The 57,671-nt window shown below is 64.5% G+C and carries 50 protein-coding genes (2 of these 50 running past the window's edge); 23 read left to right on the forward strand and 27 right to left on the reverse strand.

All coding sequences use genetic code 11. The features are described from left to right. The 10 genes from AC07PE_RS13830 to uraH all read right to left on the reverse strand — a co-directional run. Positions 1–35, reverse strand: the 5' end (the start) of a protein-coding gene (locus AC07PE_RS13830; RefSeq protein ID WP_498765299.1) for a hypothetical protein. It extends 529 nt beyond the left edge of the window; 35 of the gene's 564 nt are visible here — the first part of the coding sequence; the start codon lies at positions 33–35; its stop codon lies beyond the left edge, outside the window. A gap of 418 nt (positions 36–453) precedes the next feature. Next, positions 454–2,196, reverse strand: a complete 1,743-nt coding sequence (locus tag AC07PE_RS13835) for a hypothetical protein (protein WP_498765301.1) — start codon at positions 2,194–2,196, stop codon at positions 454–456. Positions 2,197–2,408: 212 nt separating this feature from the next. Next, positions 2,409–3,644, reverse strand: a complete 1,236-nt coding sequence (locus AC07PE_RS13840; protein ID WP_498765303.1) for a type II secretion system F family protein — start codon at positions 3,642–3,644, stop codon at positions 2,409–2,411. Between the two features lie 19 nt (positions 3,645–3,663). Further along, entirely contained in the window at positions 3,664–5,397 is a 1,734-nt protein-coding gene (gene pilB, locus AC07PE_RS13845; protein WP_498765305.1) for a type IV-A pilus assembly ATPase PilB, read from the reverse strand. A gap of 254 nt (positions 5,398–5,651) precedes the next feature. Further along, the gene (locus AC07PE_RS13850) at positions 5,652–6,950 is read right to left on the reverse strand and encodes an HlyC/CorC family transporter (RefSeq protein ID WP_498765307.1); all 1,299 of its coding nucleotides are present in this window, start codon (positions 6,948–6,950) and stop codon (positions 5,652–5,654) included. Between the two features lie 116 nt (positions 6,951–7,066). Then, entirely contained in the window at positions 7,067–8,632 is a 1,566-nt protein-coding gene (locus AC07PE_RS13855) for a methyl-accepting chemotaxis protein (RefSeq protein ID WP_498765309.1), read from the reverse strand. Positions 8,633–8,703: 71 nt separating this feature from the next. After that, the gene (locus AC07PE_RS13860; RefSeq protein ID WP_498765311.1) at positions 8,704–9,111 is read right to left on the reverse strand and encodes a hypothetical protein; all 408 of its coding nucleotides are present in this window, start codon (positions 9,109–9,111) and stop codon (positions 8,704–8,706) included. Positions 9,112–9,129: 18 nt separating this feature from the next. After that, the gene (locus AC07PE_RS13865; protein WP_498765313.1) at positions 9,130–10,380 is read right to left on the reverse strand and encodes a hypothetical protein; all 1,251 of its coding nucleotides are present in this window, start codon (positions 10,378–10,380) and stop codon (positions 9,130–9,132) included. 241 nt (positions 10,381–10,621) lie between these two features. Beyond that, a complete protein-coding gene (locus AC07PE_RS13870) occupies positions 10,622–11,179 on the reverse strand; it encodes a ClpP family protease (protein ID WP_498765315.1) in 558 nt (185 codons plus the stop codon). Between the two features lie 53 nt (positions 11,180–11,232). Then, complete coding sequence (gene uraH, locus AC07PE_RS13875; protein ID WP_498765317.1) at positions 11,233–11,586, reverse strand: hydroxyisourate hydrolase; 354 nt, start codon at positions 11,584–11,586, stop codon at positions 11,233–11,235. Positions 11,587–11,693: 107 nt separating this feature from the next. Here uraH and puuE point away from each other — a divergent pair, with 107 nt between their 5' ends. The 10 genes from puuE (at position 11,694) to AC07PE_RS13925 (ending at position 28,361) form a co-directional block, all read left to right on the forward strand. Further along, positions 11,694–12,647: an allantoinase PuuE gene (gene puuE / locus AC07PE_RS13880; RefSeq protein ID WP_498765319.1), complete on the forward strand. Its 954-nt coding sequence runs from the start codon at positions 11,694–11,696 to the stop codon at positions 12,645–12,647. 158 nt (positions 12,648–12,805) lie between these two features. Next, complete coding sequence (gene xdhA, locus AC07PE_RS13885) at positions 12,806–14,266, forward strand: xanthine dehydrogenase small subunit (protein ID WP_498765321.1); 1,461 nt, start codon at positions 12,806–12,808, stop codon at positions 14,264–14,266. Positions 14,267–14,278: 12 nt separating this feature from the next. Beyond that, on the forward strand, positions 14,279–16,606 hold the full coding sequence (xdhB, locus tag AC07PE_RS13890) for a xanthine dehydrogenase molybdopterin binding subunit (RefSeq protein WP_498765323.1): 2,328 nt from the start codon (positions 14,279–14,281) through the stop codon (positions 16,604–16,606). A gap of 1 nt (position 16,607) precedes the next feature. After that, complete coding sequence (gene xdhC, locus AC07PE_RS13895; RefSeq protein ID WP_498765325.1) at positions 16,608–17,615, forward strand: xanthine dehydrogenase accessory protein XdhC; 1,008 nt, start codon at positions 16,608–16,610, stop codon at positions 17,613–17,615. A gap of 5 nt (positions 17,616–17,620) precedes the next feature. After that, positions 17,621–18,937, forward strand: a complete 1,317-nt coding sequence (guaD, locus tag AC07PE_RS13900) for a guanine deaminase (RefSeq protein WP_498766061.1) — start codon at positions 17,621–17,623, stop codon at positions 18,935–18,937. Between the two features lie 33 nt (positions 18,938–18,970). Next, on the forward strand, positions 18,971–20,464 hold the full coding sequence (locus AC07PE_RS13905; protein ID WP_498765327.1) for an adenosine deaminase family protein: 1,494 nt from the start codon (positions 18,971–18,973) through the stop codon (positions 20,462–20,464). A gap of 600 nt (positions 20,465–21,064) precedes the next feature. Continuing rightward, positions 21,065–24,478: a TonB-dependent receptor gene (locus AC07PE_RS13910; protein ID WP_498765329.1), complete on the forward strand. Its 3,414-nt coding sequence runs from the start codon at positions 21,065–21,067 to the stop codon at positions 24,476–24,478. 167 nt (positions 24,479–24,645) lie between these two features. Beyond that, positions 24,646–26,337, forward strand: coding sequence for a bifunctional metallophosphatase/5'-nucleotidase (locus tag AC07PE_RS13915; RefSeq protein WP_498765331.1), 1,692 nt, complete (start codon positions 24,646–24,648; stop codon positions 26,335–26,337). A 33-nt stretch (positions 26,338–26,370) separates the two neighbouring features. Continuing rightward, positions 26,371–27,432, forward strand: coding sequence for a S1/P1 nuclease (locus AC07PE_RS13920; protein WP_498765334.1), 1,062 nt, complete (start codon positions 26,371–26,373; stop codon positions 27,430–27,432). A gap of 77 nt (positions 27,433–27,509) precedes the next feature. After that, a complete protein-coding gene (locus AC07PE_RS13925) occupies positions 27,510–28,361 on the forward strand; it encodes a MipA/OmpV family protein (protein ID WP_498765336.1) in 852 nt (283 codons plus the stop codon). Between the two features lie 91 nt (positions 28,362–28,452). Here the strand turns inward: AC07PE_RS13925 and AC07PE_RS13930 are convergent, their stop codons facing one another. The 9 genes from AC07PE_RS13930 to AC07PE_RS13970 all read right to left on the reverse strand — a co-directional run bounded on the left by AC07PE_RS13930 (position 28,453) and on the right by AC07PE_RS13970 (position 37,336). Next, complete coding sequence (locus tag AC07PE_RS13930) at positions 28,453–29,469, reverse strand: HAMP domain-containing sensor histidine kinase (protein WP_498765338.1); 1,017 nt, start codon at positions 29,467–29,469, stop codon at positions 28,453–28,455. Then, positions 29,462–30,172 (reverse strand): response regulator, encoded by a 711-nt coding sequence (locus AC07PE_RS13935; RefSeq protein ID WP_498765340.1) that lies wholly within the window; start codon positions 30,170–30,172, stop codon positions 29,462–29,464. The genes AC07PE_RS13930 and AC07PE_RS13935 overlap by 8 nt, the downstream gene beginning before the upstream one ends. Before the next feature lie 14 nt (positions 30,173–30,186). Beyond that, complete coding sequence (locus tag AC07PE_RS13940; protein WP_498765342.1) at positions 30,187–30,684, reverse strand: periplasmic heavy metal sensor; 498 nt, start codon at positions 30,682–30,684, stop codon at positions 30,187–30,189. A gap of 123 nt (positions 30,685–30,807) precedes the next feature. Beyond that, positions 30,808–31,773, reverse strand: coding sequence for an ABC transporter permease (locus tag AC07PE_RS13945; RefSeq protein WP_498765344.1), 966 nt, complete (start codon positions 31,771–31,773; stop codon positions 30,808–30,810). Between the two features lies 1 nt (position 31,774). Next, positions 31,775–32,875, reverse strand: coding sequence for an ABC transporter permease (locus tag AC07PE_RS13950; protein ID WP_498765346.1), 1,101 nt, complete (start codon positions 32,873–32,875; stop codon positions 31,775–31,777). 1 nt (position 32,876) lies between these two features. Next, positions 32,877–34,406, reverse strand: a complete 1,530-nt coding sequence (locus tag AC07PE_RS13955; RefSeq protein ID WP_498765348.1) for an ABC transporter ATP-binding protein — start codon at positions 34,404–34,406, stop codon at positions 32,877–32,879. A 104-nt stretch (positions 34,407–34,510) separates the two neighbouring features. Continuing rightward, positions 34,511–35,509, reverse strand: coding sequence for a BMP family lipoprotein (locus tag AC07PE_RS13960; protein WP_498765350.1), 999 nt, complete (start codon positions 35,507–35,509; stop codon positions 34,511–34,513). Positions 35,510–35,837: 328 nt separating this feature from the next. Beyond that, the gene (locus tag AC07PE_RS13965) at positions 35,838–36,890 is read right to left on the reverse strand and encodes an alpha/beta hydrolase (protein ID WP_498765352.1); all 1,053 of its coding nucleotides are present in this window, start codon (positions 36,888–36,890) and stop codon (positions 35,838–35,840) included. Between the two features lie 143 nt (positions 36,891–37,033). Beyond that, complete coding sequence (locus AC07PE_RS13970) at positions 37,034–37,336, reverse strand: PAAR domain-containing protein (protein ID WP_498765354.1); 303 nt, start codon at positions 37,334–37,336, stop codon at positions 37,034–37,036. Positions 37,337–37,430: 94 nt separating this feature from the next. Between AC07PE_RS13970 and AC07PE_RS13975 the strand changes: the two genes are divergently transcribed. Continuing rightward, the gene (locus tag AC07PE_RS13975; RefSeq protein WP_498765356.1) at positions 37,431–37,733 is read left to right on the forward strand and encodes a YciI-like protein; all 303 of its coding nucleotides are present in this window, start codon (positions 37,431–37,433) and stop codon (positions 37,731–37,733) included. A gap of 2 nt (positions 37,734–37,735) precedes the next feature. On the opposite strand, the gene AC07PE_RS13980 is transcribed toward AC07PE_RS13975, so the two are convergent. Then, a complete protein-coding gene (locus AC07PE_RS13980) occupies positions 37,736–38,884 on the reverse strand; it encodes an NHL domain-containing protein (protein ID WP_498765358.1) in 1,149 nt (382 codons plus the stop codon). 214 nt (positions 38,885–39,098) lie between these two features. Here AC07PE_RS13980 and AC07PE_RS13985 point away from each other — a divergent pair, with 214 nt between their 5' ends. From AC07PE_RS13985 to AC07PE_RS14000, 4 genes are read left to right on the forward strand one after another with little or no spacing between them, the layout of a single operon-like run. Further along, the gene (locus AC07PE_RS13985) at positions 39,099–39,809 is read left to right on the forward strand and encodes a DUF969 domain-containing protein (RefSeq protein ID WP_498765360.1); all 711 of its coding nucleotides are present in this window, start codon (positions 39,099–39,101) and stop codon (positions 39,807–39,809) included. After that, entirely contained in the window at positions 39,806–40,762 is a 957-nt protein-coding gene (locus AC07PE_RS13990; RefSeq protein ID WP_498765362.1) for a DUF979 domain-containing protein, read from the forward strand. Before AC07PE_RS13985 ends, AC07PE_RS13990 begins: the two co-directional genes overlap by 4 nt. 4 nt (positions 40,763–40,766) lie before the next feature. Next, positions 40,767–41,423 (forward strand): pyroglutamyl-peptidase I, encoded by a 657-nt coding sequence (pcp, locus tag AC07PE_RS13995; RefSeq protein WP_498765363.1) that lies wholly within the window; start codon positions 40,767–40,769, stop codon positions 41,421–41,423. A gap of 8 nt (positions 41,424–41,431) precedes the next feature. Beyond that, positions 41,432–41,935 carry a hypothetical protein gene (locus tag AC07PE_RS14000; protein ID WP_498765364.1) on the forward strand — a complete coding sequence of 168 codons (504 nt, stop codon included), beginning with the start codon at positions 41,432–41,434 and terminating at the stop codon, positions 41,933–41,935. 11 nt (positions 41,936–41,946) lie between these two features. Here the strand turns inward: AC07PE_RS14000 and AC07PE_RS14005 are convergent, their stop codons facing one another. From AC07PE_RS14005 to AC07PE_RS14020, 4 genes are read right to left on the reverse strand one after another with little or no spacing between them, the layout of a single operon-like run. Beyond that, positions 41,947–42,210, reverse strand: a complete 264-nt coding sequence (locus AC07PE_RS14005; protein WP_498765366.1) for a hypothetical protein — start codon at positions 42,208–42,210, stop codon at positions 41,947–41,949. A 41-nt stretch (positions 42,211–42,251) separates the two neighbouring features. Further along, positions 42,252–43,154 carry a LysR family transcriptional regulator gene (locus AC07PE_RS14010; protein WP_498765368.1) on the reverse strand — a complete coding sequence of 301 codons (903 nt, stop codon included), beginning with the start codon at positions 43,152–43,154 and terminating at the stop codon, positions 42,252–42,254. A gap of 13 nt (positions 43,155–43,167) precedes the next feature. Beyond that, a complete protein-coding gene (locus AC07PE_RS14015) occupies positions 43,168–44,085 on the reverse strand; it encodes a pseudouridine-5'-phosphate glycosidase (protein WP_498765370.1) in 918 nt (305 codons plus the stop codon). Between the two features lie 2 nt (positions 44,086–44,087). Further along, entirely contained in the window at positions 44,088–45,188 is a 1,101-nt protein-coding gene (locus AC07PE_RS14020; RefSeq protein WP_498765372.1) for a carbohydrate kinase, read from the reverse strand. Positions 45,189–45,499: 311 nt separating this feature from the next. On the opposite strand from AC07PE_RS14020, the gene xapA reads away from it, so the two are divergent. From xapA to AC07PE_RS14050, 6 genes are all read left to right on the forward strand, one after another. Beyond that, complete coding sequence (gene xapA, locus AC07PE_RS14025) at positions 45,500–46,336, forward strand: xanthosine phosphorylase (protein WP_498765374.1); 837 nt, start codon at positions 45,500–45,502, stop codon at positions 46,334–46,336. 68 nt (positions 46,337–46,404) lie between these two features. After that, positions 46,405–47,598 carry a phosphopentomutase gene (locus tag AC07PE_RS14030; RefSeq protein WP_498765376.1) on the forward strand — a complete coding sequence of 398 codons (1,194 nt, stop codon included), beginning with the start codon at positions 46,405–46,407 and terminating at the stop codon, positions 47,596–47,598. After that, positions 47,595–48,551 (forward strand): deoxyribose-phosphate aldolase, encoded by a 957-nt coding sequence (deoC, locus tag AC07PE_RS14035; RefSeq protein ID WP_498765378.1) that lies wholly within the window; start codon positions 47,595–47,597, stop codon positions 48,549–48,551. Before AC07PE_RS14030 ends, deoC begins: the two co-directional genes overlap by 4 nt. A 16-nt stretch (positions 48,552–48,567) precedes the next feature. Further along, entirely contained in the window at positions 48,568–50,946 is a 2,379-nt protein-coding gene (locus tag AC07PE_RS14040; protein WP_498765380.1) for an aldehyde dehydrogenase family protein, read from the forward strand. A gap of 131 nt (positions 50,947–51,077) precedes the next feature. Then, positions 51,078–52,400: a thymidine phosphorylase gene (gene deoA, locus AC07PE_RS14045; protein ID WP_498765382.1), complete on the forward strand. Its 1,323-nt coding sequence runs from the start codon at positions 51,078–51,080 to the stop codon at positions 52,398–52,400. Positions 52,401–52,410: 10 nt separating this feature from the next. After that, positions 52,411–52,815 carry a cytidine deaminase gene (locus AC07PE_RS14050; protein ID WP_498765384.1) on the forward strand — a complete coding sequence of 135 codons (405 nt, stop codon included), beginning with the start codon at positions 52,411–52,413 and terminating at the stop codon, positions 52,813–52,815. Between the two features lie 67 nt (positions 52,816–52,882). On the opposite strand, the gene AC07PE_RS14055 is transcribed toward AC07PE_RS14050, so the two are convergent. Next, positions 52,883–53,992, reverse strand: coding sequence for a PEP-CTERM sorting domain-containing protein (locus AC07PE_RS14055; RefSeq protein ID WP_498765386.1), 1,110 nt, complete (start codon positions 53,990–53,992; stop codon positions 52,883–52,885). A 328-nt stretch (positions 53,993–54,320) separates the two neighbouring features. Here AC07PE_RS14055 and AC07PE_RS14060 point away from each other — a divergent pair, with 328 nt between their 5' ends. Together AC07PE_RS14060 and AC07PE_RS14065 are read left to right on the forward strand one after the other, a co-directional pair. Then, on the forward strand, positions 54,321–56,189 hold the full coding sequence (locus AC07PE_RS14060; protein ID WP_498765388.1) for an ABC transporter ATP-binding protein/permease: 1,869 nt from the start codon (positions 54,321–54,323) through the stop codon (positions 56,187–56,189). A gap of 61 nt (positions 56,190–56,250) precedes the next feature. Continuing rightward, complete coding sequence (locus AC07PE_RS14065) at positions 56,251–57,048, forward strand: DUF2076 domain-containing protein (RefSeq protein ID WP_498765390.1); 798 nt, start codon at positions 56,251–56,253, stop codon at positions 57,046–57,048. 13 nt (positions 57,049–57,061) lie between these two features. Here the strand turns inward: AC07PE_RS14065 and AC07PE_RS14070 are convergent, their stop codons facing one another. Together AC07PE_RS14070 and AC07PE_RS14075 are read right to left on the reverse strand one after the other, a co-directional pair. Further along, entirely contained in the window at positions 57,062–57,490 is a 429-nt protein-coding gene (locus tag AC07PE_RS14070) for a VOC family protein (RefSeq protein WP_498765392.1), read from the reverse strand. A gap of 53 nt (positions 57,491–57,543) precedes the next feature. Next, positions 57,544–57,671: the 3' portion of a LytR/AlgR family response regulator transcription factor gene (locus tag AC07PE_RS14075; protein WP_498765394.1), read on the reverse strand. It continues 661 nt past the right edge of the window; only the last 128 of its 789 coding nucleotides appear in the window; the start codon falls outside the window, past its right edge; the stop codon is at positions 57,544–57,546.

Consider the following 57,671-nt stretch of genomic DNA (forward strand, 5'->3'; position numbering starts at 1 on the left):
TGGTTCTTTAAGCGTTGACCCGCACTACTAACCATGATTTCTCCTTTTAATAGGAGAATGGTATGCGTATGGCTTTACGGTGTCAAGGGGTGGTAACGCTTTACTTGCTCACGAAGGAGGCATACTAGAGCTGAAGGGGTGCGATAACGAGACGCATACCTCGAAAGGTGACTCTGCTTAGGTAGGTTGCGAAGGGTTTGGTGGAGGGTGAAGCAGAAAATATAGTTAGAGATACGCAGTAGCCGGATTCCCGTGAATGCAGGCTGCATTGCGCCATGCCCCTTCGTCTGTGGGGGATTTGCGGATTCGCGGTCTTTTCGGAACTTGCTCCAGTGAGATGACCACGCGAAGCTAGTCGAGCGGGTCCGGCAGTATCGGCTTTGTAGCGTCGCGCAGGAACTCTCGAAATGTGCGCTGTAGTCAACGCGTCTGACTCACATTCCCGGCAACTTGCTAAAGCTCAATTTGAGAAGTAGCCGACACTAACGGCTCGGACTCGGGTGGAGCTGGGTCTAATAGGAGGTAGACATAGGCTGGTTCGCGACGGAGCCCTTCAACTGGATAAGTGCGCACTAGTCGTCGCTTTTTCGCGTCGTAGGTCATGCCGTCTACTAAGCACGCTTCAGCAACGCGCGGGTTATACCGATGTAGCCAGACGAAGTTCTTTTTTGTCCAGGCTAGCACTGCTTTATGGAGCGCTCGGCTATCTTTGTCGTAGTTGCTCGGCTTGAGAGTGAGTCCCATCACATTCAAGCAGAAGCCGAGAATCCGCGCCCCTTTGAAGTTGGGGAAGCGCTTCATATCAGCAATCTCACTGTATAAAAGTCTGCGCACCTTGAACTTGACGGAAGCACCGGCCTTTCCTTGGAGTCGATCAAAGTTGAACAGCCTTGACCAGACCGAGTTGTGCTGAATCCACCAGCTCAACCTATTTGGGGAAGTAACGGCGGAGGCTGCAAACATAACCTCAAATATCAGGTTGGCGAAGTGGTCGTAGAAGGTTTCGCGCGGTAGACTGCCCTTGTCCCGAATTCGTAGCTGAACGTAGTCGGGAACCCCCTTCTTTTCCAGAATCTCTACTGCGTCCTTGATGAATTCGACGATCACCCGGAGGCGTGCCTGTAAATCGTCGTCCCACGCACTGTTGGTTACACCGTTAAGCTTGTAAAGATCGGATACAGCGTTCTCAATGTTGCTCTTGGCGCGATAGAGAACAAATGAATGGCCGCTGAACCCGTTTTCGACATAACTGCGAAAAGTCATCAGCACTATTCGACAGTAGGCTTCCCATTGTGCGGCATTCCATTCTCTCTTGTCATCGAAGTCTGGATCGAGGAGGGTTCCGATCGTCTCGACCATCTTGTAATTCGAAAACATCGCCTGACTGAGGGGCTTGTGGTAGCCGATTAAGCCAGACTGATACCCTTCAGCCTCGTGAAACAAGAACGAGTCCTTGTTTGCTAAGGCCTCGTTGACGATGTTTTTGGCAAAAGTCTCTACTTGGATGCCGTACTTTTTTTCATCGGCCATAGCTTGGAACAGGGCCAGCGCAGTGCCGGGTGACGAATTGACAATCGTTCGACATAGCCTCTTGTCGGCGATGAGCAGAAGGAGATCGTTCGCATAGCGCTCTGTCTTCGGAGGAGCCTTCTTTTCCTCGTCTTCGCGCTCATGCCGATAGTTCTTAAGCCTGCCCCTATCCGTGGCATGGCGGACAAGCGCCCTAGCTGAGTATGTAAGTTCGTCTGCGATCACTGCAAGCTCTTCCGGTGAGCCTTTAAGAACGAATCGATACAGGGTCTGTGCGAAGCGCTCGGCGTTGTGCCGGCCGTATGCAGGTGGCCGGATGAACGCGAACCAAGCCCATGTGAGGAACGTCAGCAGAAATAATCCGCCCAGGATCGCTTGCCACGACGCGGGCGTCAATAGGTTACCCTTTGGCACAAGCCACTGCTCTGCGCGCCAGAGGTCTGTCAGCAGCGTCAGCACACCTATAGCGGACACGACAAAAAACGTAATACCCAGCATAGGTATTGGAGCTGTCCGAACTCGGAACCGGTAGCGGACGTCGGCGATTGTCCAAGCCAACACCATAAGCGCAAGGCCTGCGAGGAATTCCGAGAAGCCGAAGAACTTCTGCCCACTGCCGTCAAGAGGGATGAAGCAAATGCCCATGAGGCACGATTCAATTGTCACTCGACACTCCTCTTTATATCGCCTCCGCTCTTAAACGGCGTTTTAGTTGCATTGAAGGTATTTGGCTGCGTTATTGACGGCTACTTCTCACGAAGCAGAATGTCGTGTGTCTTGGAGCAACAAGCCTGTTGCAAACTATACGAAACCACTAAGGTTCACTGCAGTGCTTTTTCGAGACACTGCAGGATTTTTTTAGAACCTACAAGAAAGTCTTAAACCACCGCACCCAGCTTGAAGATAGGCAGATACATGGCCACCACCAAGCCACCAATCAGCACACCCAGAATCACCATGATCATCGGCTCCATCAGCGAAGACAGCGCACTCACCGCCTCGTCGACTTCCTCTTCATAGAAGTCCGCCACCTTGCCCAGCATGCCGTCCAGCGCGCCGGATTCCTCGCCGATGGCGACCATCTGGGTCACCATGTTCGGGAACACGTTGGCGTTCTGCATGGCCGCCGTCAGGCTGGTGCCGGTGCTGACTTCGGTCTGGATCTTCTTGGTCGCTTCCAGGTAGACCGCGTTGCCGGCCGCGCCGCCGACCGAGTCGAGGGCTTCGACCAGCGGCACGCCGGCCGCGAACATGGTGGCCAGGGTGCGGGTCCAGCGCGCGATGGTCGCCTTGCGGATCACCTCGCCGAACACCGGCAGGCGCAGCATCAGGCGGTCCATGGCCTGCTGCATCTTGAGCGAGCGGCGCCAGGACTGCAGGAAGAAGTAGATGGCGCCGAACAGCGTGCCGAAGATGATGTACCACCACTTCACCACGAAGTCCGACATCGCCATCACGACCAGGGTCGGGGTTGGCAGGTCGGCGCCGAAGGTGCTGAACACCTCCTTGAAGGCCGGCACCACCCAGATCATGATCACGGCGGTGACGATGAAGGCGATCGCCAGGATCGCGATCGGGTAGGTCAGGGCCGACTTGATCTTGGCCTTCAGGGCCAGGGTCTTTTCCTTGTAGACGGCCAGGCGTGTTAATAAGTCTTCGAGAATGCCGGCCTGTTCGCCGGCGCCCACCAGGTTGCAGAACAGCGGATCGAAGTAGAGCGGGTACTTGCGGAAGGCGTTGTTCAGGCTGGTGCCGGTCTCGATGTCGGCGCGCAGGTCCATGATCAGCTTGGACATCGAGGGGTTGGCGTGGCCCTTGCCGACGATGTCGAAGGATTGCAGCAGCGGCACGCCGGCCTTCATCATGGTGGCCAGCTGGCGCGTGAACAGGGTCAGGTCCTTGTCGACGATCTTCTTGCCGCTGCGGTAGGCCTTCTTCTTGACCTTGGTGACCATGATGCCCTGGCGGCGCAGGGTCACGTTGACGATGGTTTCGCCGCCGGCGCGCATCTCGCCACGCACGGTCTTGCCGGTCTTGTCCTTGCCTTCCCAGGCGTAGACGAATTCCTTGATCTGGGCGCTGCCGCCGGCGCGCGCTGGGGCCGAAGTTGCCATGTGTTTTCCCGTATCTAAACTACTCGTTGGTACAGCCCAGCACTTCCTCGAGGCTGGTCAGTCCCTGTTTCACCTTCATCAGGCCGGAACGGCGCAGCGAGTTCACGCCTTCGCTTTCCGCTTGCGCGGCAATCTCCATCGCATTGCCGTTGGCGAGGATCAGGGCCTCGATCGCCGGCGAAATCGGCATGATCTGGTAGATGCCGACGCGGCCCTTGTAGCCCGAGCCGAGGCAACGCTCGCAGCCCACCGGGCCATAGGGCTTCCAGTCGCCATCCAGGTCGGCGTCGCGGAAGCCGGCCGCCTTCAGGACGTCGCGCTCGGCCTCGAGCGGCTGCTTGCAGGTGCACAGGCGGCGCGCCAGGCGCTGGGCCGTGATCAGGATGACCGAGGAGGCGATGTTGAAGGGCGCCACGCCCATGTTCATCAAACGCGTCAGCGTGGACGGCGCGTCGTTCGTGTGCAGGGTCGAGAACACCATGTGGCCGGTCTGGGCGGCCTTGATGGCGATATCCGCGGTTTCGAGGTCGCGGATCTCGCCGACCATGATGATGTCGGGATCCTGGCGCAGGAAGGCTTTCAGCGCGACCGGGAAGGTGAGGCCGGCCTTCTCGTTGACGTTCACCTGGTTCACGCCGGGCAGGTTGATCTCGGCCGGGTCTTCCGCAGTCGAGATGTTGATGCCTGGCTTGTTCAGCAGGTTGAGGCAGCTATACAAGGACACCGTTTTACCCGAGCCGGTCGGTCCCGTCACCAGCACCATGCCGTAGGGGCGGGTGATGGCGTCGATCAGCAGCGCCTTCTGGTCCGGGTCGTAGCCCAGCGCGTCGATGCCCATCTGCGCCTGGGTGGCGTCGAGGATACGCATGACCGTCTTTTCGCCGAACAGGGTCGGCAGGGTGCTGACGCGGAAATCGATGGTCTTGGTTGCGGACAGTACCAGGCGCATGCGGCCGTCCTGCGGCACGCGCTTTTCGGAGATGTCGAGCTTGGCCAGCACCTTGATGCGCGAGACCAGCTTGTCGCGGATCGACAGCGGCGGCGCCAGGTGGTCGCGCAGCACGCCGTCCACGCGCAGGCGGATCCGGTACTGCTTTTCGTAGGGCTCGAAGTGGATGTCGGATGCGCCCAGCGTGATCGCATCCATCAGCACCTTGTTCAGGAAGCGCACGATGGGCGCGTCCTCGACTTCCATCGCGGCGGCCGCTTCGGCCTGGCTGGCCTGCTGCGGCTCGTCGTCGGCGAATTCGATGTCCCCCTCGTCGCCCACCAGTTCGCTGATGCTCTGCTCGGCGTTCTTGGTCAGCGTGGCCAGCAGGGCCAGCAGGGTGTCGTGGGCCACGATCACCGGCTCCACCGAGGCCTCGCTCTGGAACTTGATCTGGTCCAGGGCCTGGGAATTGGTAGGGTCGGACAGCGCCACCGACAGCTTGTTGCCGCGCTTGGCCAGGGCGATCACGCGCTGCGCCTGCATCAGGCGGGTGTCGATGGCGTTGGCCGGCAGCGAGTCCACGCTGAAGGTGGCCAGGTCGAGCAGCGGGTAGCCGAAGGTCTCGGCGCAGAACACGGCCAGGCTGCGCGCATCGATGACGCCGGCGCCCAGCAGGGTGTCGATGAAGCCTGTCTTGTCGGCCGCCGCCTTCTTCTGCAGGCCGTCCGCCTGCGGCAGGCTCAGGCGCCCGGCCTGGACCAGGGCGCGCGCCAACCCGGGCAATGCGGTGCCTGCGGTCGTGTTGGGGAGGACTGCTGCCATAGGATCAGGGACGGAGTGGCGACAAGGAGCCGGGCTGGACGGTCATGCCCGGTGGCTGCTTTGGATGATGCCCGTAGGCATCAGATTTGTAAAGAGAATGGCGTCGGGAAAGAGGCGTGCATACCACGTAGACGAAATGGTATTGCTTGGGTGACAAGCATAAAAGCGGTGACATTGGGGCTCCTGGCTAAGGTGGGAGAACGCCGGCCCGAAGCCTTTGCACGTCATTCCCGCTTTCGCGGGAATGACGGGGTTCAGGCCGCCAGCCACCTTTTGATGACAACCGGCCTTAACAGTTTCACGACTCTGATTGACTGATTCTGTACCTGCACCACTTCGATCACGACCCCACCCACCTTCAGCGCAATCGGAAACTCGGGAATTTCCTGCAGTTGTTCGAGCAACAAGCCGTTGACGGTCTTCGGTCCGTCCAGCGGCAGCTCCAGGCCCAGCTTCTTGTTGATGTCGCGCAGCGGTGTGCTGCCTTCCAATAGACATTCGCCCTTGGCGTTCCAGGCCATGGCGTCGGTGCGCGCGGTGGCCGGGGTCGAGGTCGTGTAGTCGCCGATCATTTCCTCGATGATGTCCTCGAGCGTCACCAGGCCCTGCACCTCGCCGTATTCGTCGACGATGATGCCCAGTCTTTCCTTGTTTTCCTGGAAATACTGCAGCTGGGTGAAGACGTCGGTGTCCTGCGGGATGAAGTAGGGCTCGGTCAGGAGCGCGCGCAGATCCGCGACCGTCAGCTCGTCCGACTGGCTCAGCAGCCCGACCGTCTTGCGTACCGGCAGGATGCCGACGATGCGGTTAATTTCGCCCTCGTACACCGGCAGCTTGCGGTGGTAGCAGGTGATCAGCTCGGCCTTGATGTCCTCGATCGGGCGCGCCAGGTTCAGGGCTTCGATCTGGCTGCGCGGGGTCATGATGTCTTCGACCGAGATCTTTTCCAGGTCGAACAGGTTGAGCAGGATGCTCTTGTGCTTCTGCGGCATGAAGTTGCCGCCTTCCAGCACCACGGTGCGCAATTCCTCGGCCGACAGGCGCTGCTGGTGGGCGCCGGTACTGGCGCGGATGCCCAGCGGGCGCAGGATGGCGGAGACGAACAGGTTGACGAACCAGATCGCCGGCTTGGCCAGCTTCATCAGGGGCCGCAGCACCACGCTGGTGCCCAGCGAGATCCGTTCCGGGTAGGTGGCGCCGATCACCTTGGGCGCGATTTCCGCAAACACGATCAGCAGGAAGGCCACGCTGGCGGTGGCGATGGTAATCACGCTTTCCTCGTGGCCGAAGGACAGGATCGCGATCGCCGTCACCAGGGCGGTGGCCATCGCATTGATCAGGGTGTTGGCGATCAGGACCAGCGACAGCAGCTTGTCGGTGCGCTCCAGCAGCCACAGGGTGGTGATGGCGCCGCGGTGGCCGCGCTTGGCCAGGTGGCGCAGCCGGTATTTATTGGCGGCCATCAGGGCCGTTTCCGCCATCGCGAAAAAGGCCGAGCAGAGAATCAGGAGGACCAGGGCAAGGACGAGTGCCCAAAGGGGTACGGTTTCCAAGGTTTACCGTGAAGAATCAGGAGGGGATTCGATTCTAAAGGTAAGGGGAGGGGGTTGCAAGTTTGGCTAGTACGTACAGTTTGCTACGTCATTCCCGCTTTCGCGGGAATGACGAGTTAACGAAGCGCCAGGCGCTTTTCGGCGGCAGGCGCCGCCATCGCCGGACTGCTATCCAGCTTGAACACCGCCAGCGCATTCGACAGCTGCACGGTCTGCTCGCTCAGCGACTCGGCCGCGGCCGACGCTTCCTCGACCAGCGCGGCGTTCTGCTGGGTGGTCTGGTCCATGTCGTCGATCGCGCGGCCGATCTGCTCGATGCCTTCGCTCTGGCGCTGGCCGGCTTCGCTGATCTCGGCCATGATGTCGTGCACCTTGCGCACCGAGTTGACGATCTGGTCCATCGTGGCGCCGGCTTCGTCCACCAGCGCGGTGCCGGCGGTGACCTTGGACACCGAGTCGCCGATCAGTTCCTTGATTTCCTTGGCGGCGGCGGCCGAGCGCTGGGCCAGGGTACGCACTTCGCCGGCCACGACCGCGAAGCCGCGGCCCTGTTCGCCGGCGCGGGCCGCTTCGACGGCCGCGTTCAGCGCCAGGATATTGGTCTGGAAAGCGATGCCGTCGATGACCGAAATGATGTCGACGATCTTCTTCGACGACTCGCTGATCGAGCCCATGGTCTGCACCACGTTGCCCACCACTTCGCCGCCGCGGGTGGCGATGCCGGTGGCCGTGACCACCAGTTCGTTGGCCTGGTTGGCGTTGGCGGCGTTGGTGCGCACGGTGTCGGTCAGCGATTCCATCGCGCGGGTCGTGTTGCCCAGGCTCGAGGCCTGCGACTCGGTGCGGCTGGCCAGGTCGGCGTTGCCGCTGGCGATTTCGGCGCTGGCCATCTGGATGGTCTCGCTCGATGCCTTGATCTCGGCGACCATGGTGGCCAGGCGGGCGCGCATTTCCTTCAGCGCGGCCAGCAGGCTGCCGTTGTCGCCGGCATCGAGGCGGATTTCCATCGACAGGTCGCCGGCGGCCACGCCGCGTGCGATCTCGCGCGCATATTCCGGCTCGCCGCCCAGCTGCTGCCAGATGGTGCGCACCACGAACCACGAGACCACGGCCAGGGCCAGGATCACGATCAGCGCGGTGATGACGATCGAGGTCACGACGCCGCGCACCTTCGAGGCGCTGCGTTCGATGCCGTCCTTGAATTGCTGCTGGGCCGATTCGTTGAACTTGGCGACGTCCTTGTTGAGGACGGTCAGCGCGCCCTGCATCTTGGTGACGGTGGCCTGGGCGTCGCCCTGCTCGAGTTCGAGCATGATCTTGGCGGAGGACAGCGCCGGAGCGTAGTAATCCTCGAATTCCTTGGTGAGGCGTTTGGCGTTGCTTTCCTGGCCTTCGATCTTGCCGATCTCGGTCAGGCGGCCGCGCACCTTGTTGGCTTGTTCGCCGAGTTGCTGAACGCGCGCCTTGTCGCCTTCGCTGACGGCGTCGCGCAAGCCGTTCGTGACGGCTTCGATGTCGGCAGCCAGCGCCTTGGAGGCGCCCAGGGCCGGGAAGTCGACGCTTTCGGTCATGTGGATGGAGTTCAGGGCGCCGGTCGCGATGCTCGCGCTGACGGCCACGCCCAGGCCGAAAATGATGGTCGAGATGACTGGTAGTGCCCAAATCCTGCGCTTGATGCTCATGCTGCCGTGTCTCCTGAAAATGAACACACCCGCGCCCGGGAAAACACCGGGGCGCGGGTGTGTGGATCGCCTTATTGGGCGCTGTAGATCACCTTGACAGAGCCGTCGACTGCGCTCTTCTCGATGTAGCCGATGGCCTTCGGATCGGCCGCCACCGCCTTCTTGACGGCGGCGCTGTCGCCAACTTCCTTCGGCATCGTGGCCTTGCCGGTGAACACCAGCTTGGACCACAGGGACTTGACCTGGGATGCGTCCTTGTCCGTCACCTTCTTGTAGAACTCGCCGCGGATGGCGGCGCTTTCCGGCTGGTCGACCGGGGTCATCGCGGACGATTTACCCAGGAAGAAGGCAGCGACCTGGTCCTTGGTCATGCTGGACTCGGCGGCCTTCGGATTGACGACCACGACCACTTCGGCCATGGCCGGCAGGGCCAGCGCCAGCACGGCGCCGGCGAATGCTGTTTTGATCAGTGCTTTCATCTGTGTTCTCCTTGTGCCTTAGAACACGAAGTCGACGGCGACGGAGCCGACGGTGACCGGGCCCTTGAAGCCGGCTTGCGGCGCCAGGAACAGGCCGTTGCCGTTCTGCGGACGCACGCGGTCGATCTGTGCCTTCAGGGCCACCGAGCGGTAGAAGTCCCAGCGCACGCCGATCGAGTCGGTGGTCTGTTCGCCCTGGCCGATGCCGCTGTTCTTCAGGCTGTTGACGCCGGCCGACAGGGCGGCCATGGTCGGGGTGCACGCCGCCGGGTAGCCGGCAGGGCAGGCCTTCGGAATGGTGTTAGTCGGCACGCTGTCGATCTTCAGTTCCGAGTGGATGTAGAAGGGCAGGACCTTGCCGAAGCGGTAGCCGGCCATCGCGTACCAGGCGCTGGTGTCGTTGATGTAGGCGTCGACCTTGCGCTTTGCGTACTCGGTCTGGACGACGATGTTGTTCCAGTCCAGGGCCAGGCCGGCCGAGGTGAACGAGGCTTTCTTCTTGTTCAGCTCGAGGTCGCCGGCCAGCTGGGTCAGCTGCGGGAACTTGTAGCCGGCGCCTGCGTTACGCAGGTTGGTGAACAGGCCGTTCAGGGAAGCCGAGGTGTGCATCGACATCTTGGCGTCGGCGCGGCCGAAACGCAGGGTCACCGGGCCGTGCTCGGCGACCAGGTTCAGGGCGCTCAGCTGGCGCGCTTCGACGGTGTTGCCGCCGGACAGGTGGCCATCGGTGCTGCCGTAGGCGAGCTGGGCGGTAACGGTGGTGTCGCCGAAGCCGTGCTGCCAAGTGATGTCGGCGCCATCGATGCTGCTGAACGGCACCTGCGAATACAGCTCGACCGGCGGACGCAGGAAGGTGTTGGCATAGCCGACGTTGCGGTAGTCGGAGATCATGAAGACCGGCAGGCCGATACGGCCGGCGCGCACGCTCAGCTCGTCATTGATCTTGGCCTTGGCGAAGGCCCACGACAGCTCGGCGCCAAAGTCGTCCTCGGCATCCTTGCGCACCAGGCCCTGGCCGGTCACGGACAGCCAGCTGTTGATGGCGTAATCGGCCTGCAGGCCGAGGTTGGAATCGACGCCGGTGGTGACGTCCTTCTTGGCGCCGGTGGCCTGGTTCGGACGGCCGAATTCGGCCTGGTCGCTGTTGGTCCAGGTCAGGGCGCCGGTGCCGAAGCCGCTGATGCGCACGCCGGTGTTTTCCTGGGCGTAAGCGGTGGAGACGGCCAGAGGCAAGGCGAGCAGAGTCGCCGCGATGATGCGTTTGTTCATGGGATTAGCCTACAAAGTTCCTACTGCGGATGAATGGTTCTTGTTATGCGAGGAGTCGGTGGCGAGGATTAGGCCACGGCGTATGTCCTGTAATCAATTGTAGGCATACAGCATTTTTTGCCGCAAGGAAAATAGATATTCACCAATTGTCACGATGACTTTCGGTAATTTTCTGTTGTACCAAACAGACATGGACTCATGTCCGTATAACTAAAAGATATTGAACATCGGAGGGAGGAGGTCAGTTCCACCAGTGCGAGGTGGTGCCGGCTTCGGGCAGGCGGGCCTGGCGCGCGGCGTGGACGATGCCGGCCTCGACGGCCTGGTCGGCCGTGTAGATGCGCGAGCTGCCTGTGAGGTAGCCGCGGATGTCGTGCGCCGATTTGGCGCCGCGCGTGGCTTCCTCGAAGATGGCGGCGTAGCGCTCGGCGTCGAAGTCGAGGCAGTCGCGCCATTCCGAGATGCGGGCGTGGTCGGCCGCCACCAGGTTGCCGAAGCCCCAGTGCAGCGGGTGGATCAGGAAGCGGGTGCCGGGACAGGCGTAGCGCTTCTGGCCGGCCAGGAAGATCGCGACGCCGACCGATTCGACGCTGCCGACGTTCCAGGTGGTGAGGGGGAGGGGAAGCGACTTGAGGAAGTAGTACAGGGCGAAGCCGGCCGTCATGTTGCCGCCTTCGGTGGACATGTGCAGTTCGATCTCGCTGGCGCCGCTCTGCAGGGCTTGCAGGCACAGGTTGCGCACCGTGCAGGCGGACGTGGCGTTGATGGGGCCGATGAAATGAACGACGTGCAAACTCATGCTTTCTCCCTCATGTCGGGGCTAGCATAGCAAGTTTTGCGATTTCGCCTTGTTCAGCTGCCCCGGTAGGTGGAATAGGACCAGGGCGTGACCACCAGCGGCACGTGGTAGTTCTGGCTGGGGTCGGCCACGCCGAAGGCGATGGTCACGCGGTCGATGAAGCGCGGGGAGGGGAGCGCGACGCCCTGGGCCGCGAAATAGTCGCCGGCCGCGAACACCAGCTCGTACTGGCCGGCTTTCAGTTGTTCCCCTTCCAGCAAGGGTGCGTTGCAACGGCCGTCGCTGTTGGTGGCGTCCTGCTTGATCAGGCTGCGCTGGCCGCCCTCGACCGCATACAGTTCCAGCTTGACGCCGGCGCCCGGCTTGCCCTGCGCGGTGTCGAGCACGTGGGTGCTGAGTTTTCCCATGGTTCTTCCTATATGTCACACCTGAATTCGGCTATGCGGACGATGATATACCTTTGTGCTTCTTGCAATATAAGATGGGGGATATACCTGACATCCTGCGAGCACCCATGAGTAACTACGACAATTACCCGCGCGACCTGATCGGCTACGGCCGCACGCCTCCCCATCCGCAATGGCCGGGCCAGGCCCGGGTCGCCCTGCAGTTCGTGCTCAACTACGAAGAGGGCGGGGAGAACAATGTGCTGCATGGCGATGCGAATTCGGAGACTTTTCTCTCCGAAATCATAGGGGCGCAAGCCTTCCCCATGCGCCACATGAGCATGGAATCGCTCTACGAATACGGTTCGCGCGCAGGGCTGTGGCGCGTATTGCGCATCTTCGAAGAGCGCAAGCTGCCGCTGACGGTGTTCGGGGTGGCGATGGCGCTCAAGCGCAATCCGGAAGCGGTGGCCGCCTTCCGCGAGCTGGGCCACGAGATCGCCTGCCACGGCCTGCGCTGGATCTCCTACCAGAACGTCGACGAAGCGCTTGAACGCGCCCACATGAAGGAAGCGGTCGACATCATCCGCGAGCTCACCGGCGAAGCGCCGCAAGGCTGGTACACGGGCCGCGATTCGCCCAACACCCGGCGCCTGGTGCTCGAGCACGGCGGCTTCGTCTACGATGCCGACCATTACGGCGACGATCTGCCCTTCTGGACCGAAGTCGAGTTCACGGACGCGAACGGCTGGCATGCCAAGCGCCAGCACCTGGTGGTGCCCTACACGCTGGACACCAATGACATGCGCTTCGCGGCCATGCAGGGTTTCAATTCCGGGACGCAGTTCTTCGACTATCTGAAGGATGCCTTCGACGTGCTGTACGCAGAAGGGGATCCGAACGGGCTGAACCAGCCGAAGATGCTGTCGATCGGGCTGCACTGCCGCATCGTCGGGCGGCCGGCGAGGGCGGCGGCACTGGCCAGGTTCCTGGATTATGTGCAGACGCATCAGCATGTGTGGATTACCAGGCGGATCGATATTGCGAGACACTGGGAATCGGAGCACCCTTTCGTAAAATAAAACTAAAGCCGTCATTCCCGCCTGCGCGGGAAGTCATTTTCGGCAATGCCGGGAATGACAGCTTATGGGACTTTGATGATATTCAAAATCATCGACTGATGATATGTAGCGCCCCCTCCGGTGTTAATCTCGCACGCTGGGTTAAATCCGAGGCAACAATGTCAACACCGATCCGATTCTTCTACCGCGGGGCCGTTCAGGAAGTCAGCAACGCCTCCCCCACGCAGACCGTCCTGCAGCACCTGCGGGAAGACCTGCATTGCACTGGCACCAAGGAAGGCTGTGCCGAGGGCGATTGCGGCGCCTGCACCGTGGTGATCGGATCGCTGGAAAATGGCCAGCTCGAGATGAAGGCGGTGAATTCCTGTATCCAGTTCACGCCGACCCTGGACGGCAAGGCCTTGTTCACCGTGGAAGACCTGGCGCAGGGCGGCAAGCTGCATCCCGTGCAGGAGGCGCTGGTCGAATGCCACGGCTCGCAGTGCGGCTTCTGCACGCCCGGCTTCGCGATGTCGCTGTGGGGCATGTACCTGAAAACCGAAGCTTGCCCCTCGCGCCGCGAGATCGACGACACCCTGTCCGGCAACCTGTGCCGCTGCACCGGCTACCGTCCCATCATCGATGCCGCGCGCCGCATGACGGAACTGCCGCGCGTGGACTTCGACCGCGAGGCCCTGGCGGCTACCCTGCGCGGCCTGCAGCACGAAGCTGGCACCGTGTATATCGCCCAGGGCCAGACCTTCCACGCCCCGCGCACCGTCGACGAACTGGTGGCGGCCCGCGCCGCCCATCCGCAAGCCGTGCTGCTGGCCGGGTCGACCGACGTCGGCCTGTGGGTCACCAAGCAGATGCGCGAGCTCACCGACATCATCTACCTCGGCCACGTCGAGGAACTGAAAGCCGTGCGCGAGCACAAGGGCTTGCTCGAAGTCGGCGCCGGCGTCACGCTGAACGACGCTTACGCCGCCATCTGCGCGCGCTATCCGGAACTGGCCGAACTGTGGCAGCGCTTCGCGTCGCTGCCGATCCGGAATGCCGGCACCCTGGGCGGCAACGTCGCCAACGGTTCGCCGATCGGTGACTCGATGCCCTGGCTGATCGCCTTGAAAGCCGCCATCGTGCTGCGCGGTCCCGAGGGCGAGCGCAGCATGCCGCTGGACGACTTCTATCTCGGCTACCAGCAGAAGGATTTGAAAGCCGGCGAATTCGTCCAGGCGCTGCGGATTCCGCTGCCGCGCAAGGACATCGCCTTCCGCACCTATAAACTGGCGAAGCGCTTCGACCAAGATATCTCGGCCGTGTGCGCCGCGTTTGCCATTGAACTCGACGGCGGCATCGTGAAGCAGGCGCGCATCGCTTTCGGCGGCATGGCCGCGACTCCGAAACGCGCCGCGCTGGCCGAAGCGGCATTGAACGGACGCGCCTGGGACGAAGCAGCGATGAAGGACGCGATGGCCGCGCTGGCGCAGGACTATGCGCCGCTGAGCGACATGCGCGCCTCGAACAGCTACCGCATGCAGGGCGCGCAAAACCTGCTGCGCCGCTTCTGGCTCGAAACGCGGCTCGAAAACCCGCTGCCGGCCGACGCCGTCAACGTATTCGCGCAACTGAGCGCCTGAGGAGACCGGACCATGAACGATATGAGCGCACCGGAACTGAAGACGGCGGCGTGGACCGCGGTCGGCGTCTCGAAGGCCCACGAATCGGCGCGCCTGCACGTGCTGGGGCAGGCCGATTACACGGACGATATCGCCGAGGTCCGCGGCACCCTGCACGCGGCGCTGGGCCTGTCCAGCAAGGCGCACGCGAAGATCCTGGCGATCGACCTGGATGGGGTGCGCGCCAGCCGCGGCGTGGTCGCGGTCTACACGGCCCAGGACATCCCCGGCACCAACGATTGCGGCCCCATCATCCACGACGACCCGATCCTGGCCGATGGCCTGGTCCAGTACGTGGGCCAGCCGGTCTTCATCGTCGTCGCGGACAGCCACGACAACGCGCGCCGCGCCGCGAAGAAGGGCGTGGTCAGCTATGAGGAACTGCCGGCCATCCTGACCCCGCAGGCCGCACGCAAGGCCCAGTCCTATGTGCTGCCGCCGATGCGCCTGGCGCGCGGCGATGCGCAGGCGGCCTTCGAACGCGCCCCGCACACCGTGAAGGGCGAGCTGCACGTCGGCGGCCAGGAACAGTTCTACCTCGAAGGCCAGATCGCCTACGCCATCCCGCAGGAAAACGATGGGCTCTTGGTGCAGTGCTCGACCCAGCACCCGAGCGAGATGCAGCACGTGGTCGCGCACGCGCTGGGCCTGCATTCCCACCACGTGGTGGTCGAGTGCCGGCGCATGGGCGGCGGCTTCGGCGGCAAGGAATCGCAGTCGGCGCTGTGGGCGGCGGCGGCGGCCATCAGCGCAAAGCTGACGGGCCGCGCCGTGAAACTGCGCGCCGACCGCGACGACGACATGCTGGTCACCGGCAAGCGCCACTGCTTCCACTACGAATACGAAGTCGGCTACGACGACGAAGGACGCATCGTGGCGGCGAAGGTCGACATGGTCTCGCGCGCCGGCTACTCGGCCGACCTGTCCGGCCCCGTCGCCACGCGCGCGGTCTGCCACTTCGACAATACCTATTACCTGTCCGACGTCGACATCCGCGCCGCCTGCGGCAAGACGAACACGCAGTCGAACACCGCCTTCCGCGGCTTCGGCGGCCCGCAGGGCGCGATCGCGATGGAGTATTTGCTGGACGAGATCGCGCGCAATCTGGGCCGCGATGCGCTCGACATCCGCAAGCTGAATTTCTACGGTAAGGAAGAGCGCAATGTCACGCCCTACGGCCAGGTCATCGTCGACAACATGATCCACGAGCTGGTCGACGAGCTGGAAGCCAGCGCCGAATACCGTACGCGCCGCGCAGCCATCGACGCCTTCAACGCAAGCAGCCCGGTGCTGAAGAAGGGCCTGGCGCTCACGCCCGTGAAATTCGGCATCGCCTTCAACGTCACCCACCTGAACCAGGCGGGCGCGCTGGTGCACGTCTACGTGGACGGTTCCATCCTGGTCAACCACGGCGGCACCGAGATGGGGCAGGGCGTCAACACCAAGGTGATGCAGGTGGTGGCGCACGAGCTGGGCGTGGACTTGCAGCGCGTGCGCATCACCGCCACCAATACCAGCAAGGTCGCGAATACCTCGGCCACCGCGGCCTCCACCGGCGCGGACCTGAACGGCAAGGCGGCCCAGGACGCGGCGCGCCAGATCCGCGAGCGCCTGGCCGCCTTTGCGGTCAAGCTGCACGGCGGCGCGGCCGACGAAGTGCGCTTCGCGGACGACACCGTGTTCGTGAATGGCGTCGAAGTCCCGTTCGGCGAGCTGGTGGCGAAAGCCTATCTGGCGCGCACCCAGCTGTGGTCGGACGGCTACTACGCCACCCCGGGCCTGTCCTGGGATGCCAAGACCATGACCGGCCGCCCCTTCTCCTATTTCGCTTACGGCGCCGCGGTGTCGGAAGTGATCGTCGATACCCTCACCGGCGAATGGAAGCTGCTGCGCGCCGATGCGCTCTACGACGCCGGCAAATCGCTGAACCCGGCCATCGACATCGGCCAGGTCGAAGGCGCCTTCATCCAGGGCATGGGCTGGCTGACCACCGAGGAGCTGTGGTGGAACGACGGCGGCAAGCTCATGACGCACGCGCCGTCCACTTATAAGATCCCGGCGGTGTCGGACTGCCCGGAAGACTTCCGCGTGCGACTGTTCGAGAACCGCAACGTCGAGGATTCGATCCACCGCTCGAAGGCCGTGGGCGAGCCGCCGCTGCTGTTGCCCTTCTCCGTGTTCTTCGCGATCCGCGACGCCATCTCCAGCGTGGGCGATCACAAGGTCAATCCGCCGCTGAATGCGCCGGCGACTTGCGAAGCCATCCTCAGGGCCGTCGCCGCGGTCGAAGCAGGCGCCTGAGATGGAAGACTGGCTGTCCGTAGCGGCATCCGATGCCGGGCTCCATGCCGCGCCCAAGGTGCTGGTCACCGTCGCCGCGGTCGAGGGCTCGGTGCCGCGCGAACCCGGCGCCAGGATGCTGGTCGACGCCACGCGCCAGTGGGGCACGGTCGGCGGCGGCCACCTGGAGCTGCGCGGCTGCGAGACGGCGCGCGCCATGCTGGCAAAGGGCGAAGCCCGCCGCCTGGAACGCTTCCCGCTCGGCCCCAGCCTTGGCCAGTGCTGCGGCGGGGTGGTGCAGCTGGCTTTCGAACTGCTCGATGCCGGCCACGCAAAGCTGCTGGCCGGGCGCACGGATGAAGACAGCTGGCGCCTGGTCGCCCTGGACGGCGCCCCCGAGCGAGCCCTGTTCGACGCGCGCGGACAACACATCGACGGCGATGCGGCCCCGGCCTTTACACGCACGCAAGGCACCCATATCATGCGCGGTCCCGACGAACGGCGCTGGCTGGTCGACAAGGTCGAAGCGCCGCAGGATCACCTGATGCTGTTCGGCGCCGGCCACGTGGGCGCGGCCATCGTGCGCGCCCTGGCGGATCTGCCTTGCCGCGTGACCTGGGTCGACGAGCGCGAGGACCTGTTCCCCGCGCAGCTGCCGGCCAATGTCGCGGTCGAAGCGACCGATACCCCGGAAGCCTTGGCGGAACAGGCCCCATCGGGCACCAGCTTCCTCGTCATGACACACAGCCATGCGCTCGACCAGCGCCTGGCCGAAGCGATCCTCAAGCGCCCGGACTTCGCCGACGACTGGTTCGGACTGATCGGATCGCAAACCAAACGCAAGCAGTTCGAGCACCGCCTGCGCGACCGCGGCATCGACCATGCGCGCCTCGAGGCCATGGTTTGCCCGATCGGGGTGCCCGGCATCGAAGGCAAGGCGCCGGCCGTGATCGCCGTCGCCGTGGCCGCGCAGTTGCTGATGGTGTGGGAAGCCCGCACCGCTACCAAAGCTTCAACAGGAATAATCTAATGTCGATGGACACCCAGAACCTGCAGGCCTACCGAGCGAGCCTGCTGCATTTTCACGCCGATCCGGCCTTTGCCGAAGACGCCTACGCCTGGCATGCGGACGGCCTGCTGATCGTCGAGAACGGCCACGTCAAGGCGGCCGGCGACTACGCGCAGCTGGCGTCCAGCCTGCCGGCGGGCGTCAACGTCGTGGACTATCGCGGCAAGATCATCGTGCCCGGCTTCATCGACACCCACCTGCATTTCCCGCAGACCGACATGATCGCCTCGCCGGCGCCTGGCCTGCTGCCGTGGCTGGAGAACTTCACCTTCCCGACCGAGCGCCAGTTCGGCGATCCTGCGCATGCGCGCGCGACCGCCGATTTCTTCCTCGACGAGCTGCTGCGCAACGGCACCACCACGGCCATGGTCTACTGCACCGTGCACAAGGAATCGGTGGACGCGCTGTTCGAGGCCAGCACCGCCCGCAACTTGCGCATGGGCGGCGGCAAGGTGCTGATGGACCGCCACTGCCCGGACTTTTTGCAGGACACCGCCGATCTGCGCGAGAGCGAGGACCTGATCAAGCGCTGGCACAACGGTGGGAAGAACGGCGGTAGAAGCATGTACGCGATCACCCCGCGCTTCGCCCCGACCTCGACCGAAGCCCAGCTGGCCGCCACCGGCGAGCTGGCGCGCGCCTACCCGGACACCTTCATCCAGACCCACGTCTCGGAAAACCAGGACGAGTGCAAGTGGGTGGGCGAGCTGTTCCCGCAGCGGCGCAGCTACCTGGACGTCTACGACCACTACGGCCTGATGCGCCCGCGCGCCATGTACGGCCACTGCATCTGGCTGGACGATGCCGACTTCGCGCGCATGGCGGAAAGCGGCTCGGCGATTTCCCACTGCCCGACCTCGAACCTGTTCCTGGGCAGCGGCCTGTTCGACATCGCGCGCGCCGACAACGCGGGCGCCCTGGTCTCGCTGGGCACGGACGTGGGGGCGGGCACCTCGTTCTCCTTGTTGCAAACCATGAATGAAGCGTATAAAGTTGCGCGACTGAAAGGCAGCTACCTCCCGGCCCTGCGCATGTTTTATCTGGCCACGCTGGGCGCCGCGCGCAGCATGCAGCTCGAAGGCACGATCGGGAACTTCGCGCCCGGCGTCGAGGCCGACTTCATCGTCCTCGACCCCAAGGCCACGCCGCTGCTGGAGCGCCGCACCGCGCACAGCAATACGCTCGAGGAGACCCTGTTCGCGCTGGCCCTGCTGGGCGACGACCGCGCCATCCGCGCCACCTACGCGGCCGGCAAGCTCGTCCACGAGCGGACGCTGCCCTGACGACCGACCCTGGAACAGCCACGAGACCATCGCATGCAGAAGACATTTAGCAGCAGCCTCCTGATCGCCGCAGCCGCCCTGGCCGCCGCGAATGCCGGCGCGCGCCCGAACGCCGCCAACGCCAACGAGGCCGCCACCGCGCGCCACTATGCGGCGCTGATCGCGGGCAGCGAGCCGAAGACGGCCGAGCTGACCATGTTCTTCACCCAGATGCCCAAGGGCGGCGACCTGCACCATCACTATTCGGGCGCGATCTACGCCGAGACCTATGTCGACTTCCTCGACAAGCAGGGCTTCTGCGTCGACAAGCAGACCTACAAGATCGAAACGAAGCAGGCGACCGTGGAATCCGAGCGCGCCAAGCCGGCCAAGGAGCGCAACTGCCTGGGCACCGCGGACGTCTACGCCGACGACTTCACCTACCGCGAGCTGCTGCAGCGCTGGTCGAGCAAGGATTTCACCAACCACGGCGCGCTGCAGGCGCCGCCGGACCGCCAGTTCTTCCAGACCTTCGGCTACTTCGGCCCCGTCTCGAACGCCAACTTCCATGAAGGCCTGGTCGAGATCAAGGAACGCGCCATCCGCGAGAACGTCGCCTACATCGAGACCATGTTCAAGATGTCGCCGTTCGTCGTCAATAAAGAGTTCGATACCCAGGCCTGGCAAAACGCAAAGGACGACAAGGCCTTCGAAGCCCAGATGCGCGCCTGGATGGCCCAGCTGGACCAGGACCAGAAGTTCAACCAGTCCATCGCCGACTTCACGGCCAAGATCGACGAAGCCGCCGCCGGCATCGACGACGAGCGCTTCACCATGCGCTACCAGACCTATGTGCTGCGCCTGCTGAACCCGTCCCAGGTGTTTTCCTCGATGCTGGCCGGCTTCAAGGCGGCAAAGGCGGACAGCAAGATCGTCGGCGTCAACATCGTCGGCCAGGAAAGCCAGATGGTCTCGATGCGCGACTACACGCTGCACATGAAGATGTTCCGCTTCCTGAAGTCGGTCTACCCGGACGTCAAGGTGGCGCTGCACGCCGGCGAGCTGGCCCTGGGCGACGTCCCGCCGGAAGACCTGCAATTCCACATCGACGAAGCCCTGAACCTGGCCGGCGCCGACCGCATCGGACACGGCATCGACCTGGCCCACGAAACGAATGCCGCAGCCATCATGCAGCGCATGCGCGACAAGGACATCCCGGTCGAGATCAACCTGACCTCGAACGGCTTCATCAATGGCGTGAAAGGGGAGAACCACCCGGTCACCCTGTACCGCAAGTACGGCGTGCCCTACGTGATCTCGACCGACGACGCCGGCGTGACCCGGCATAACCTGGCCAACGAGTACGTGCTGTTCGCCAGCCGCTACAAGCCGAGCTATGCGGAGGTCAAGAAAGCGTCCTATAACAGCATCCGTTATTCCTTCCTGGACGCGGCCGGCAAGGCGCGGCTGACGAAGCAGCTGGATGAGCGTTTTATGAAATTCGAAGCGGAAGTTGCCGGCCTCGGGAAGCTCGCTGCCAAGCCCTGAACCTCCGCTGATTTTCAATCCGTCGCCCCCGCGAAGTGCGGGCTCAGGTGTTATTTGCGTCAAGACGGCGCAAGCAAACCTGAGTCCTCGTTTTGCGGGGGCGAGGCCGTTTACGGCTGTATTTATCCGCAAATATGCATATGCTTATGCTATTGGCTGTGGTCAACTAGCTACAAATTTCGCAGATTCTAGAAGCCTTTGCCCAAAAAACAAGCGAAACAATTTTTCTACAAACCGCCTCCCTTATAATCCCGCCGTATGCTTTTCCTAGGGGAAACGTACTCCGCACGCGGATTTCTGCCGGTTTTTTCGGCAACTTAGTCGCGCAAGCTATAAATTTTCAAGAGAAAACGTATTTGTCAGGTTTTCCAGCTTCATGCATATTGGTCTTTTATTAACCAATTTCAAGACGATGCTGGCAACTTCTGGCTGTAACGTCCAGGAAATAATTGACCGCTAGAATCGCGTGCGCTGCCTTTTGCGCAAGTTGTACGGAATACATGAACGACGGCGATATGCGGTCGGTCTTTAGGGTTGCAGTACTGTGAGAGAGGGAACTTCGGTTCTCTTATAACTATTAGTCTTTTTGGGGTTAATCCAATGATCTATCAAAAACGGATCCAGCTGACCAAGCTGGCGCTGGCTTTGTCGATTGCTCTGGCGGGCGCACCGGCGCTGGCACAGAACACCACTTCGGCAGTCGGCGGTCGCGTCACGAGCCCGGACGGCAAGCCTGCCGCTGGCGCCGCGGTGCAAATCATCCACACCGAGTCCGGTTCGGTCAGCAACGTCACTACCGACGCTGAAGGCCGCTACGTTGCACGCGGCCTGCGTACCGGCGGTCCGTACACGATCATTATCACGAAGAACGGCGTGACCGAGAAACGTGACGGCATCTACCTGGAGCTGGCCGAGACCGCTTCTGTGGACGCGACCATCGGCGCGCCGATGCAGACCGTGACCGTTGCCGGCAACCGTGCACGCGCCGACATCTTCAACCGCAACAACATGGGTGCGGGCACCTCGATCAGCAACGCCGAGCTGCAGACCCAGGCGTCGATCAACCGCAACCTGCAGGACTTCGCACGCGCCGACCCCCGCGTGTCGCAGACCGACAAGGAACGCGGCGAAATGTCCGTCGCCGGCCAGAACTCGCGCTTCAACTCGATGACCGTCGACGGCGTCGCCATCAACGACACCTTCGGCCTGGAAGCCAGCGGCACCCCTACCGCGCGCCAGCCGATCTCGATCGAAGCCATCCAGTCGGTGCAGGTCAACGTCGCCAACTACGACGTGACCCAGAAGGGCTACACCGGCGGTAACATCAACGCTGTTACCAAGTCCGGTACCAACAACTGGAAGGGCGGCCTCTACTACGTCTACCGCGACGACAACCTGGTCGGCAAGCGCTACAACATCTCCGCCGATACCTACAGCGACGCGCCGAGCTTCACCGAAACCACCAAGGGCGTGTGGGCCAGCGGCCCGATCATCAAGGACAAGCTGTTCTTCTACGCCCTGAGCGAAGAAACCAGCTCGAGCCGCGCAGCACCGGACTTCGGCTACATCGGCCAGGGCACCGGCAGCACCGTCGGCATCACCCGCAACGAAATCGACCAGGTCCGCAACACTGCCAAGAGCGTCTACGGCGTCGACCTCGGCAACACCGTGTCGGGCGGCAGCGAGCTGAGCTCGCGCGAGCAGATGTTCAAGGTCGACTGGAACATCAACGAAAACCACCGCGCCAACCTGCGTATCCAGCGTACCTCGCAGTCGGAACCGCAGTACCCGAGCTTCTCGACCTCCGGCATCTCGCTGAGCTCCTTCCTGTACACCCAGAAGAAGGACATCCAGACCTACGTCGCCCAGGTCTTCTCGGACTGGACCCCGACCTTCTCGACCGAGTTCAAGGCCTCCAAGCGTGACTACGACTCGGTGCCGAAGAACAACGCGCGCCTGCCGACCCTGGGCTTCCAGTTCAGCGGCCCGCTGCCGTCGGACGCACCGTCGGGCACCGGCACCGGTAACCGCTTCCTGAACGCCGGCACCGAAAACTCGCGTCAGCAGAACGTGCTGGGTACCCGTACCCAGGACTACTACGGCGGCGCCAACTGGACCCTCGGCGACCACGAAATCAAGTTCGGTGCCGACTACCAGAAGAACAAGATCTACAACGCGTTCCTGCAGAACGTGTACGGTAACTACACCTTCGCCTGCGACAACAACTTCACCTACAATTCGATCGGCTCGAGCACGATCAACTGCGGCACCGCGTCGCTGGCCACGATCGAAGCGGCAGTGCTGGAGAACTTCCGCCGCGGCCGTCCGACCTCGTACACCCTGCAGAGCGCCGCGCCGGGCTTCACCCTGAACGACGCGATCGCCCAGTTCTCGATGGAGAACACCGGCCTGTTCCTGCAGGACACCTGGACCATCAACCGCAACCTGACCATCAACTACGGCGTGCGCGTCGACCAGGTGGGCGTGGGCTCGCGTCCGCCGGCAAACGCCGCCGTGGCCGCTGCAACCGTTGCCGGCGTCAACGGCGGTCGCCAGACCGGTGGTTTCGGCCGTGACAACACCGTCACCCCGGACGGCACCAAGCTGTTCCAGCCGCGCTTCGGCTTCAACTACCGCTTCGACACCCAGCGCATGATGCAAGTGCGCGGCGGCGCAGGCCTGTTCCAGGGCGCGGCCATGAGCGTGTGGCTGGCCAACCCGTACCAGAACGCCGGTATCGCCACCCGCACCATCACCTGCTCGGGCTCGGCCGCAACCCGCTGCCCGAACGTGGACGGCACCTTCAGCACCAACGTCGACGCACAGAAGATCGTGACCGGCTCGACCCCGACCGCCAACGTCGACCTGCTGGATGCAGGCCTGCGTCAGCCGTCGACCTGGAAAGCCAACCTGGCGTTCGAAACCGAACTGCCATGGTTTGGCATGGTCGCCGGAGCCGAGGCGCTGTACTTGAAGGTCAAGAACGGCCTGACCTACCAGAACCTGAACCTGGGCGCGTCGACCGGACGCGGCACCGACGGTCGTGAGCTGTACTACACCGCCAACGGCGGCCTGCTGCAGAAGTGCTGGAACGTGGGTAACAACTCGGTCAGCGTTGCTTCGGGTTGCACCAACACCGCCAAGGCGCTGAGCAACGCGTCCTTCGGTAACGTCCTGATGGCCACCAGCACCGACAAGGGCGAAAGCCGTGTCGAAACCGTGTCGCTGAAGTACCCGATGACCAAAGGCTTCGGCTGGACCGTGTCGGCTACCCACACCTATGCGACCGAAGTCTCGAACCTGACCTCGTCGACCTCGAGCTCGAACTACGGCGCCCGCGCCTCGTTCAACCCGAACGAAGACGTGGCCGCGAACTCGGCTTACCTGGTGAAGAACCGTATCAACAGCAACGTGAGCTTCGAGAAGGCCTTCCTGGCCGGCTACAAGACCCGCTTCGGCCTGTTCTACGAAGGCCGTACCGGCAAGCCGTTCAGCTGGACCTACAAGAACGACCTGAACGGCGACGGCATCAGCAACAACGACCTGATGTACATCCCGAAAGCCTTCGGTTCGGGTGAAGTCGTGTTCGCAGGCGATACCGCGACCAGCCACGCCAACGAGCAGCGCTTCTGGGACGTCGTCAACGCCAACAAGGCGCTGAAGAACGCCGCCGGTGGCGTCGTGAGCCGCTACAGCGACTTCTCGCCGTGGACCAACAGCTTCGACCTGAAGATCAGCCAGGAAATCCCAGGCATGTTCGCTCGTAACAAGGGCCGTATCGACTTCGACATCTTCAACGTCGGCAACCTGCTGAACAAGAAGTGGGGTCACATCAACGAGATCGCGTTCTTCTCGAACGGTGGCCAGAACCGCGGCTTCGTCGACTACGCCGGTCTGGATGCACAGGGCCGTTACGTGTACGCCGTGCGCAGCACCGTGGACAACTACGTGATCCGCCAGACCAAGGGCGAATCGCAGTGGTCGGCACAGGTCACCCTGCACTACGACTTCTAATTTCCTGATTTCGTAAGCAGATGGTCATGACGGCCGGTGGAGACACCGGCCGTTTTTCTTTTTATGGAAGCGTGGTTTTTGCGGTCCCGTAAAGACCCGCGATGGGCGTATTACATGCAATAATCGCTCGCTTGCAAGCCCCGGTAACAAGATAAGGTAATCGTTTCATGACCGTTTTTCGTCCTGCCCTGACCGCACTCGCTTCGAGCCTTTTGCTGGCTGCTTGCGCCGGCGCGCCCGCCACCAAGCCGGGTGGTCCCGTCGAACTCAACCTCGTTGCCATCAACGATTTTCACGGCAACCTGGAGCCGAGCAAGTACACCTACACGCCGGCAGGCAGCGACAAGAAGCTGACCATCCAGGCCGGCGGCATCGACGTGCTGAAAGGCGCGCTCGATACCTTCCGCAAGGAAGACAAGGACCTGCTGTTCGTTGCCGCCGGTGACCTGATCGGCGCCAGCCCGGCGATGTCCTCGATGTTCGCGGACGAGCCCAGTATCGAAGCAATGAACCGTATGGGCCTGGTCGCGAGCTCGCTGGGCAACCACGAGTTCGACCAGGGCAGCAAGGAACTGCTGCGCCAGCAGCACGGCGGCTGCGATTCGCCGCGTCCGGGCAAGGCCTGCCAGATCGCGAAGGACTTCCGCGGCGCCGGTTTCACTTACCTGGCCACCAACGTGGTCGATGCGCAGAGCGGCAAGAACCTGGTGCCCGGCTGGCGTGTCGTCGACGTCAAGGGCGTCAAGGTCGGCCTGGTCGGCGCGGTGCTGAAGGACACGCCGTCGGTGGCGGTGGCGTCCGCGATCAAGGGCCTGTCCTTCCTCGACGAGGCGGAATCGATCAACAAGGTGCTGCCGGAGATGCGCGCCGCGGGCGCCAAGGTGTTCGTGGTCCTGATCCACGAAGGCGGCCACACCGGCGAAGCCTTCGACAAGACTTACTGCGACGGTCTCGAAGGCCCGATCGTCGGCATCGTGAAAAAGCTCGACCCGGCGATCCGCCTGGTCATCACCGGCCACTCGCACAAGGGTTACCTGTGCAAGGTCGATGGCAGGGTCGTGACCCAGGCCGACTATGCCGGCCACGTGCTCTCGCGCATCAAGATGCAGGTCGATGCGGACAGCGGCCGCGTCGACGACATCCAGGTCCGCAACGTGGTGATGGCGCCGGACGCGTTCACCCCGGACGCGCAGCTGAGCGCCTACCTGCGCGACGTGCGCGCGCGCAGCACCGCCGAACTGGCCAAGCCGGTCGCACGCATCGCCGCGCCCAACGTCGCCCGCAAGGAAGGCGAGTCGGGCGAATCGGCGCTGGGCGACGTGATCGCCGATGCGGTCGTCGCCGCCACCCGCGGCCAGGGCGTGCAGCTCGGCTTCATGAACCCGGGCGGCATCCGCAAGGACCTGGAAGCGGGCGAGGGCGGGGTGGTCAGCTTCGGCCAGGCCCAGGCCGTCCTACCGTTCGGGAATACCCTGGTGATCCTGGACCTGACGGGCGCCCAGCTGCGCACCATGCTCGAACAGCAGTGGGACCGCCCGGAGAAGGACCAGTACATGCTGCAGGTGTCGCGCGGCTTGTCCTATGCCTGGGACAGCACGCGCCCGGTGGGCCAGCGCCTGGTACCGGGCAGCCTGAAGGTGGACGGCAAGCCGGTCGATGAGAATAAAACCTATCGCATCGTGGCGAACAACTTCCTGGCCGACGGCGGCGATAATTTCCCGGTACTGGCCAAGGGCGTCAACCGCCAGGACACGGGCATGCGCGACCTCGACGCCCTGATCGCCTATCTGAAGCAGAACCCCGATACCGGCGCGACTTCGCTGGCCGCGCCCCAGCCCCGAATCAATAAAGTGCGCTGACCTTTGAACAATGAACCGCAACAAGGAACGAACATGAAAAAACTCGCTTGTGTACTCGCGCTGGCAGGCGCTTTTGCTTCGACCGACGCGCTCGCCTGGGGCAACGATGGCCACCGCGCGGTCGGCGCCATCGCCGACAAGCTGCTCAAGGGCAGCAAGGCCGAACAGCAGATCAAGGCCATCCTGCTGCCGGGCGAAACCCTGGAATCGGTCGCCAACTGGCCGGACTGCGTGAAGGGCACCTATTGCGGCCCGCAGAGCCAGGACATGGTCGAGTACGTGAACGCAAACCCGAAGCACAGCGAGTACCACTATACCGACGTGCCGTTCCAGCTGGACCACTACCATGACGGCGCCGCCGGCACCGCCGACGACGACATCGTGCAGACCCTGAAGCAGGCGATCGCCGTCCTGCAGGGCAAGGACACGCCGGCCACCAACCCGCACAAGTTCACCCCGCGCCAGGCCCTGATCCTGATCACCCACATGACCGGCGACATCCACCAGCCGCTGCACGTGGGCGCGGCCTTCGTCAGCAAAGATGGCAAGTTCGTGGTCCCGAAGACCAAGGCCGAGATCGACGAAACCGCCGTCTTCGATTCGCGCGGTGGCAACAACTTCCTGCTGGACGACGAAAAGCTCACTGGCCTGGTCGCCAAACTGTCCGACGTGATTCCGCCGGAAGAGGCGAAGCCGCTCAAGGAAGGCGTGCCCAAGGCGCTGACCAAGCCTTTCCACTCCTACTGGGACAGCACCACCGTCAACTACGCCTTCCGCCGCATCCAGACCAAGACCCCGGAAAAGTTCGCGCAGGCCGCAATCGATTCCAAGCCGGCGATTGCTTCAGCCACCGGCGACCTCGCTACCTGGCCTTACCAGTGGGCGGACGACGCGCTGGCGGTGTCGAAGCAGGCTTTCGACGGTGTCACCGTCGGCAAGATCACCCCGCAGGTCAGCAAGAAGGGCGAGACCTACTACACCTGGAGCCTGGAAGTGCCGCAGAACTACCCGGTGCCGAGTTCGGCGATTGCCAAGACCCAGCTGATCAAGGGTGGGTATCACCTGGCGCAGCTGCTGCAGGCCATCTACAAGTAAAACGTTCTCGTGGGCACCCCGTGCCCACGATGCGATGCAAGCGCCATTCGCACGTCGGTGCCATTAGAATGGCGCCCATGCGCAAATTATCCATTCTCGCCTTCACAGGCACCTTCCTCCTGCCCACCCTCGCCGCCGCCCAGGTCGAACGCGTCGAACCCATCGACCGCAGCCTGCCCCTGTGGGAAGCCGGCATCGGCGCCGCCGGTTTCAGCACACCGGCCTATCCCGGGTCGTCGGATCGCTCGAACCGCGGCCTGGTCCTGCCTTTCGTGATCTACCGCGGCAAGGTCTTCCGCGCCGACCAGAACGGCGTCGGCGCACGTTTGCTGAACACCGACAAGCTCGAATTCGATATCGGCTTTTCGGGTTCGCTGCCGGCGCATTCGGACGATGTCGAAGCGCGGCGCGGCATGCCGGACCTGGGCACGCTGCTGGAATTCGGACCGCGCGTGAAATACAAGTTTGCCGACCTGGGCGAGCAGGGGAGGTTGCGCTTCGACCTGCCGCTGCGCGCCGTGATCGAGGCGAGGGGAGGGCTGCGGCGCCAGGGCTGGACCATGGAGCCGCGCCTGGTGTGGGAAAAGCGCGATGAGGCCGCGCGCTGGACCATGGATGCCCAGCTGGGCGCCGTGTTCGGCGACCGCCGCGTCAACCATTATTTCTACGAAGTCGAGCCGCAGTACGCGACGGCGGCGCGTCCCGCCTACCGCGCCGACGCCGGCCTGATGCTGGTGCGCACCGGCGTGGGCGGCAGCCTGCGCCTGAACCAGGACCTGCGCCTGTTCAGTTCATTGCGTTACGAGCTGTATTCGGGAGCGGCCAACAAGGACAGTCCGCTGATGCGCAAGTCGAGCGGCGTGTCGGCCTTCGTTGGGCTGGTGTGGACCTTCGCGCGTTCGCAGGAGCGCGCCCGCGCGGCGGAATAAATGAGAATCGTGGGCTCGCAAATCAGTCCCCCGGACTGATTTGCCCCACCCTACGAATCGCGGTAGGGTGGGCACCCCGTGCCCACGACTGTCAGCACCGACGCGGCAGGGTGACGCGCAAACAGGCGCCTGCGCCGCTCGCGAGGCATACCGCATCGCCGCCATGCCGGCGCGCGATCTGGCGCACCAGGGCCAGGCCGAGGCCGACGCCGCCCGCCGCTTCGCTGGCGCCGGCAAGCCGGTAGAAAGCTTCGAAGATGTGTTCGCGCTCCGCATCGGGAATGCCCGGACCGCCATCGCAAACGTCCAGGCACAGCGCACCGCCGGCCTGCGCGAGCCGCACCTCGATCGGGGTGCCGGCGCCGTAGCGCACCGCATTCTCGAGCAGGTTGCGCACCATCCGGCGCAGCAGTTTCGGTTCGCCCGCCAGGCACAGCGGCTGCGCCTCCAGTGCCGCATTCGCGCGTGCGCATTCCTCGGCCACGATGCCGGTGAAATCGACGTCTTCCAGACAGCGCGCCGCCGGGCTGGCCGCGTCGAGGCGGCTGGCGAGCAGCACTTCGTCGATCAGCTGGTCGAGTTCCGCGACGTTGCGCCGCAGTTCGGCACCGATGGCCGGCGGCGCGTGCTCCCCCATCAATTCGGCCGCCATGCGGATGCGGGCCAGCGGGGAGCGCAGTTCGTGCGAGGCGTTCGCCAGAAGCGACTTCTGTGCCGCGACCAGCGACTCGATGCGTGCGGCCGCATCGTTGAAGCTGGCGGCGAGCCGCGCGATCTCGTCGCCGCCCTCGACCGCGACGCGGGTCGCGAACTGTCCCTCGCCCCAGGCCTGGACGCTGTCCTGCAGCCGTTCCAGGCGCCGGGTCAGGCGCCGCACCACGGGATAGGCGCCGATTGCCACCACGACGCCAATCACGGCCAGCATCGCGCCCAGACCGATCAGGTGCGAGCCCGGCCCGCGCAGGGCCAGGCCGGCGCGCGCCGGATCGAAGTGCTGGTGTGCCAGGCCAAACAGGACCATGGCCACCAGCAGGCTGGCCAGCAAGGCCAGGTAGACGCGCACGTACAGGCGCCGTGCGGCGGGGATGCGCGGCAAGGCTTCAGGCATCCTGCACCCGGGCGAACACGTAGCCGGCGCCGCGCACGGTCACAATGCGGCGCGGCTGCTTGACGTCGTCCTCGATGGCGGCGCGCAGGCGGCCGATGTGGACGTCGATCGAACGGTCGAAGGGATCGGAGATCTCGCCCTTGACCGCGTCGATGAGCTGTTCGCGCGACAGCACGCGGCCGGCCCGCTCGGCCATGACGACCAGCAGGTCGAACTGGTAAGCGGTGAGGGGGCGCGCCACGCCGTCGAGCCGCACGGCGCGCGCGCCGGGATCGATCTCGAGGCGGCCGAAGCGCAGCACCGGCGGCGCTTCGCTCGCCAGTGGCGGACGCCGCAGCACTGCGCGCAGGCGCGCCAGCAGTTCGCGCGGCTCGAATGGCTTGGGTAGATAGTCGTCGGCGCCGATCTCGAGGCCGAGCACGCGATCGAAGGGATCGCCTTTCGCGGTCAGCATCACGATGGGCAGTGCGCGCACAGGGGCGTCGAGCGCGCGCAGCTGGCGGCACACGTCCAGGCCATCGGCATCCGGCAGCATCAGGTCGAGCAGGACCAGGGCGAAAGCCGCGCCGTCCTGCCGCAGCAAGGCCAGGCCTTCCTGCGCGCTGGCCGCGTGCCGCACCGCGAAACCGTGCGGCGCGAGATAAGCGGCGACCATGCCGGCCAGCCGCTCGTCGTCTTCGATCATCAGGACTTGATGGAGCATGAAGGCATCATACCTCAAGGCATGGGCATGCCCAGATGCCCGGCGCACCTGGCCCGCTGTTCCGGCGTGAGCTGCTCGGCGGCGTCTTCCACCGCCGCCAGCACACGCCGGCTCATGAGGTCCACGCGCTGTATCTGCCCGGCGCGCCACTGCTCGAGCGCGGCGCGGTCGAGCACGGGCGCCATCAGCAGCGCATGCCCGCGCGCGTGGTCCGCGCCGAACTGCGCGTGCGCCGTGCGCAGCTCGTCGACGGCGCCGTTGGCAATCGCGGCCAGCCGCGTCTTCTGATCGGCGCTGGCGTCGGCGGCGCAGTGCTCGATCATCTGGTCGATGTGCGTTTTCATCGCCGCCGGGCTCATCGCCGTGTGGCCGTGATGGCCGTGCAGGGCAGGCAGTCCCTTGGCGTAGCTGGCGCAGGCGGCGCCGACCGCCACGGTCATTGCCGCTGCGATGGCCCAGCGGCGCCGGCGGGCGGCGGTGTGGGACGGATCGGTGTGGTTGGGGATGTTCATCGGTAGCCCTTGTCTGAGTGGATGGAGGGTTCCACTGTAGGGCCGCCGTTTTGCCGGCTTGTGTGTGCCGGGTAAAGATTTGTAAAGCCCGCGGACCGTGTGGGTCCGCGGACAGGATGCGGATCAGCGCGACTTGACGAAGGGCTTGCCGATCGCCTTCGGCGCCACCGACTTGGCCATCAGGCCGGCCAGCACGACGACGGTGACGACGTAGGGAATCATCTGGATCAGCGAGCCCGGGATGCGGCCGACCACCGGCAGGTCGACGCCTTCGAGCTGGATCTGGATCGCGCCGAACAGGCCGAACATCAGGCAGCCCAGCACGGTGTGCAGCGGACGCCAGTTGCCGAACACGAGGGCGGTCAGGGCCAGGTAGCCGGCGCCGGCCGACATGTCGCGCAGGAAGAAGCCGCTCTGGACGATCGCCAGGTAGGCGCCCGAGAAGGAGCACAGCACGCCGGCCACCAGCATCGCCAGATAGCGGGTACGTTCCACCGAGACGCCGGCGGCGTCGGCCGCGTGCGGGTTCTCGCCGCAGGCGCGCAGGCGCAGGCCGAAGCGGCTGTGGTAGACCACCCAGTGCACCACCGGCACCAGCAGGAACGCCAGGTAGACCAGCACCGACTGGCCGCCGATCACGTGGCCGTACAGCCAGCCGATGACGGGGATGCCGTCCAGGGCCGCGGTGCCGGGGAAGACGACGTCGCTCAGGCGCGCGCCGCCCAGGTCCGGCGTGCGGCCGCCCTGCTGGAAGAAGAACTGGGCCAGCACGAAGGTCAGGCCGCTCATCGCGATGTTGATGGCGATGCCGCAGACCAGCTGGTTGCCCTTCTGGGTGATAGCGACGAAAGCCTGGATCATGGCCAGGGCGCTCGATACGGCCACGCCGGCGAGGATGCCGTACCACGGGTTCTGGGTCGTGTACGCGACCGCGGCGGAGACGAAGGCCGAGGCCAGGATCTTGCCTTCCAGGCCGATGTCGACCACGCCGCTGCGTTCGGCGAACAGGCCGGCCATCGCGGCGAACATCAGCACCGGCGCATTGCGGATCGTCGAGACGACGATGCTGGCGAGATGAAGGTCTTCCATTTTATTTACCCTTGCGAAGATTGATCAGTTTCAGCAGCGCCGGACCGTACAGGTATTCCATGGCGCCGCAGAACAGGATGATCAGGCCCTGGATGAAGATGAAGGTCTCCTGCGGGATGTTCGGTTTTTCCAGCGAGAGGTCGAAACCGCCCTGGATCAGCGCGCCGAACAGCACCGACGACAGGAAGATGCCGACCGGGTGCTGGCGGCCCATCAGCGCGATCGCGATGCCGACGAAGCCGGCGCCGGCCGGGAAGTTCAGCGACAGGTAGTGGGTCGAGCCCATCACCGAGTTGACGGCGGCCAGGCCGGCCAGCGCGCCCGACACCAGCATGGTGACGACGATGGTGCGGCTGATCTTCACGCCGGCGTAGTGCGCGGCGTGCTGGTTCAAACCGGTGGCGCGCAGCTTGTAGCCCCAGGAGGAGCGCCACACTGCCACGCCGTAGATCACCAGGGCCACGATCGCGATCAGGAAGCTGATGTTGAGCGGGGTGTCGCCCAGCAGCGAAGTGCCGTCGGCCTTCATGAACCAGTTCTGCAGCTGCGGCATGGCGGCGGCTTCCGAGAAGGTGCGCGAGGCCGGGTTCTGCTGGCCTTCCGGGATCATGTAGCGCACGATCAGGAAGTTCATCAGGTTGGCGGCGATGAAGTTGAACATGATGGTCGTGACCACCACGTGGCTGCCGCGCTTGGCCTGCAGGTAGCCCGGCAGGAAGGCCCACAGGCCGCCGAACAGGGCCGCGCCCAGCATGCCGGCCGGGATCAGCACCCAGGCCGGCAGGCTGGCGTCGAAGGCCAGCATGACCAGCGTGATGCCAAGGCCGCCGATGTACATCTGGCCTTCGGCGCCGATATTGAAGAGGCCCGCCTGCATGGCGATCGACACCGCCAGGCCGGTGAAGATGAAGGTCGAGGCGTAGAACAGCGTGTAGGCCAGGCCTTCCGGATTGACGATCGCGCTGTTGATCAGGATCTGCATCGATTCCAGCGGGCTCTCGCCCAGCAGGTGGATCACCAGTGCCGCAACCAGCAGCGCCGACAGCAGGTTCAGAATGGGCAGGACGAAACCCGTGGCCCAGCGTGGGAGTTCAGTTTTCATGTCAGGACTTGTGCATCCCGCCCATCAGCAGGCCGATGCGGGTGGTGTCGAATTCGTCGATCGGGAGAATGCCGGTGATGCGGCCGCCGGACATCACGAGAATGCGGTCGGCCAGCGCGCGCACTTCTTCCAGTTCCACGGAGGAGAGCAGGATCGCCACGCCTTCGTCGCGCAGGCGCAGCAGCTGGGTGTGGATGCTCTCGATGGTGCCGATGTCGACGCCGCGGGTCGGCTGGCCGACCAGCATCATCTTCGGCTTGGCCGCGACTTCGCGCGCGATCACGACCTTCTGCTGGTTGCCGCCCGAGAGCAGGCCGATACGCAGGTCGGGATTGTTCGGGCGGACGTCGAAGGCCTGCATCAGTCCCGCGCAGCGCTGTGCGATCTTTTTAAAATCGAACAGGCCCCAGCGGTTCTTCACGTGGTCCTGGTAGCCGAACACGGTGTTGTGCATGACCGAGAAATCCTTGATCACGCCGTCGCGCAGGCGGTCTTCCGGTACGTGGCCGATGCCCAGCTCGCGGAAGGTGGCCGGCAGGCCGTCAGCGTTGCCGCGGCCGGCGTAGGACAGCTCTTTACCCAGGAATTCGACGCGGCCAGCGGTCGGCAGGCGCATGCCGGACAGGATCTCGAGCAGCTCGCTCTGGCCGTTGCCGGACACGCCGGCGATCGCCACCACTTCACCCGCGCGCAACGTGAAGTCGATGTCCGAGAGGAGGGCGACGCCGTTGGCGTCCTTCAGCTGGACCTTCGAGACTTTCAGGACTTCCGCGCCGGGCTTGTAGGGCGCGCGCGGCAGCTCGCTCTGGATCGGGCGGCCGACCATCATGTTGGCCAGCTGCTCCTTCGAGGTCTCCGCGGTTTTCACGGCGCCCACCACGCGGCCGGCGCGCATGACCGTCACCTCGTCGGTGATGTCCATGATCTCCTGCAGCTTGTGGGTGATCAGGATGATGGTCTTGCCCTGTTCCTTGAACAAGCGAAGGATCTCGAACAGGGATGCCGTTTCCTGGGCGGTCAGCACCGCGGTGGGCTCGTCCAGGATCAGGATGTTGGCGCTGCGGTAGATCTGCTTGAGGATCTCGACGCGCTGCTGGGCGCCCACGGACAGGTCGTGGATGGTGGCCAGCGGGTCGACGTCGAGGCGGTAGCGTTCGCAGATCTCGCGCAGCTTCGCTTCCACGGCGCCGCGCTTGGCAGCCAGCTTGAAACCGCCTTCGTTGCCCAGCATGACGTTGTCGAGCACGGTCATGTTCTCGACCAGCATGAAGTGCTGGTGCACCATGCCGATGCCGAGCGCGATGGCTTCGTGGCTGGTGCGGATATCCTGTGCCTGGCCATCGATCAGGACCTGGCCGCTGTCGGCGTTGTAATAGCCGTACAGGATGCTCATGAGGGTCGACTTGCCGGCGCCATTTTCACCGATCACGCCATGGATCGAGCCCTTGGCAATCGAGAAGCTGACGTCTGCATTCGCCTGCACCGCCCCGAAGGCTTTGCTAATGTTGCGAAATTCTACGGCTGGCTGCATAGCGATCTGTAGTCAGAGTAAATAAAGACGGGGTGCATTATTCAAAAACGCGCCGCGCCGGTTGATGCCGGCGCGGCGCGCTTTGTTTAAATCAGAAAAATTTCTTACTGCGGGCAGGAACCGGCGGTGCGGTAGTCCACGACCTTGATCTTGCCGCTGATGATGTCGGCCTTGGCCTGGTTCACGCGCTTTTCCATTGCAGCAGGAACGACGGCACGGTTGTTCTTGTCCAGTGCCCAGTCGACGCCGCCTTCCTTCAGGCCCTTGTAGGTCACGCCGGAAGCGAACTGGCCGGCCTTGGCCTGCATCAGCGCGTCATAGGTGGCGTTGCCGACGTTCTTGACCATCGAGGTCAGCACGGAACCCGGCTGGATGTCGTTCTGGTTGGAGTCGACGCCGATCGCCAGCTTGCCCTTGGTCTTGGCCATCTGCAGCACGCCCAGGCCCGAACCGCCGGCCACGGCAAACACCACGTCGGCGCCGCGGTCGAACTGCGCACGCGCCAGCTCGCCGCCCTTGGCTGGATCGTTCCAGGCCGCGGCGGTGGTGCCGACCATGTTCTGCTGCACGTCGATCTTCGAATTGACGGCCTTGGCGCCCTGCGCATAGCCGCATTCGAAGGCGCGGATCAGCGGGATGTCCATGCCGCCGACGAAGCCGATCTTGCCCGACTTGGCAGCCATCGCGGCGGCCATGCCGACCAGGTAGGAGCCTTCCTGTTCCTTGAACAGGATCGAGTTGACGTTCTTGCCGGTGGCGTTACCGTCGATGATCACGAAGTGCACGGCCGGGAACTCGGCGGCGATCTTCTGCACGGCCTGGGTCTGCGAGAAACCGATCGACACGATCAGGTCGAGCTTCTTGCGGGCGAGGCCGCGCAGCACCTGCTCGGCCTGGGTATCGCTGCTGGCCTGGGCTTCGAAGACGTTGATGCCGTTTTCTTTCTTGAAGCGCTCAATGCCTTCGGCTGCCGACTGGTTGAACGACTTGTCGAACTTGCCGCCGGCGTCGTAGACGATGCCCAGCTTCGGCGCGCCCGCGGCGGCCGCACTGCCGGCGACGCACAGCGCCGCGATCGTCATACTGAGTTGCTTGAATTTCATGTAAATCGCTCCTGGAATCCTGATATTGTACCCGGCGCAACGGCTGCGATGGGAGGCGGCAAAGCAAGGACCAGCCATCCGCGGCGCACTGCCAGCGGATTTTGTCAAATCTCGTTCTATCTAGTGGTTACGATTTGTATCGCGGTCGAGGCCGGGCGCATGGCGCAGTCCGGAGACCTTCAGCTTTGCGAACTATGCATCAGCCCGTTTATTCGTGGCAAATACGATTTTACTTCGCAATTTATTTAGTTGAAATATAAATAGTGCTACTTTTCAGGTGTTTCTTACAGAAAACCACACGTGTTGGCGTGTGCGTAATGACAACACCTTACTTTCCGGTGAGCGGAAGGGACAGGCCCGGCACATTGATTGGCTCGGACGGATTGACGACCGCCGCCAGCGTGGGCGCGGGAATTGCCGCGCCGGGCGGCGGCATGAGGACAGGCGCCGCGTCGATCGCGGCGGCAGCGATGGCCGGGGCGGGAATGATGCCGGCGGAAGCGGCAATGGCCTGGACCTGCACCTGCACGGGGATGGGTTCGCCGAGCGGCTTGTCGAACTGGGAGCTCAGGAAAGTCGCGATACGGCTCTGGGTGCCTTCCAGGTAAGGGATGTTCATGTGGTCCGACTCGGGCACGATGTCGTCGCCGCACAACTGGGCCAGCTTGGCCACCAGCTGGTCGGTATGCGAATGCGGCACCACGTCGTCGCTGGCGGCGCGCAGCACATAGGTCGGCGCCTTCAAGGCCGGCGCATACTTGATCGACTCGAAGCGGTGGCGCAGCATGTACTCGATCGGCATCACGCGGAACTTGCGCTTGGCAATCGCCAGGATCGAATCGTAGGGCGTGATCAGGACCACCGAATGCGCCGGGCGCTCCTTCGCGACTTGCACCGCCACCCCGGAACCCAGGCTGCGGCCGACCACGGCGATGCGGCGCGCATCCACGTGATGGCGCGCGGCCATCCAGTCGAACAGCATGCAGCCATCCTCGACCATCTGGATCTCGGCCGGCACGCCATGCGATTCGCCATAGCCGCGGTAATTCACGGCCAGCACGGCCATATTCGGAAAGAGTTTGCCGGCATCGCGCACCACCCAGGAGACTTCCTCGGAGCGGCCGCCGAAGTAGACGACGGCCGGGTGCGGACCCGGAATCTTGGGCGTCATCAGCCAGCCGCACAGACGGGTGCCGTCGGCGGCGCGCAAGACCACGGGACGGGTGCGGTGGCCGCTGCTGCGCGGGCTTTTGACTTCCCGCTCGACGGTCGGATTGAACACCAGGCGGCGCTGGTTGGCCGCGACCGCAGCCGTGAGGCCTAGCCACAGCATGCTGGCAAAGCCAGCCATTCCCGCCGCTACTTTTTTCCGAGTGTCCATGCTACCAGTCTACCTCTGCCATCCTTGAACAGTCTGTGCGCTGAGGTACAAAACCCTGATGGCTTGAGAATTACCTGCACAACGTTGCCATAACACAACACGGTATAACTATACTATGCATGGCGCAAAGCTGCAGGAGGCGCTCAGAAAGCGGCCGCGTCGTCCACCATCTGGTAGCGCAGGCCCTGGCTGGGGAGCAGTTTGGGCGGCGTGGCGCAGCTGCAGACGCACTCGTCGTTTTCCAGCGCGACCAGCCTGCCGTCGAAGCGCTCCGGCGTGCGCGGCCCCGTGCAGCGGATGGTGCCGGTGGCGCCGCAGGTATGGCAGCTGACTTCATCGCCTTCGAGGGCGACGCGGGCGCCGTCGATCGACATGGCGCTCGAGGCCGAGCTGACGACGCCGTCCGCGGTCGTGCGGGCGCCCAGGGTAATGAGATGGCGTTTCATGGGGCCATGGTGCCATCCCCACCGGGACCTGCATTGCTCCTGATCGGTTAAGATGGACTGTCATATGATTCCTTCCCTACCTACTGGAGACTACGTGCACTACTTGCTGATGTATGAACTGGCGCCCGATTACCTGGCGCGCCGCGGCGAATTCCGCAACGAACACCTGAAACTGGCCTGGGAAGCCGAGCAGCGCGGCGAGATCGTGATCGCCGGCGCCCTGGCCGACCCGGCCGACTACGCCGTCCTGCTGTTCACCGGCGACTCGCCGGAAGTGGCCGAGCGCTTCGCCAAGGCCGATCCTTACGTGACCGAAGGCCTGGTGCAGTCCTGGATCGTGCGTCCGTGGACCACCGTGGTGGGCAAGGACGCTGCTACCCCAGTGCGTCCGGACTAATCCTACTTCGCCGGCAGCAGCTTCACGACGAGGTTATGGGTCGTGAGCGCGAAGGAGCCGTCCGGCGCGCGCGCCACCCCGGCCGGCCGGTCCAGGCCGCCGGGCAGGGCGCCCAGGGCGATGCCCTGATGGCCGGCCACACCCGCCACCGTGCTGGTCACGTCGTCGAGGTTGATCCTGCGGATGGTGGCGTTGCCGGTGTCCGCGATATACAGGTCATTGCCCTCCACGGCGATGCCGCTGGGCGCACACAGCCGCGACACGCTCGTGCTGCCGTCCACCGCTCCGCACTGGCCCGCCTGGCCGGCCAGCGTCGATACCTCGCCATTCGGCTTGATCATCCGAACCGTCGAGTTGCCGGTATCGACCACGTACACGTTATCCCACTCGTCCACGCCGACGTCCTGCGGATTGCAGAAGCGCGCCGTGCCGCCGCGTCCGTCTGCGCTGCCGCACACGCCCGGCGAGCCGGCCACCGTCGTCACGTTGCCGACGCTGTCGATGCGGCGCACCGTGTGGTTGCCGGTGTCGGCGATCCACAGGTTGCCGCGGCGGTCCAGGGTGATGCCCTTCGGATTGCAGAACTGGGCGCCGGTCGCGCGTCCGTCCGCGCTGCCGCAGGTGCCGTTGCCGGCCACCGTGCCCACCGATCCTCCCGCCGTGATCCGCCGCACCACCGAGTTGCCAGTATCGGTCAGGTAGACATTGCCCTGCGCATCCGTCGTGAGCCGGGAAGGCTGGTTGAAGCGCGCCGCAGCGCCGTCGCCGTCCGCATAGCCGACCGCGTTGCGGGCGCCGGCCAGGGTCGTGACGGCGCCCTGCGGCGTGACTTTGCGGACGGTCGCACTGGCCGGCTCCGCCACGTACAGGTTGCCGGCAGTGTCCGCGACGATGCCTTCCGGCGCATTGAAGCGCGCCGCCGAGCCAGTGCCGTCCGCGGAGCCGCTGCAGACGCCGCACACGTCCCCGGCGATGGGGAAGAGGCCGGTGGCGCCCTGCGGCCGGTCGGGCCAGCTGGGCCAGTCAGGATGGTTGGGCCAGGGATGATCGTCGGGGTGCCAGACGACGCCGATGCCGATGCCGACGTCGCCGCCGCAACTGGCGAGCCCGAGCGCGGCCAGCAGGGCCGCGCAGCGCAATAGCGAATTCATGACATCTCTCCTCTTGATGACCCACCGAGCATAGCGAGCACGCGTCGATCCGGCATGCGCGCACGCAAAGAAAAAAGGCGGATTCGTGCAGGGTCCGGCTTTCCGGCTCAAAAGCGACGGCGGCGCGGATTTCGGTCGTGGATCTCATCCATTCGCTATACGTGACCTATGCTGAGGTAATATCTTCGCGCTAACAAAACTCAGCTGGAGACACATGCACACTGCTGTCAACCTGTGGCCGCTGCTCGGCATCGCCGTCGTCGTTGCCGGATTCCTGCTGCGCGCGAATCCGGTGCTGGTCGTGATCGCCGCCTGCGGCGTCACCGGCATCGCCGGCGGCCTGCCCTTGATGCACCTGCTGGAGTCGCTCGGCACGGCCTTCGTCAAGACGCGCAACCTGCCGCTGATCCTGCTGCTGCCGCTGGCGGCGATCGGCCTGCTTGAGCGCGCCGGCCTGAAGGAGCATGCGCAGGCCAGCATCGCGAAGATCCGCTCCGCCACCACCGGGCGCCTGCTGACCGTGTACCTGCTGGCGCGCGAGCTGGCCGCCGCCTTCGGCCTGACCAGCCTGGGCGGCCATCCGAACATGGTGCGGCCGCTGGTGGCGCCGATGGCCGAGGCCGCCGCCGAAGCGCGCTACCACGAGAACAATCGCACGCTGGACGAAGCCATGCGCCAGCGCATCCGCGCCATGAGCGCCGCCACCGACAACGTCGGTTTGTTTTTCGGCGAGGACGTGTTCGTGGCCTTCGGCGCCATCGTGCTGATGCAGACCATCCTGCGCGCCGAAGGGCTGGAAATCGATCCGCTGCACATGGCGCTGTGGGGCATTCCGACGGCGGTGACGGCCTTCATCATCCACGCCTGGAATTTGCGCCGGCTCGATGCCCGCATCCTGCGCGCCGCCGCGGGAGCGCCGAAGTGATTTTCTCCTTAGACGATTTCTATGTCCTGATCGGCCTGCTGTTCGCGGCCACGGCCATCATGAACCTGCGCGACCGGACCAACCCGCGCCGCTTCACGACGGCGATGTTCTGGGGCTTGTACGCGCTGCTGTACCTGGCCGGCGGACGCCTGCCCCCCGCGGTTACCGGCCTGCTGATGATCGCGATGGCGCTGGTGGCCGGCTGCGGCCTGGTCAAGGGCGGCAAGGCGCAGCTGGCGCCGGAAGAGGCGCGCCGCGCCAGCGCATCGCGCCTGGGCCACAAGCTGCTGGTGCCGGCGCTGGCGATTCCGGTGGTGACGATGATCGGCTCGACGCTGCTGAAAGACGTGCGCATCGACGCCACGCCCTTGCTGGACCCGAAGAACCTGACCCTGGTGAGCATGGGCTGCGCGTCCGTGATCGCGCTGGCGCTGGCCTGCTGGTTCACGCGCGCCACGCCGCTGCAGGGCGTGCGCGAGGCGCGCCGCCTGATCGACGCGATGAGCTGGGCCGTGGTGCTGCCGCACATGCTGGCCGTGCTCGGGCTGCTGTTCTCCGAAGCGGGCGTCGGCAAGGCGGTGGCCCACATCACCACCTCCTACATCGCGATGGATTCGCGCCTGGTCGCCTGCGCCGCCTTCTGCATCGGCATGGCCCTGTTCACGGTCGTGATGGGCAACGGCTTCGCCGCCTTTCCCGTGATCGCGGGCGGCATCGGGATTCCGGTGCTGGTCGGGGTGTATCATGCGAATCCGGCCGTGATGGCGGCAATCGGCATGTTCAGCGCCTACTGCGGCACCCTGATGACGCCGATGGCCGCCAACTTCAACATCGTGCCGGCGGCCCTGCTGGAGCTGCCGGACAAGAACGCCGTAATCAAGGCCCAGCTGCCGACCGCGCTGCCGCTGCTGCTGGCGAATATCGTCCTGTTGTACTTCCTGATGTATCGATAAACCTATGAAAACCGTTCTGCTCACCGGATTCGAACCCTTTGGCGGCGCCGACATCAACCCCTCGTGGGAAGCCGTGCGCCTTCTCGACGGCTGGTCAGGCGATGGGAAAGGCGCAGCCTTCCGGGTCGAGGTGCGCCTGCTGCCCTGCGTATTCGGCCGCGCCGCCGAGGCGCTGCTCGGCTTCGTCGACGAGCTCCGTCCCGACATTGCAATCGCCGTCGGCCTGGCCGGCGGGCGTCCCGAGATTTCGATCGAACGCATCGCCATCAACGTCGACGACGCCCGTTTCCTCGACAACGCCGGCCAGCAGCCGATCGACGTGCCCATCGTCGCAGACGGCCCGGCTGCCTACTTCACGACCCTGCCGATCAAGGCCATGGTGGCGGCGATCCGCGAGCAGGGCATCAAGGCGGGGGTGTCGCAGACTGCCGGGACTTTCGTGTGCAATCACGTGTTCTATGCGCTGATGCACCATCTGCGCGGTTTGCCGGTCAAAGCAGGATTTATTCATGTGCCTTTCCTGCCGGAGCAGGCTGCGGCTTATGCGGAGCCGACGCCGTCGATGACGCTGGAGGAGATCGTGGCGGGCTTGCGCGTGGCGGTGGAGGTGGCGGTGGGAGTGGAGACCGATGTGGTGCTGGCGGGTGGGGCGACGCATTGAAGTCGGCCATGGCCGGCAGGCTTCTGCTTGTTCTTTGTTCGGTAGCGGGAGCGGGCGCCTCCGCCGGCGAAAACCTCTGCCTTGCGGGTGAGCAGGTCATCTTTGCCTGTGCGACCGGCCGGGCTTCGAAGATCGTGTCGATGTGTGCTTCGCCGGATCTCGCTGCCGGCAAGGGAAGCCTGTACTACCGCTTCGGTACGCGACAAAAAATCGAACTGGCCTACCCCGACAAGGCCAATGGGAACCCCGAACATTTTCGGTATGCCCACTATTCACGGTTTCAGACCGAGCGTTCCGAGGTGACGTTCTCGATCGGGAAATATGCCTATATGGTGTTCGATTATTACGACGGCGGTGAAAAGCCCGAGTATCACCGGGGTGTGCAGGTGACGCCCGGCAGCCAGGGCCGTGAATCGGTCTTCGCGTGCAAAGGGCAGGTCACGTCGAACCTTCATCGATTGGAAGGGACGATTCCTTGCGATGAACGCAGCGCGCTGGCGCGATGTGACTAGCCTTCGGACGGTCAGGCGGCCAGGCCTTTTTGCAGAACCTCGGCCACCAGCTCGTTCATCTCGACGCCACGTTCCTTCGCCAGCTCCTGCAGCTGCTTGACCAGGTCGCCGTTGAGCTTGACCGCGAAGGGCACCAGTCCAAGGGCCCGCTCGCGCTCGCGCTGTTCGCGGCGGTCGACCGGCGCTGCCGTGGCGGTACCGAAGGAGGCTGCGCGCGGGCCTGCCTGGTTCATCAGTTTCTTGGCGTCGTACTTGGCCAGGTCGGTCTTTTTCATCGTGCTGCTCCCTCAGGTTTTCAAGCACGCATTCTAACTGTTCATTCCCCTTCGGGATTCACGATCTTCAAAAACGCCCGCACCACCGGCGCATCGTCCTGGATCGGATAGGTGATATACAGATTGGCCGACGGCGGATTCCGCTTGATCGACAAGAAGCGCACCCCCGGCCAGCCGATGCGTCCGGTCGTCTCCGGCATCAGCGCCACGCCCAGTCCGGCGCCCACCATCGCCAGCAGGGTCTGCGGCTCGGCCGCCTCCTGGAAGATGGTCGGCTGGAAGCCGGCGTTCACGCAGCACTGGATCAGGTAGCGCGGCTCGGCCGACTGGTCGAGGTGCAGGGTCAGCAGCGGCTCGCCGGCGATGTCCGTCAGGTCGATATGGTCCTTGCCCGCCAGCGGGTGCTGGGCATTCACCGCCACGCAGTAGTTCTCCTGGAAGCACAGGTCCTGGCGCAGGTTGGCGTGCTTCAGGTCGTCCTCTTCGCGCTTCGGCTCGCGCCAGAAGCCGACGTCGATCTGCTTGCCGCGCAGCGCGTCCCACTGCTCGTCGGGGCCGAGTTCGTGGATGGTCCAGGTCACGCGCGGGAACTGGCTCTGGAACTGCTCGAGCAGGCCGGGGATCGGTCCCCACATCGCCGAGCCGACGATGCCCACGCGCAGGCGCCCGACCTCGCCGCGGTCGATCTGGCGGATGGTGTCGACCGCAATCCGCATCCGCCCCAGCAGATCCGAGGCTTCCTGCATCAGGGCCTTGCCGGCCACGGTCAGCTCGAAACTGCGTGTGGTGCGCGCGAACAGGCGCACGCCCAATTCGCTTTCCAGCTTCATGATCTGCTGCGAGAGCGGCGGCTGCGAAATGTGCAGGCGCTCGGCGGCGCGGCTGAAGCTCTTTTCTTCGGCCACCGCGAGGAAGTATTTCAGCTGCTTCAGGTCGATCGACATGTCGGTCCGTGAGTTAGTGAGCCACGTGGGCCAGCGCCACGGCCAGCTGCGCGCCGACCAGGGCGTTGTTCTTGACCAGGGCGATGTTGGTGACGAGGCTGCGGCCGCCGGTCAGCTCCTTGATGCGCGCCAGCAGGAAGGGCGTCACCAGCTTGCCCTTCACGCCTTGCTGGTCCGCTTCGCGCAGCGCCTGGGCGATGATGGCGTCGATCTCCTCGCTCTGCATCGCGGAGGCTTCCGGCACCGGGTTGCTGACCACCACGCCGCCTTCCAGGCCGAGCTGCCACTTGGTGCGGATGAAGCGCGCCTGTTCTTCCGGCGTGTCGAGCTGGAAGTCGGCCTTGAAGCCGCTGTCGCGCGTGAAGAAAGCGGGGAAGGCCGCCTGGCCGACGCTCACCACCGGCACGCCATGGGTCTCGAGGTATTCGAGGGTCAGGCCGATGTCGAGGATGGACTTCACGCCCGCGCAGACGACGGCCACGCCGGTCTGCGCCAGTTCCTGCAGGTCGGCCGAGATGTCGAAGCTGGTTTCGGCGCCGCGGTGCACGCCGCCGATGCCGCCGGTGACGAAGACTTCGATGCCGGCCAGCTTCGCGCAGATCATGGTCGCGGCCACCGTGGTGGCGCCGAGCTTCTTCTGCGAGAGTACGTAGGCCAGGTCGCGGCGGCTGACCTTGATCGCGTCCTTCGATTGGCCCAGCAGCTCAAGCTGCTCGTCGGCCAGGCCGATGCAGATGCGGCCGTCGATGATGGCGATGGTGGCCGGCACCGCGCCGGCGTCGCGGATCACCTGCTCGACTTCGCGCGCGGTCTGCACGTTCTGCGGATAGGGCATGCCGTGCGAGATGATGGTCGATTCGAGGGCGACGATGGGCTTGCCGGCGGCGCGGGCGGCTTGTACTTCAGGGGAAAACTGGAGGAAGGATTGCATGTTCAGTCCTGGGTGTTCGTGTTCATGAGAGTCTCCGGGCCGAGCCGCGGATGCACCGTCTCGGCCACGCCGAGCGTGAGCGCCGACAGTTTCAGGCCGCGGCGGCAGGCCAGTTCGAGGTCGTCGCCGTCCTGGATAAGCGACCAGCACACGGCGGCCGCGAAGGCATCGCCGGCGCCGGTGACGTCGACCACCTGGGCGCCGTGCGCATATAAGCGGACGATGTCGCCGCCGCGGGTGTACATCACGCCCTCGGCGCCGCGCGTGACGACCAGGTCGCGCGCGCCCTGGGCCCGCACTTCGGCCACCGCGGCATCGAAGTCCGTTTCGCTGGCGAGCTCGCGCCCGACCCGCGCCGCGAGCTCGCCGCGGTTCAGGATCAGGAGGCGCACGCCGGACAAATCCTGCGGCAGGCGCGCCATCTTCGGCTCGGATACCGCCACCAGCACCAGCGGCACCTCGGCAAGGCGGGCCTGGGCGATCACGGCGTCCACGGTGTCCAGCGGCAGATTCAGGTCGGCCACCACCAGCGCGCTGGTTGCGATCCGGGTCTGGCAAGCGTCGACGAAGGCGGGGTCGAGGCGGTCGTACAAGGCCATGTCGGCCAGCGCCACCACCATCTCGCCGTCCTGGTCCAGCACCGCCGTGTAGGTGCCGCTGGCCGCGCCCTCGATCTGCAGGGTGCCGCCGGTATCGATGCCGAGACCCTGTGCATGCGCGAGCAGGGCGGCGCCCGAGCTGTCCTTGCCTGTTGCAGTGAGTAAAGCAACCGGCGTGCCAAGGCGCGCGAGGTTCTCGGCGATGTTGCGGGCGACGCCGCCGAAGGATTCGCTCTGGCTGGCGGGGTTCGATGTGTGCAGGGCGATGCCGGCCAGCGAGCGCAGTTTGCGGTCGAGGTTGGCCGCGCCGATGCAGGTGACGGGACGGCGGTCCGGCAGCACATAGGCGCGTCCGAGCAGCTTGCGCTCGCGGATCAGGCCGGCGATATGGCCGGCGACTGCCGAACGAGACAGGCCCAGGCTGGCGGCCAGGTCCTGCTGCGAAATGAAGGGATTCGCGCGGATCAGCTCGTACAGCTGTTGTTTTTTTGAGTGCTCGGTCACGGTAGAAAAGGCGATAAACAATTGTTTTTGATGTTAAACATTTGTTTGGTTGGCGTCAATGCATACGCTTTCGCTCTTAGTTGTGGCTGGCAATACCATGTATGCGCCAGCGAATATGTAGGATAGCTTATTTATACCTTCTTCATATAAATCGAGCAGAAATTTGGTATTTGCCATACCAATCCACGATAATGCATAGTTCGATTAATTTGGTGCACCTGGCTCCCGCTTTCCGTGCAACCCGCAGTAAAAGCCTCCCCGGTCCGCCAGCAAAACACCCCAAATCCAGCGTATTCACAAGGAAGCCATCCATGCTCAGCAACACCCCATTCGAAGCCGCCGACGTCATCCGCGCCCGCAAGCCCGGATTCACGCCGCGTGTGGCGCTCATCCTCGGCTCCGGCCTCGGCGTGCTGGCCGAGCAGATGACGGATGCTGTCGCGATCAGCTATGCCGACCTGCCTGGCTTCCCGATCAGCACCGTGCACGGCCACGCCGGCGAACTGGTGCTGGGCACCCTGGCCGGCGTACCGGTCGCCTGCATGAAGGGCCGCGGCCACTTCTATGAAGGCTACGGCGCCAGCGTGATGACATCCGCTGTCCGTACCCTGAAACTGATCGGCTGCGAGCTGCTGTTCGTGACCAACGCCGCCGGTTCGCTGCGTCCTGAAGTCGACGCCGGCAGCATCGTGGTGCTGACCGATCACATCAACCTGCTGCCGGGCAGCCCGATGGCCGGCCCGAACGACGACCGCTTCGGCCCGCGCTTCTTCAGCATGGCCAATGCCTACGATGCCGAAACCCGCGAACTGGTGAAGAGCGTGGCGGCGGAGAAGGGCATCACCCTGCACGAAGGCGTCTACCTGTCGACCCCGGGCCCGCACTTCGAGACGGCCGCCGAGATCCGCGCCTTCCGCACCATGGGCGCCGACATGGTCGGCATGTCGGTGGTCCCGGAAGTGATCGCCGCCCGCCACTGCGGCCTGAAGGTTGCCGGCATGTCCGCCATCACCAACCTGGCCGAAGGCCTGACCCCGTTCCCGCTGTCGCACGAGCAGACCCTGAAGTACGCTGCGATCGCGGCCAAGGACCTGGTCGCGCTGATGCACGCATTCATCGAACGCCTGGGCGCAACCACCACTGCTTGATTACGATTCGGGGTCAGAGCCCGAATTTCACGGGTGGGCTCTGACCCCCGACTGATTAGAGAGACTTTATGTCACGCGCATTCATCCTCCTGCTCGACTCCTTCGGCCTCGGCGCGCTGCCGGACGCCGACAAGTACGGCGACACTGGCGCCAACACCCTCGGCCACATTGCCGAGTGGGCCGCCAGGGAAGGCAAGCCGATGTCGCTGCCGACCCTGGAAAGCATCGGCCTCGGCGCCGCTGCCCATAAAGCCAGCGGCGAATGGCCGGCCGGTTTCGCCAGACGCGAAGGCTTCAGCGGCGCCTGGGGCGTCGCCCGCGAGCAGTCGACCGGCAAGGACACGCAGAGCGGCCACTGGGAAATCGCCGGCGTGCCGGTGCTGTTCGACTGGGGCTACTTCCCGAAGACCGTGCCGAGCTTCCCGCAAGAGCTGACCGACAAGCTGCAGGAACTGACCGGCGTGCCGGGCTGGCTGGGCAACTGCCACGCTTCCGGCACCACCATCATCGACCAGCTGGGCGACGAGCACGTCGCCAGCGGCAAGCCTATCCTGTACACCTCGGCCGACTCGGTGCTGCAGATCGCCGCGCACGAAGAGTCCTTCGGCCTGGAGCGCCTGTACGAAGTCTGCGAAGCCGCCTACGAACTGGTCAAGCCTTACAACATCGGCCGCGTGATCGCGCGTCCCTTCGTCGGCAGCAATGGCAAGTACAAGCGCACCAGCAACCGCCACGACTACGCCGTGCCGCCGGTCGCGCCGACCCTGCTGGACCACGTCAAGGACGCCGGCGGCGAAGTCATCGCCCTCGGCAAAATCAGCGACATCTTCGCAGGCCAGGGCGTGACCCAGCTGATCAAGGGCGCCGACAACATGGCGCTGTTCGACCGCCTGCTCGAAGTGGCCGACACCGCCGCCGATAAATCGCTGACCTTCGTGAACTTCGTCGACTTCGACATGCACTTCGGCCACCGCCGCGACGTCGCCGGTTACTCGAACGCGCTGCACGAGCTGGACGCGCGCCTGCCGGAATTCATCGCCAAGCTGAAGGAAGGCGACCTGGTCGTGATCACCGCCGACCACGGCTGCGACCCGACCTGGCCCGGTTCGGACCACACCCGCGAACACATCCCGATGCTGTTCTTCGGCCCGGCCGCACCAAGCAAAGAACTGCCGACCGCCGACACCTTCAGCGATATCGGTGCAACCCTTGCCAAACACCTCGGCGTCAAACCTCTTTCGAACGGAACTGCCCTGCTATGAGCCCGAACCTGGAATTCAAACGTAACACGGCCATCGGCCTCGACCTGGGCTGGATCAACCACCTCAAGGTCAACCGCAACGCCGCCGACCGCCGCGCCGTCAGCCTGGCGAACCGCCGCACGGTCAAGAAGGACTACCAGGCTGCCTGGCTGGTGAAAGCCATCCAGTGCATCGACCTGACCACCCTGTCGGGCGACGACACCCCGGGCCGCGTCGAGCGCCTGTGCATGAAGGCGATGCGCCCGCTGCGCACCGACCTGATGCAGGCACTGGGCCTGGACAGCCTGCAGACCGGCGCCGTTTGCGTGTACCACGAGATGATCGCCCCGGCCGTGCAGGTGCTGCAGGGCCGCATGCCGATCGCCGCCGTGTCGACCGCTTTCCCGGCCGGCCTGTCGAGCATGGAAACCAAGCTGCGCGAGATCGAATTGAGCGTGGCCGCAGGCGCGACCGAGATCGACATCGTGATCACCCGCCAGCACGTCCTGACCGGTAACTGGCAGGCGCTGTACGACGAGATGCTGGCCTACCGCCAGGCGTGCGGCGAAGCGCACGTGAAAGCCATTCTGGCGACCGGCGACCTGGTCACCCTGGAAAACGTGGCCAAGGCGTCGTGGGTCTGCATGATGGCAGGCGCCGACTTCATCAAGACCTCGACCGGCAAGGAAGGCGTCAACGCGACGATTCCGGTGTCGCTGGTGATGGTGCGCGCGATCCGCGAATACTACGAGCGTACCGGCTTCAAGATCGGCTACAAGCCGGCCGGCGGCGTCAGCACCGCCAAGTCCGCGCTGCAGTACCTGACCGTGATGAAGGAAGAGCTGGGCAACGAGTGGCTGGAACCGCACCTGTTCCGCATCGGCGCCTCCAGCCTCCTGACCGACATCGAGCGCCAGCTCGAGCACCATGTCACGGGCTACTACTCGGCCGCCCACCGCCACGCGCAACCTTAAGAATTACGGATTCGTCATGCCTACTATTAAAGAGATTCTTCAGACTATGGATTACGGTCCCGCACCCGAAAGCACCAAGGAAGCGCAAGCGTGGCTGGACCAGCACGGCCGCCGTTTCGGCCTGTTCATCGATAACGCCTGGACCGAAGCGGCAGAGACTTTCGGCTCCTTCAATCCGGCCGACGGCAGCGAACTGGCGCAAGTCAGCCAGGCCACCGCGGACGACGTGGAGCGCGCAGTTGCCGCCGCACGCCGTGCGCAGCCGGGCTGGGTCGCCATGGGCGGCCACGGCCGCGCCAAGGTCCTGTACGCGCTGGCCCGCCTGCTGCAAAAGCACTCGCGCCTGTTCGCGGTGCTCGAGACCCTGGACAACGGCAAGACCATCCGCGAAACCCGCGATGCCGACCTGCCGCTGGCCGCGCGCCACTTCTACCATCACGCCGGCTGGGCCCAGCTGCAGTCGGAAGAATTCGCCGACTACCGCGCCGTCGGCGTGGTTGGTCAGATCGTGCCGTGGAACTTTCCGCTGCTGATGCTGGCGTGGAAAATCGCCCCGGCCCTGGCTGCTGGTAACACCATCGTCTTCAAGCCGGCCGAGTTCACCTCGCTGACCGCACTGCTGTTCGCCGAGATCTGCGTGCAGGCAGGCGTGCCGGCCGGCGTGGTCAACATCGTCACCGGCGACGGCCGCGTGGGCGAAGCCATCGTCAATCATCCTGGCATCGACAAGCTGGCCTTCACCGGCTCGACCGAAGTGGGCCGCATCATCCGCAAGGCGACCGCCGGCACCGGCAAGAAGCTGTCGCTGGAACTGGGCGGCAAGTCGCCCTTCATCGTCTTCGAAGATGCGGACCTGGACGCCGCCGTCGAAGGCCTGGTCGATTCGATCTGGTTCAACCAGGGCCAGGTCTGCTGCGCAGGCTCGCGCCTGATGGTGCAGGAGTCCGTGTACCCGCGCTTCATCGCCAAGGTCAAGGCGCGCATGCAGAACCTGCGCGTCGGCTCGCCGCTCGACAAGTCGAACGACATCGGCGCCCTGGTCGATCCGGTGCAGCAGCAGCGCATCAACGGCCTGGTGGAATCCGCCCGTGCCGAAGGCTGCGAAATCTGGCAGCCGGCCTGCGACATGCCGGTTGGCGGTTCGTGGTTCCTTCCGACCCTGATCACCGGCGCCTCGACCTCGGCCGCCGTGGCCCAGACCGAAATCTTCGGTCCGGTGCTGGTGGCGATGAGCTTCCGCACCCCGGGTGAAGCCGTCCAGCTGGCCAACAACACCGTGTACGGCCTGGCCGCCTGCGTGTGGACCGAGTCGATCAGCCTGGCGCTGGACGTGGCGCCCGCCATCAAGGCCGGCGTGGTGTGGATCAACACCGCCAACCAGTTCGACGCAGCCTGCGGCTTCGGCGGCTACAAGGAATCGGGCTTCGGCCGCGAAGGCGGCAAAGAGGGCATGTACGAGTACCTGACCCCGCTGGCGGAAGACCGCCGCCCGGCCGCACCGGTCGTGGCAGAAAAAGGCAAGGTCAAGCCGACGGAAGAGGGCGTTCCGTTCGCTGTCGACCGCACCGCCAAGCTCTACATCGGCGGCAAGCAGGCACGCCCTGACGGCGCCTACAGCCGCGCCATCAACGGCGCCAACGGCGCCTTCCTGGCGGACATCGGCGAAGGCAACCGCAAGGACATCCGTAACGCCGTCGAAGCCGCGCACAAGGCGGCCGGCTGGTCCAAGGCAACCGCGCACAACCGCGCCCAGGTCCTGTACTACATCGCCGAAAACCTGGCCGTGCGCGCCGACGAATTCGCGACGCGCATCGCGCAGCAGACCGGTTCGAAGAACGCCGCTGCGGAAGTGCAGGCATCGATCGAACGGCTGTTCTACTGGGCCGCATGGGCCGACAAGTACGACGGCCTGGCGCACCAGCCGCCGATGCACGGCATCACCGTGGCGCTGAACGAGCCGGTCGGCGTGATCGGCATCATCTGCCCGAACGAGAACCCGCTGCTGGGCTTCATCTCGCTGGTGGCGCCGGCGCTGGCGCTGGGCAACCGCGTGATCGCCGTGCCGTCGGAAGCGCATCCGCTGTCGGCGCTGGACCTGTACCAGGTGCTGGATACCTCGGACCTGCCGGGCGGCGCGCTGAACATCGTCACCGGTTCGGCCGACGAACTGGCGCGCACGCTGGCTTCGCACTTCGACGTGGATGCCGTGTGGCGCCACGACGGTTCGGCCGAGGGCTGCGCCGAAGTCGAGCGCCTGTCGGCCGAGTCGCTGAAGCGCACCTGGACCGGCGGCGCGAAAGGCCGCGACTGGTTCGATGCCAAGCAGGCTTGCGGCAAGTCGGTTCTGCAGCATGCCAGCCAGGTGAAGAACGTCTGGATTCCGTACGGCGTCTAAGTAGTAGCGACATAAAACAACGTCATTCCCGCGAAGGCGGGAATCCATACTGAGCCTATGAGCACGCGACGTATGGATTCCCGCCTCCGCGGGAATGACGTTTCAAGAGCTAACATTTAAGGAAGCATCTCATGTTCCTCCCCCAAGAAATCATCCGCAAAAAGCGCGATGGCGGCGTCCTTTCCAAGGAAGAGATCCAGTTCTTCGTGCGCGGCATCCCCAACGGTGAGGTCACCGAAGGCCAGATCGCGGCCCTCGCGATGGCCGTCTACTTCAACGACATGAACATGGACGAACGCGTCGCCTTCACGCTGGCGATGCGCGATTCCGGCCAGGTCATGGAGTGGAAGTCGCTGAACCTGCCGGGTCCGGTGGTCGACAAGCACTCGACCGGCGGCGTCGGCGACGTCGTCTCGCTGATGCTGGGCCCGATGATCGCGGCCTGCGGCGGCTACGTGCCGATGATCTCGGGCCGCGGCCTGGGCCACACCGGCGGCACGCTGGACAAGTTCGATTCGATCCCCGGCTATTCCACCGTCCCCGATCCTGAGCTCTTCAAGAAAGTGGTGAAGGAAGTCGGCGTCGCCATCATCGGCCAGACCGCCCAGCTGGCGCCGGCCGACAAGCGCTTCTACAGCATCCGCGACACCACGGCCACCGTGGAATCGGTCGCCATGATCACCGGCTCGATCCTGTCGAAGAAGCTGGCGGCGGGCCTGGACGCGCTGGTCATGGACGTCAAGGCGGGCAGCGGCGCCTTCATGCCGACCTACGAGAAATCGGTGGAACTGGCGGAGTCGATCGTCAAGGTCGGCAACGGCGCCGGCACCCGTACTTCCGCCATCCTGACCGGCATGAACGAGTCGCTGTGCCCGGCGGCCGGCAATGCGGTCGAAGTGCGCGTCGCAATCGACTACCTGACCGGCAAATCGCGCCCGGCGCGCCTGCACGAAGTCACGATGGCGCTGTGCGCCGAGATGCTGGTCATCTCCGGCCTGGCAGCGACCAGCGAAGAAGCCCACGCCAAGCTGCAGCGCGCGCTGGATTCGGGCGAAGCTGCCGAGCGTTTCGCACGCATGGTGACCGCCCTGGGCGGCCCGGCCGACCTGATGGACAAGCCGGACGCCCACCTGGCCAAGGCGCCGATCGTGGTGCCGGTGCCGGCGCTGGAATCCGGCTACGCCTATTCCACCGACTGCCGCGGCCTGGGCCTGGCGGTGGTGGCGCTGGGCGGCGGCCGTATCCGTCCGCAGGACCCGATCGACTTCGCCGTCGGCCTGACCGACCTGATCGAACTGGGCAACAAGGTGGATGCCGGCCAGCCGATCGCGCTGGTGCACGCACGCACCCAGGAAGCGGCCGAGCAGGCCGTCCGTCAGGTGCAGGCCGCATACCGCATCGCGCAGGAGCAGCCAGCTGCGCAGCCGATGATCTACAAGACCATCCGTCCGTAAGGGAACCACGATGAAATACGAAAAGCTGATCGAGGAAGCCCGCGCCGCCCGCGAACTGGCCTACACGCCGTACTCGAAGTTCAAGGTCGGCGCCGCACTGGAATGCAAGGATGGCCGCATCTTCCGCGGCTGTAATGTGGAGAACGCATCCTACGGCCTGTGCAACTGCGCCGAGCGCACCGCCTTCTTTTCGGCCATCGCGCACGGCTACAAGCCGGGCGATTTCACGGCCCTGGCCGTGATCGGCGACACCGAGGGCCCGATCGCGCCCTGTGGCGCCTGCCGCCAGGTGACCCTGGAGCTGGGCGGTAACAATCTGCCGGTGGTATTGACGAACCTGAAGGGGGACCTGATGGAGACCACCGCGGCAGCTCAGCTGCCGAACGCCTTCGGTGGTTGGGACTTGCAGAAGTAATGCAGAAGTAATGCAGTAGCAAACCGCTGGCTGGAAGCCCCGCGCGGGGCGTCCAGCCGCGTGTCAATCAGCGCTGGCGGCGCTTGCGGCTGAATCCAAAGGCAGCTGCGCCCATGCCCAGCAGCAGAATCGATGCCGGCTCCGGCACGTCGATTTGCTGCTGTTCCGGCTGAATGACTTCAGCAAACAGATTCAGGGTCAGGGTCGATCCCGAATACAGGCTGTTCGAGGCTGCGTCCGGCGCATAGTCGCCGAAAGTCAGCAGGTAGCTGACAGAGTGCAGGCCGGCGATGTTTGCCAGGAAGTCAGCCTGGAACAGGGTGCTTTCGCCTGCGCTCAGGTCGTCGAACAGGGCCAGGTTGGTCGAAAACTGATGGGCGGTGTCACCGGTCTGGTCGATTGCGAGCAGGCTCAAGGCAACGCGGTCACCCAGCAGATTGGCCAGCGAGAAGCCGAGGCTGCCAACCTTGTCACCCACGAAGAACGAACCGAAATTCAGATCCAGCGTGTTGCCGGCGCTGCCGACGAAGCCCGCAGCCGCATGTTCCTGATAGGTGTAGCTCAGCGTCGTGCTGCCGTTCCAGGTGGCGTTTGCTTTCGTCGTCGACGTGGCATTGGTGAGGGCACCGGAATTCGTGGCGCTGACTTCAAGCGATTCGGTCACATCGACCTTGCCGGCGCCGACGTAAGCGTTCAGGTAGGAATTGTCGACATCCGTGGACACACCGCCAGATAATCCACCCGAAGCGGTCTTCGACGTCGTTGCCGTGTTGGCGCCAGTGACCACCGTGGTGCCGCACTTGGTCGAGGGGGAAGTTGCCACCGTGTGTGTGCAAGTAACTGCTGCCTTGCTCGCGGCCGATTTTGCGCTGGTGTCTGCGCCTGCGGCCGTCACGCCGACCGTGGTCTGCACCGAGCTGGCCGGGCTGGCGTTCGGGGTATTCCCGCTGTACTTGACGTCAAGGCTGACGTTCTGGCCGCTGGTGTCAGCGGTCTTGGCGGCGATATTCACGCCGGTCAGCACGCCTTTGCTGGCGTCGAACTGGCTGAAGCTCGTCGTCGTCGTGGCAGTCTGGCTTTTCGTTCCGGTGCCATTGAACGTCGCGCTCGATGCGCTAGTGGAGAAACCTTTGTCCAGCGTGATGACGGCAGCCTGTGCACTCGTCGAAACGAACAACAGAACGCCGCAGGTAGAGAGTAATGCGCTGATCGGTTTGAGTAACATTTTGGACCTTTCTTTTATCGCTTTTATCTTAATTAGTAGACTTCCAGCAAGCTTGCTTTTATATAAGCAACTACCATGCCAGACAGGTAAGTGCCTGATTTGATTGGTATTTACGTATGTTAAATTTGTGTCGTGTTTTTACCTGTAAAGAATGCCGACAGGAATTGTGTCGTGCAGCGTCTGCCAGAGGTATTCCTGCTATGTCTGTTTCCGCACTGAACAGACCTGTACCCGGTCGTATGCTGGGGCCGTGATTCATGCAAATACGGCGGCACAAGAAATGACCAAGCGATCTTCCGCACCCAGCAAGGCCGAGACCGATGAGGTCCCGGCACCCAAGCGACGGCGCGCCGCTCCCTTGTCGATCGAAGCATGGAAGCAATTCCTCAGTGTGGCGAAGCCTTACTGGCTGGGCGAGCAAAAGAAGAAAGCCTGGGTCCTGCTGCTGCTCCTGATCGTGCTGATGCTGGTCGAGACCAAGCTGGCGGTCATGCTGAACGACCAGTCCGGCGAGATGACCTCGGCGCTGGCGGCCAAGGATGGCGGCCGTTTCTGGAAATCGGTGCGGGCCTGCCTGTTCGTGCTGGCCTTCGCGGTGCCGGTCTACGCCTTCTATTACTACATGCGCGACCTGTTCGCGAACCAGTGGCGGCGCTGGCTCACCGGCCGCTTCCTCGACGGCTACCTGAAAGGGCGCAAATACTACGAGCTCGGGTCCGACAGCGAGATCGACAACCCCGACCAGCGCATCAGCGAAGACATCAACACCTTCACCGGCAGGTCGATCAACTTCCTGCTGATCTTCCTCGGTTCGATCATGCAGCTGGTGGCCTTCAGCGCCGTGCTGTGGTCGATCTCGCACCTGCTGGTCGGCGTGCTGGCGGTGTATGCGCTGCTGGGCACCGTGATCGCCCTCTGGGTGTTCGGCACCCCGCTGATCCACCTGAATTTCTGGCAGCTGCGGCGCGAGGCCGATTTCCGCTTCAGCCTGATGCGCGTGCGCGAAAACGCCGAGTCGATCGCCTTCTACCGCGGCGAGGCGCAGGAGCGGGCCCACATCGACAGCAAGCTGGACAAGGTAATCAACAACTTTACCCGGCTGATCAAAAAGCAGCGCAATCTCAACTTTTTCCAGCGCACCTTCAGCCAGCTCACCCTGGTGCTGCCGGGCGTGCTCCTGGCCGACGGCGTGCTGTCCGGCGAACTGGAAGTGGGGCGGGCGATCCAGGCGGCCGGCGCCTTCACCGCGGTGCTCGGCGCCGTCGGCGTCATCGTCGACAACTTCGAGAGCCTGAGCCGCTTCGTGGCGGGCATCGGCCGCCTGCAGGCCTTGTCCGAGCTGGTGCTGCCGGGCGTGGCGCCGGCCAACCTGGACGAGGGCAAGCACCCGCGCATCGAGCGGCATCCGGCCGGTCACCTCGCGCTGGAGTCGCTCACCCTGCATCCGCCGCAATCCGAGCGCGTGCTGATCAAGGAATTGAATCTGAAGCTGAAGCCGGGCGACGCCCTGCTCATCACCGGCGACAGCGGCTGCGGCAAGAGCTCGCTGCTGCGCGCGATCGCAGGCTTGTGGCACACGGGCAGTGGCGCGATCCATCATCCGCCCATCGAGGATTTCTTCTTCCTGCCCCAGCAGCCCTATCTGCAGGCGGGCACGCTGCGCAGCCAGCTGATCTACCCCAGTGCGCATTGCGACTTGAGCGACGAGCAGCTGCTGGAAATCCTGCAGCTGGTGCACTTGCCGCGCCTGGCCGAGCGCGTGGGCGGCCTGGACGCCGTGCAGGACTGGGCAAAGCTGCTGTCGGTGGGTGAGCAGCAGCGCCTGGCCTTCGGCCGTGTGCTGGTGCATGCGCCGGGCATCGTCATCCTGGACGAAGCGACCAGCGCGCTCGACAGCGCCAACGAAGCCTCGCTCTATGCGCGCCTGCGCGAGAGCGGCACGACCCTGATCAGCATCGCCCACCGCGCCGCCGTGCTGCGCCACCATACCCACGTGCTGCACCTGACGGGCGAGGGCGCCTGGGAAGTGCATGAAGCAAGCAACTACGAATTCGATGCGCCGTCCGCCGAAGCGCGCGCCGGCGCCGCGAACCCGAACCCGGACCCGCAGCCGGCGCGGCAAGCGCGTAAAGTGGTGGTGGCGACTTGAAATCCCGATCACGCCCTCAACATGAAGGCCTATCCGGAATCATTATTAAGGAGGCAAGGTCATGAGCCCGCAAGATACACAGATGTTGCACGATTTCCTGAACCAGCTGATCCAGGCGCGCGGCGTCCAGAAGGACCCGGAGGCCGATGCAATGATCCAGCGCGCCGTTGCCCAGCAGCCGGACGCGGCCTACCTGCTGGTGCAGCGCTCGCTGCTGCAGGAGCAGGCCCTGAACAATGCGAAAGAGCAGATCGCGCAGCTGCAAAATCAGCTGCAATCCGTCCAGCAGGGCGACCGGCGCTTCCTCGACGCGAATGCCTGGGGCAATAGCGGCGGTTCGCGTCCCGCGAGCGCGCCGATGCAGCAGGAGCGGCGCGAGTACTATCGCGATCCGCGCGACTACCCGCCGCAGTACCAGCAGCAGTACCAGCCGCAGTCCTCTCAACCGTCGATGATGGGCGGCATGTTCGGCTCGCGCTCCGGCGGCGGCTTCCTGGGCGGTGGCGGCGGCCTGCTGGGCTCGATCGCGGCGACGGCGGCCGGCGTGGCTGCGGGCAATTTCCTGTTCCACGGCCTGGACAATATGTTCCACCACCATGACCAGGGCGGCGGCAACCGCCTGCTGAACAGCGACGACCAGGGCAACAACCTGTTCAGCGACCAGTCGGGCAGCGCGCTGGCCGACCAGGCCGGCCTCGGCGACATCGGCGGCGCGTCCGGCAATCATCTGCTGGACAGCGGTTCCGGCGACGTCGCCTCGGAAGGCCTGTTCGACAGCGGTCTCGACGATGGCGGCAGCCTGGACAACAATGGCGGCTTCTTCGACGGCGACGGGTCCGACGAAGGCTTGTTTGGCTGATCGACCCGGCTGATCAGGGGTGGTCGAGCAGCTCCGGCTGCCAGGGATCGTAGGTCCCGACATTCCAGATATGGCCCTCGGGGTCGCGGCACATGAAGCCGCGGCTGCCGAACTCGGTATCGGCCGGCTCCTGCAGGATCACGGCGCCGGCAGTGCGCGCGCGCTCGCAGACACGGTCCGCATCGTCGACATGCAGGTAGACGGTCTGGGTCTCGCGGCCGCCGATCTGGTCCGGCTGGGCCAGGTGCTTGCCGTATTCATTGTCCCTGCTGACCGAACCCAGCATGATCATGCCGCCGTTCAGCGTCAGCTGGGCATGGGCGATGGTGTCGCCGCTGCCCGGCACCACCAACTGGCACTGGAAGCCGAAGGCCTCGCACAGCCAGGCGATGGCGGCGGGCGCGTCGCGGTAACGCATGCAGGGAATGGCAGCGGATGGCATCGGCGGCTCCTCGATGGGTGGACACGCCCATCCTACCAGCGCCGCCGCGCGATTCACATCTGCTGGAACAGATAGGTGTGATTGCGGCTCACTTCGAGTTCGAAGGGATGGCCGCGCAGCCTGAGCATATGGCGTCCGCGCAGGTCGCGCGCGACTTCGCCGATGGCGTCCACGCGCACCA

Source organism: Telluria sp. GW821-FHT07G12 (assembly GCF_059418525.1).

Excerpts from the sequence above, each read along its gene's own strand:
- AC07PE_RS13860 (WP_498765311.1), bottom strand. The coding sequence starts at position 9,111 with ATGAAAGCACTGATCAAAACAGCATTCGCCGGCGCCGTGCTGGCGCTG.
- xdhA (WP_498765321.1), top strand. The coding sequence starts at position 12,806 with ATGTCAACACCGATCCGATTCTTCTACCGCGGGGCCGTTCAGGAAGTC.
- AC07PE_RS13985 (WP_498765360.1), top strand. The coding sequence starts at position 39,099 with ATGCACACTGCTGTCAACCTGTGGCCGCTGCTCGGCATCGCCGTCGTC.
- AC07PE_RS14065 (WP_498765390.1), top strand. The coding sequence starts at position 56,251 with ATGAGCCCGCAAGATACACAGATGTTGCACGATTTCCTGAACCAGCTG.
- AC07PE_RS14000 (WP_498765364.1), top strand. The coding sequence starts at position 41,432 with ATGGCCGGCAGGCTTCTGCTTGTTCTTTGTTCGGTAGCGGGAGCGGGC.
- xdhC (WP_498765325.1), top strand. The coding sequence starts at position 16,608 with ATGGAAGACTGGCTGTCCGTAGCGGCATCCGATGCCGGGCTCCATGCC.
- xdhB (WP_498765323.1), top strand. The coding sequence starts at position 14,279 with ATGAACGATATGAGCGCACCGGAACTGAAGACGGCGGCGTGGACCGCG.
- AC07PE_RS13970 (WP_498765354.1), bottom strand. The coding sequence starts at position 37,336 with ATGAAACGCCATCTCATTACCCTGGGCGCCCGCACGACCGCGGACGGC.
- AC07PE_RS13915 (WP_498765331.1), top strand. The coding sequence starts at position 24,646 with ATGACCGTTTTTCGTCCTGCCCTGACCGCACTCGCTTCGAGCCTTTTG.
- AC07PE_RS13855 (WP_498765309.1), bottom strand. The coding sequence starts at position 8,632 with ATGAGCATCAAGCGCAGGATTTGGGCACTACCAGTCATCTCGACCATC.
- AC07PE_RS13965 (WP_498765352.1), bottom strand. The coding sequence starts at position 36,890 with ATGGACACTCGGAAAAAAGTAGCGGCGGGAATGGCTGGCTTTGCCAGC.
- AC07PE_RS14010 (WP_498765368.1), bottom strand. The coding sequence starts at position 43,154 with ATGTCGATCGACCTGAAGCAGCTGAAATACTTCCTCGCGGTGGCCGAA.
- AC07PE_RS13980 (WP_498765358.1), bottom strand. The coding sequence starts at position 38,884 with ATGAATTCGCTATTGCGCTGCGCGGCCCTGCTGGCCGCGCTCGGGCTC.
- AC07PE_RS13960 (WP_498765350.1), bottom strand. The coding sequence starts at position 35,509 with ATGAAATTCAAGCAACTCAGTATGACGATCGCGGCGCTGTGCGTCGCC.
- deoA (WP_498765382.1), top strand. The coding sequence starts at position 51,078 with ATGTTCCTCCCCCAAGAAATCATCCGCAAAAAGCGCGATGGCGGCGTC.
- AC07PE_RS14060 (WP_498765388.1), top strand. The coding sequence starts at position 54,321 with ATGACCAAGCGATCTTCCGCACCCAGCAAGGCCGAGACCGATGAGGTC.
- AC07PE_RS13840 (WP_498765303.1), bottom strand. The coding sequence starts at position 3,644 with ATGGCAACTTCGGCCCCAGCGCGCGCCGGCGGCAGCGCCCAGATCAAG.
- uraH (WP_498765317.1), bottom strand. The coding sequence starts at position 11,586 with ATGGGAAAACTCAGCACCCACGTGCTCGACACCGCGCAGGGCAAGCCG.
- xapA (WP_498765374.1), top strand. The coding sequence starts at position 45,500 with ATGCTCAGCAACACCCCATTCGAAGCCGCCGACGTCATCCGCGCCCGC.
- guaD (WP_498766061.1), top strand. The coding sequence starts at position 17,621 with ATGGACACCCAGAACCTGCAGGCCTACCGAGCGAGCCTGCTGCATTTT.
- AC07PE_RS13955 (WP_498765348.1), bottom strand. The coding sequence starts at position 34,406 with ATGCAGCCAGCCGTAGAATTTCGCAACATTAGCAAAGCCTTCGGGGCG.
- AC07PE_RS13910 (WP_498765329.1), top strand. The coding sequence starts at position 21,065 with ATGATCTATCAAAAACGGATCCAGCTGACCAAGCTGGCGCTGGCTTTG.
- AC07PE_RS13870 (WP_498765315.1), bottom strand. The coding sequence starts at position 11,179 with ATGAGTTTGCACGTCGTTCATTTCATCGGCCCCATCAACGCCACGTCC.
- AC07PE_RS14015 (WP_498765370.1), bottom strand. The coding sequence starts at position 44,085 with ATGCAATCCTTCCTCCAGTTTTCCCCTGAAGTACAAGCCGCCCGCGCC.
- AC07PE_RS14005 (WP_498765366.1), bottom strand. The coding sequence starts at position 42,210 with ATGAAAAAGACCGACCTGGCCAAGTACGACGCCAAGAAACTGATGAAC.
- AC07PE_RS14040 (WP_498765380.1), top strand. The coding sequence starts at position 48,568 with ATGCCTACTATTAAAGAGATTCTTCAGACTATGGATTACGGTCCCGCA.
- AC07PE_RS13950 (WP_498765346.1), bottom strand. The coding sequence starts at position 32,875 with ATGAAAACTGAACTCCCACGCTGGGCCACGGGTTTCGTCCTGCCCATT.
- puuE (WP_498765319.1), top strand. The coding sequence starts at position 11,694 with ATGAGTAACTACGACAATTACCCGCGCGACCTGATCGGCTACGGCCGC.
- AC07PE_RS13930 (WP_498765338.1), bottom strand. The coding sequence starts at position 29,469 with ATGCCTGAAGCCTTGCCGCGCATCCCCGCCGCACGGCGCCTGTACGTG.
- AC07PE_RS13935 (WP_498765340.1), bottom strand. The coding sequence starts at position 30,172 with ATGCTCCATCAAGTCCTGATGATCGAAGACGACGAGCGGCTGGCCGGC.
- AC07PE_RS13920 (WP_498765334.1), top strand. The coding sequence starts at position 26,371 with ATGAAAAAACTCGCTTGTGTACTCGCGCTGGCAGGCGCTTTTGCTTCG.
- deoC (WP_498765378.1), top strand. The coding sequence starts at position 47,595 with ATGAGCCCGAACCTGGAATTCAAACGTAACACGGCCATCGGCCTCGAC.
- AC07PE_RS13905 (WP_498765327.1), top strand. The coding sequence starts at position 18,971 with ATGCAGAAGACATTTAGCAGCAGCCTCCTGATCGCCGCAGCCGCCCTG.
- pilB (WP_498765305.1), bottom strand. The coding sequence starts at position 5,397 with ATGGCAGCAGTCCTCCCCAACACGACCGCAGGCACCGCATTGCCCGGG.
- AC07PE_RS13925 (WP_498765336.1), top strand. The coding sequence starts at position 27,510 with ATGCGCAAATTATCCATTCTCGCCTTCACAGGCACCTTCCTCCTGCCC.
- AC07PE_RS14030 (WP_498765376.1), top strand. The coding sequence starts at position 46,405 with ATGTCACGCGCATTCATCCTCCTGCTCGACTCCTTCGGCCTCGGCGCG.
- AC07PE_RS14070 (WP_498765392.1), bottom strand. The coding sequence starts at position 57,490 with ATGCCATCCGCTGCCATTCCCTGCATGCGTTACCGCGACGCGCCCGCC.
- pcp (WP_498765363.1), top strand. The coding sequence starts at position 40,767 with ATGAAAACCGTTCTGCTCACCGGATTCGAACCCTTTGGCGGCGCCGAC.
- AC07PE_RS13945 (WP_498765344.1), bottom strand. The coding sequence starts at position 31,773 with ATGGAAGACCTTCATCTCGCCAGCATCGTCGTCTCGACGATCCGCAAT.
- AC07PE_RS14050 (WP_498765384.1), top strand. The coding sequence starts at position 52,411 with ATGAAATACGAAAAGCTGATCGAGGAAGCCCGCGCCGCCCGCGAACTG.
- AC07PE_RS13940 (WP_498765342.1), bottom strand. The coding sequence starts at position 30,684 with ATGAACATCCCCAACCACACCGATCCGTCCCACACCGCCGCCCGCCGG.
- AC07PE_RS13865 (WP_498765313.1), bottom strand. The coding sequence starts at position 10,380 with ATGAACAAACGCATCATCGCGGCGACTCTGCTCGCCTTGCCTCTGGCC.